Here is a 50640-nt window from a genome sequence, read left to right as displayed (position 1 = left end):
TGTTGTATAAATGGCTGGACCACCCCAAAAGCCCGGGCGTAGTCCGGGGGGGGGGGTAAATGGCTGGCGCCCCCCCCCCCCCCTTAGGCCCCGGCACCCGGAACCGGGTGCCGGACCTTCCGGCGTGGGGTGCAGCTCGTTGCTCAGCAGCGATGTCTGAGGCAGTCCTCCCACTGGCGGGCTCCGGACGAGGACGTGGGCGCCGTGCCGGCGCCGGTCCGCGCGGGCTCATCCCCGCCCGCCAGACGGATGGCGATCCGGTCGATGACGGGACGTGGGCTGGGTCCGGCGAAGTGGTTCACGAGAACGGTGAAGGCCAGAAGTCTGCCGCTCGCGTCCTCGACGTAGCCGGTGAGGGCGTCGACTCCGGTCATGCTGCCGGTCTTCGCGTGCACCTTCCCTTCCGCCAGGGTCCCGCGCATCCGCCCGGCCAGCGTCCCCCCGACCATCCGCCGCGGGTCGCCGGCGACCGGGAGAGCCCGGTACCAGGCGTCGTACCAGGGCTGGCGGCGGGCAAAGGTCAAGAGGGCCGTGAACTGCTGTGCGGACATCAGGTTGTAGCGGGAGAGTCCTGATCCGTCGGCCTGGTTGCGGTCCCCGTCCAGGCTGTTGGTTCGGAGGAATCGACTGACCTCTTCGAGGCCGGCCCGCCAACTGCCTTCGCCGCTCTTCATCCGGCCGATCTCCTTGACCAGGTGTTCGGCGATGCCGTTGTTGCTGAGTTTCAGAAAGGGCACGATCAGTTCGGCGAGCGGAGCCGAGTCATGTCGCGCGAGAACGCGCCCGGCCGACGCCGAACCATCCGCTCGCTGCTGCTCACGAACACCCACCCCGTACCGGCGGAGCGCCGCCGCGAACACGGTCGCAGTCACGGCGGCGGGATCGTCCACGGTGACCCACTCGTCAGCCGGACCGTAGTCCGCGGGAATACTGCCCGTCAGGCCGATCTGGTTGGTCCCCAGGTTTCTGACCGCCTCGGCGGTGAACTCGCTGCCCGGCGGCCCCGTGGTGACGCGACCCCTGAACTGGACGGGCGCGGCAGCGGGCGTCACGGTCACGCCTACGGGGCCTCCAGGCGCGGCCGGAGTCAGGGTGACCTTGACGGTTCCCAGGTCGAATTCCTCGTCCGGGGCGATGGTCAGTGCTGAGATCTGAGGGCTGAAGTAGTAGGGCTGGTCATCCCAGGCCCATCCCGGGCCGAGGGGGACGCTGTCGTATCGGGAATCGTCGAACAGCAGTCGTCCCGTCACCTGACGGATACCGGTGCCGGCCAGGTGCCGGGCCAGTGCGTCGAGGTCGGTCGCCAGCAGACTGGGGTCCCCGCCGCCACGCAGGACCAGGTCGCCGTGCAGAACGGGGCCGCTGCGACGCCCTGAAGTGCGCACCTCGGTGGTGAACCGGTGCTGCGGACCGAGCAGCTGAAGGGCTGAGGCAGCCGTGACCACCTTCAAGGTGGAAGCCGGCAGCATCAGCGCATGTTCATGGCGCTGGTAGAGGATGTGCCCCGAAGCGCTGTCCGCGATCTGCACCGAGGCGTGCGCCCCCGTAAGACGGGGGTCGGCGAGAAGGATGTCGAGGTCGGCGGCCAGGCCGGCGGGCGACGTAGCCGTGGTCCTGTCGCCGGCGGCACCTGGTGCGGGAGGCACCAGCAGTGCGGCCAGCAAGGCCGCGGCCGTCGGGAGCAGCACGCGGCGTTTGACGGCGGGACGCATCAGGCCTCCATCGTGTCATCTACGGATGCCCAGCGGCCCGGACAGAGTCCCGGCCACTGGGCGAGGTGTCCAGACGGTCAGTAGGAGCAGCCCGAGGCCGGCAGGGACCAGGGCGAGGGCGGCGTGACGCGGTCGTACAGGGCGATCAGCATCCGCTGCGGACAGACCGACACTCCGCTGCGGAAGATGCCGAAGTGCAGGTGCGGCCCGGTCGAGTGCCCGGTATTGCCGGTGTACGCGACCAGTTGGCCCGGCGATACACGTGCGCCGTCTGCGACGGTGCGACTGTTGAGGTGGCAGTACTGGTAGCGCACACCGTCGTCACCGTCGATGGCCAGCCCGAGGCCACACGGCTCATTCGTTCCGCCGTTGATGCGAGCGGTTCCGGAAGTGATGGCGAAGGCCTTGGTCCACTCCTCGACTGCGATGTCGTTCGCGGGGTAGTCGTGGTGTGGCCACAGCAGGCTCTCGCGGCCGCTGAAGACGGAGTTCCGCGGGATGATGAAGGCGTAGTCTCCAGCAGGGCCGGCGCTGGGGGCGGAGCCCAGCAGGTACTGCCAGGTCGTGACGCCGACGGTGGTGCCGCCGGTGAGCTGGTGGTCGGCCTTGTAGTCCTGGACGGCCTGCGTGGTGTCCGCACTGAAGATTCCGTCGGTGTCGATGTCGTAGCCGTGCTTGCGGAGTTGGAACTGCAGTGCGCGCACTGCGTCCGGCTGGGCCGACCCCGGGCCGATGCTGACGACGAGCTTCGACCAGGTGTCGGTGCCGACGATGCCGTCGCCGGCCAGCTGTGCCGACGTCTGGAAGGAGACGACGGCATCGCGGGTCTGCGCATCGAACTCCGCGTGCGCGGTGACCGTCTGCTGTCGCTGTCGGAGCAGGAACTGCAAGCTGGCGACGTCACTGCCGGTGGCGCCCTGTTGCAGCAGAGGCCACGTCGGGGCCGACGCCTGGGCGGGGACGGCGGAGGCCAGAGTCAGGAGCAGGGCCCCTATCACCATGGCGATCACGGAGCGTGCAGCCAGGCGGGTCGTGACTCGGCCGGGAGGAGCGAAAGATGATGAGTTGGGCATGACAATTCCTGTCTACGGGGTCGTGAGGGGCCGCCGCCTTTGACGACTGGGGATCGGCACCGACCGGGGGTCGCGGTCGCGCACCGGAGGCGGGCCGGTCGCAGGCGCTCCGAGGTGGAGCGCGAGTGGTGGGCACACCGTAGGGACCGCCGCCTCCCGCTCGGAAGGGACGAGATGTCGATGCGGCCTCGGGAGCCCTGGACTCTACGAACCCGGCGCTGCAGTGAATGTGGTGTGCATGCTCGGTAGCGGTTGCATGACTCGCCGGGCGGGCAGCCGCGGGGCACCTCGGGGCCGGTTCCGGCTCAGCTGCTTGTCGCCGCGGCAATCGTGGCCAACGGCCGGCGCAAGAATCCGCTCCGGGAGAACAGGGGGCCGGATTCAGATCGCCGGCTCCGATGATCGCGGCGTGTTCGCGCAGCAAACGGCCCGTTGGTATGGCCGTTGGTACGGCCCGTTGGTTTTGGTCATTGCCCTCTCGCCGTACCCCCGGTCTGACAGCACGGGGCTGACACCGGACCCGGGAGGCGGGGACCTCGCGCACGGCGACGCGCCCCGCCCCGCCCCGCCCCGCTCGGTGCTCACGATGGGCGCGACCCGGCCGCACCGGCCGTCGTCGACACCGTCGTGGCCGGCGTGCTGTTCTCGTCAGTGATGCCTGAGGAGGACTCCCGCGCCCTCGACCTGATCGCTGAAGCCGTGCTCGCGCAGGGCGTGCCACAGCGTTGCGGCGTTGATGGCGATCACCGGCTTGCCGAGTTCGGCCTCCAGCGCGTCTGCCTGGGCGACGAAGGAGAGGTTGGTGCCGACCTGCACGATGGCCTCGACATCCGGAGAGTCCAGCGACATGACCGTCTCCCGGATCCGGTCGGGCCCCACCTTGGCGATGTCGGTGGCGGTCCGGCAGCGCAGCCCGGTGATCGAGGCGACGTGGAAACCCGCCTCGGTGAAGAACCGGCCCACTTCACGGTCGGCGACGGGCTGGTACGGGGAGAACACCGCGAGCCGCTCGCATCCCAGTGCACGAAGGGCGGCCCGACACGAGCCCGCACCGGTGGTCACCGGCAGCCGGGTCGCCTCACGCAGTCGCCGTTCGAAGGCCGCGTTTCCCTCGACGCCGCCCCAGAAGGTCTCTGCGGACATGCCCATGACCATCCGGTCGGGCGCGGCGGTGAGCACGTCCCGGACGGCGGTGTCCAGCGAGCTCCTGATCTGGCCGAGCAGCGCCTCGAAGTCCCGGTCGCTGTCCATGGTGGGCCGGGCGATGTGCATCGAACCGGTCCGGTAGCTGATTCCGGGTACAGCGGCGGTCCAGTAGTCGTGCTCGACGACGGTGTTGGTGCTCGGCACGATGACCCCGAAGACGGCCCGGGGCCCCACGGTGTTGGTCACGAAGAGCTCCGCTCGGATCGTGGGTACGAGGGGGGTGCGGGGTCGTGCACGGGCCGCGGCGCCCCCGGACTCCCATGCGAAGCGAGCCGCCGTCGTTTCCTCCAGTGGAACCCTGTTCCGCAGAAAGGTAGGCGGAGCGCACCTCCTCGTCAACCTGCCGTACGAGGGGTCCCGCTCCGAGCGGAGCCGGTCGCGGTCCGGGCGCGTTCCCGGCGGATCTCCTTGAGGTAGCTCCTGGCGTCCACCTGGATCGTGTGGCGCGTCGAGGCGACGTACCGCCGCGCCGTCCGCTTGCCGTACGCGGCGATCTCCTCCCGCATGGCCTGCGGAGAGGGCAGGGCGCAGCGTCCGGTGAGGAGGTCGGCGACCCAATGGGACTGGGCTTCGGCCAAGGGCATGATCGCCCCCAGGGGCTGGATGAGGCCGATGAAGAAGAGTCCGGCGTGGTCGGCCGAAACGACGCGCCTGTAGAGGTTCACCGCGTTCTGGCTGGGGTCGATGAGGTGTCGGCCCAGGAAGGGGAAGTCGATGTCGTAGCCCGTGCAGTAGATCACTGCGTCGACCGCCTCCTCGCTTCCGTCGGTGAACACCGCCCGGTCGCCTTCGAGCCTGCTGATCATCGGTGTGACGGTGATGTCGCCGTGACCGAGCCGTGAGAGGAGGTCATCGGAAATGGTCGGGTGGGCGCCCAGCACGCCGTGGCGGGGCTCGGGGAGGCCGTAGCTGCTCAGCCGGCCGCGGCTCAGTCTCAGCAGCAGCGCGAGGCCCGACGCCTGAACGGCCAGGGGCGCGCGGGCGAGCCAGGAGCCGGTCAGGTGATCGGTGGGCGTTCCGAAGAGGTACTTGGGGAGGATGTGCGCGCCGCGACGCATTGCGAGAAGGGTGTGCCTGGAGACCCGGGAGGTCTCCACCGCGATGTCGCAGGCCGAGTTGCCGATCCCGAGGACGAGGACCCGTTGGCCCCGGAAGGGCTCGGGCGTGCGGTAGTCGTGTGCGTGCGTCTGGGTCCCGGTGAAGGAGTCGGAGCCCGGCAGTGCCGGGTGGGGCATGCGCGGCTTCCAGTGGTGGCCGTTGGCCACGAGTACGGCGTCGTAGACGCGGTCGGTCACCGCCGTGTCGCCGCGACGGCGCGTGGTGACCGTCCACTTGCTGTCGGCGGACTTTTCCACGCGGGTCACCTCGGTGCGGAAGGTGATGGACGGGCGCAGTCCGAAGTGGTCGACGAGGGCGTCGAAGTAGCGGGCGATGTGGAAGTGGCTCGGGTAGACGGGGTAGGCGTCCGACATCGGGAAGCAGGCGTATTCCATGACCTGCCGGGACGTGTTGATGTGCAAGGAGCGGTAGGCGGACGACATGCCGTTGTCGTTCATGTACCGCCAGTTGCCGCCGACTTCCGAGCCGCTTTCGTAGCAGTCGTAGGCGATGCCCCGTGCGGACAGGACCTGGCAGGCTGCTATGCCGGATGAGCCGGCCCCGATCACGCAGACGCGTTGCATGCGAACCCTCTCATGACCACCCGGTCACATGACCGGGTGGTCACAGGGTCGCGCTGCTCGTCGCGGCTGTCAATCAACGCTGCAGAAGGCCGAGTTGCGGGATGCGGAGGGACGGTGGGAGGTGCTGTCCGGCTCATTGACAGGATGTCGGGGGCGCTCCACTATGACCGGGCGGTCATGTGACCGCCCGGTCACATCGCGGGTCGACAACGCTGTCCGCGGTGTGGCCACGAGGTCCGAGCGCGGGAGCCGCGATGCCAGCCGCAACCTCGAACACCCCACCGCCCCGGGACGTCGACGTGCTCGTCGTCGGCTCGGGTTTCGGAGGCAGCGTCACCGCACTGCGCCTACGCGAGAAGGGCTACGGCGTCGCCGTACTGGAGGCGGGCAGACGCTTCCGGGACGAGGACTTCCCCCGCACCTCCTGGCGCGTGCGCGACTACCTCTTCGCTCCCCGCCTGGGCTGCCGCGGCATCCTCCGCATGACCCTGCTCGGCAGGGTCCTGGTCCTCACGGGCGCCGGGGTGGGAGGCGGCTCCCTCGGCTACGCCAACACCCTCTACGACCCGCCCCCGGCGTTCTACCAGGGCTCGACCTGGGCCTCCATCACCGACTGGCGAACCGAACTCGCCCCGTACTACGACCAAGCCCGGCGCATGCTCGGCGTCACGCTCAATCCCCGCTTCACGCCCTCGGACCAGGTCCTGCTGGACGCAGCCCGCGAACTGGGCCGCGCGCACACCTTCCGCCCCACCCCCGTCGCGGTACACCTCGGCCCGCCCGGCGCCCCGGCGGGGACGCGCGTGGCCGACCCCTACTTCGGCGGGGCGGGGCCGGAGCGGACGACGTGCCTGCACTGCGGCGCGTGCATGACCGGGTGCCGCCACGGGGCCAAGAACACCCTTCCCAAGAACTACCTCGGCCTCGCCGAACGCGCCGGTGCCGACGTCTGCGCCGAACGCACCGTCACCGACGTACGTCCCACCCCCGACGGCTGGCAGGTCACCTCCGTGCGCACCGGCGCCGTCCTGCGCCGGGACACTCGCACCACCACCTGCCGGCAGGTCGTCTTCGCCGCCGGGGCGATGGGCACCCAGCACCTGCTCCACCGGCTCCGCTCCTCCGGCGCGCTGCCCGGGCTCTCCCCGCGCTTGGGGTACCTGACGCGCACCAACTCCGAGGCCATCCTGGCCGTCCGCTCCCAGGACCCGGACGCGGACTTCACCCGTGGCGTCGCCATCACCTCGTCGATCCACCTGGACGAGGTCACCCACGTGGAACCCGTGCGCTACGGTCCGGGCAGCAACCTCCTCGCCCTCCTCGGCGCCACCCTGACCGACCCCGTCCCCGGCCGCTCCCGGCTCCTCGCAGGCCTCGCCGCGATGGCGGCCGGCGCCCGCCGGCTGCCCGCCCTCCACCGCCCCCGCCGCTGGGCGGAACAGTCGGTGGTGCTCTTGATCATGCAGTCGGTGGACAACTCGATCACCACCCGTCTGCGCCGCGGGCTCCTCGGCTCCCGGCTGACCAGCCGCCCGGGTGACGGCGCGCCCAACCCCACCTGGAGCCCGGCCGGCCACGCGCTGGCCCGTACCGCCGCACGGCAGAACGGCGCCATCGCCTGCGGAACCTGGGGTGACCTCCTGGACATTCCCGCCACCGGCCACCTCATCGGCGGCTGCGCCGTCGCCGACAGCTCGCACAGCGGGGTCGTGGACCCCTACCACCGCCTCCACGGCCATCCCGGCCTGCACGTCATCGACGGGTCCACGATCTCGGCCAACCTCGGCGTCAACCCCTCCCTCACCATCACCGCCCTTGCCGAGCGCGCGGTGGCCCTCTGGCCCAACCGCGGTGAAGCGGACCCCCGGCCGGCACCCGGCGCCCCGTACCGGCGGGTGGACCCGGTACCGCCCCGGAACCCCGCCGTACCGGCCGGCGCCCCCGGTGCGCTCAGGCTCGACCTCCGACCCACCGAAGGACACGATTCCGATGCCGACCTACCCTCCTGAGCCCTGGCACCTCGCCGGCCAGATGTACCTCTCCCTGTGGAGCGTCCCCAGCCGGGCCCTCCCGCCCCTCCCGGCCGGACTGCGGCCGCTCACCCTGGCGGGCCGAGCGCTGATGGGCGGGGCCTGGGTCGTCTACGAGAACGACAGCGTCCTGCACTACAGCGAACTCCTGTCCGCCGTCCTCGTCCGCGACGGCCGGAGGCCGCGGGTCACCATCACGGACATCTGGGTGGACAGCGGACCCTCACGGGACGGCGGCCGCGAACTGTGGGGCATCCCGAAGGAGATGGCAGAGTTCCACATGAACCGGGACCAGGGCTTTCAAGCCGCCGCCACGGCCGGTGCCGGTGTGCTGGGCCGGGCCTCCTTCCGCGGCCGGCTGCCGCTGCCCGGCCGCCTGCCCCTCTCGTACCACGTGGCCCAGACGCTCGACGGGCAGCTCAAGACCAGCCCGGTGCGCTGCCGCGGCACCCTCACCATTGCCCGGGGCGACTGGGAGGTCCCGCCCGGCAGCGAACTCATGATCCCCGCCCGGCGACCCCTGCTCAGCCTGATCCTGCGCGACTTCGGCCTCTCCTTCGGCAGCGCTCCGTCATCCGCCCCCGCCTCCCGTAGCCGTACGTAGGAAGGACCCGCGATGCCATCCACCACCGGCGACGCCCCCCGCACCCTCTGCGAAGCCTTCCAGCGGACAGTCGCCGCCCGACCGCACGAACCCGCGCTTCTCACGCTCGACGGACCACCTCTCGTCTGGAGCGCGTACGCCGAGCGGGTCGCCTCGGTCGGCGCCGCGCTCCGGCACGTGGGGCTGAGCCGGGGCGAGCCCCTGGCCCTGATGATGAGGAACCGACCGGAGTTCCACATCACCGACTGCGCCGCCCTGCACCTCGGTGCCGTCCCGTACTCCCTGTACAACAGCCTGCCCTCCGACCAGATCCACGACATCCTGGTCGGCTCCCGGGCCAAGACGGTCGTCACCGAACGCCGGTTCCTGCCCGTGCTGCGTGCCGCGGCCGTCGGGACGGAGGTGCGGCACCTGCTGCTGGTGGACGGTCCCGCGCCGGAAGCGTCGGACCTCGCCGACGTCGAGGCGGACGCGCCAGGCCCCCTGGACCTTGCCGAAGCGGGGAACAGCGTCGGCCCCGACGATCTGCTGACCCTTATCCACACCTCCGGTACCACCGGCAGACCCAAGGCCGTCGAGATCACCCACGGTGCGATGATCAGCCAGCTCGCGGCCACCCAGCAGGTCCTGGCGGTCACCGACCAGGACAGCCACATCTCCTTCCTCCCGGCCGCACACATCGCCGACCGGTGGGGCTCCCACTACACCAACCTGCTGTGTGGCACGAGCCTGACCTGCCTGGACGACCTCAGCCGGCTGCCCGAGGCCCTCGCGCAGGTCCGCCCCACCCTCTTCGGGGCCGTTCCCTCCGTCTGGCAGCGCATGCGCGCCGGACTGGAATCCAAGCTCGCCGACACCGACCCGGCCGTTCGCCGGCTGGTCGAGGAGGCCATCGCCGTCGGCGGCAGGCTGGCCGCCGGCCGCTGGGCGGGCGGCCTGACGGACCGGGACCGCGCGGAACTCCAGCAGGCCGATGCCGTACTGGCCGAGCTGCGCCGGCGCGTCGGCCTGGATCGTGCCAGGGTGTGCATCACCGGAGCCGCGCCCGCGCCTGAGGCTCTCCAGGCGTTCTTCCACGCGCTGGGCTTGCCCTTGTCGGATGCCTGGGGCATGTCCGAGCTGTCGGGCATCGCACTCATCAACCCGCCGGGCAGACCGCGCGTCGGCACCGTGGGGCGGCCCGTTCCCGGCGCCGAGGTCAAGATCGCCGAGGACGGTGAACTCCTGGTACGGGCTCCCTTCCTGATGCGCGGATACCGGGACGACCCCGAGCTGACGGCGCAAACCGTCGACCCGGAGGGATGGCTGCACACCGGGGACGTCGCCACCGTCGACGGGGAGGGCGATGTTCGGATCGTGGACCGCAAGAAGGACCTCATCATCAGCACCGGCGGCAAGAACATGGCCCCGGGCCGCATCGAGGGAGTCCTGAAGGAGTCTTCGCCCCTCATCGGCCACGCCGTCGTGATCGGCGACGGGCGACCCCACAACGTCGCCCTGCTCGTCCCCGACCGGGAGGCAGTCCTCGACTGGGCCCGCCGCGAGGGCATCAGCTCCCCGGCGCCGTGGGAGACTCACGCGCGGGAGCTCGAGGCCGTGCTCGGCGCGGCCGTCGAGGACGCCAACACACGCCTCTCGCGACCGGAACGCATCCGAGCGCACGCCGTGGTCGCCGAGCACTGGATACCCGGCGGCAGTGAGCTGACCGCCACGATGAAGGTCCGCAGGTCCGCCGTGACCAGCCGGTACCGGACCCTCGTAGAGGCGCTCTACGGCGGCACCGGGAGCGGCACCGGGAGCGGCACCGGGACGGTCCGGTGATCTCTCTGGGCTTGGCGGCACTCGCGGTCCTCCAGGTCCTCGCGGCCCTCGCCGCCTGGAGAACCGGCGGCAGCGGCCGCCTGACCGCCCTCCTCGGCTGCGCCCTCGCCTATGACTCGGCCGTCATCGCGGCGGGCCGGGTTCTCGGGGAGGGCGACGTGCTGGAGGTCCTGAGCGTCGGCCGTTTCGTCGTGCATGCCTTCGGGACGCCGCTCGTGCTGCCCTGCGCGGCCCTCGCCCTGCGCTGGGGACGCCGTGAGCTGGCTGCCGCGTGGGCCGGCGCCGTGATCCTGACGGCCCTCGGCGTCGCCATGACCCTGCCCGGGCTGGAGTTGGAATCGCGCCGCTGGGCGGACACCCTGCGCTACGCGGACGCGACCCCCGGGGGATTCCCGCTGGCAGCCGTCAGCGCTATCGTCCTGCTCTTCCTGATGGGCCTGGTCGCCTGGCTGCGCCATCGCCGGCCGTGGATCGCCGTGGGCGCCCTGGCGGTATTCGCGGCCTCCGCGGCTGCCTTCGCCGCGCCCCCGTTGGGAAACCTGGGCGAGGCGCTGATGCTCGCGGGCCTGCTGCTCACCCTTCGCGACGCGTGACGCCAGGTTAAGCACGCATGTGAAACAGTGTTTCACTGAAAGAAACGGCACGTGTCTTGGCAGGGTCGCGTCAATGTGGTTGGTTTGGTAACAGCGTTTCCCTCTCCGCTACCCCCACAGGAGGGCACCACCGTGATACGCACCCTGTTGCGCGCCGCTCCGGCCATCATGCTGGCCGTCGCCGCGACACTCACCGCCCCCACCGCCCTGGCGGCCCCGGCCCCCACCACCGTGGCGGCCGACCCCTCGGCTCCCGGCGCCTACCCGGTCGCCTGGACCGACCTCACCGTCAGCGCCTCGGGCCGCTCCTACAGCGCCCGCGTCTGGTACCCGGGCAAGACGGCGGGCGCCAACGCGGCCGTCGCCACCGGCCGCCACGCGGGCCTGGCCTTCGGGCACGGCTTCTTCCAGGACATCAGCAAGTACGAGAACACCCTGAGGCACTACGCCTCGTGGGGCTTCATCACCGTCACGCCCAAGTCGCAGGGCGGCATCTCGCCCAGCCACTCCGGGTTCGCCGACGACCTCAACGCCGGACTCGCCTGGCTGACCGCGCAGAACGCGGCCACGGGGTCGCGGTTCGCCGGCGCCGTCGACACCAGCCGCTACGCCCTCTCCGGCCACTCCATGGGCGGCGGTGCGGCCCTCCTCGCCGCCTCCCGCAACCCGGCCGTCAAGTCCGTCAGCACGCTGGCCGCCGCGGAGACCAACCCCTCGGCCATCGCCGCCGGCTCGGCCCTCACCATCCCCGCCCAGTACGTCGGCGGCAGCAAGGACACGGTCGCGGGCGTCGAAGGCCACCAGCGCAAGATGTACAACGCCAAGCCCGCACCCACCCAGCTGCGCGTCATCACCGGCGGCTTCCACTGCGGCTTCACCGACAGCAGCGGCTTCGGCTGCGACAGCGGCTCCGTCACCCGGGCCGAACAGCAGCGCCTCGTCCGCTCGGTGACCACCTCGTACCTGCTCTTCACCCTCGGTCTCGACAACTCCTACCAGGACCAGGTGTGGGGCAGCGCCGCCCAGAACCTTCCCGGCGTCGTGTACACCGCGAAGCCCTGACCCCCGCCGGTCCGGTAGAGCCGTAATCGATCAATGCCGTCCGGAGGTACACGATGACCGCCCCCCAGCCGCCCACCGTCTCCGACAGCCGGCGGCGTGCGTTCACCGTGTACCCCGGCCGGCCCCCCCTCCAGGTCCGCCTCGGCGCGGCGGCGCCGTTCGGCTGGTGGCCGGCCGTGTGCATCGCCCTCGTCGCGGCGGTCGACCGGATCGAGTACAACCTGCTCGCCGGCGCCCTGCCCAAGATCCAGGAGGAGTTCGGCTTCGGCGACGCGGCGGGCGGGGCCATCGCCACCGCCGGTTCGCTCGCCGCCGTCATCCTGCTCCTGCCGGCCGGCAAGCTCGCCGACACCGGCCGCCGGAACTGGACCGTCGCCGCGGTGGTGGCGGTATGGTCCCTGCTCACCGTGGGCACCGGGCTCGCCGGCGGCTACCTCGCCCTCTTCACCGTACGGATGTTCCTCGGCGCGGCCGGACAGCTCTACAACCCGCCCGCCTCCAGTCTGCTGGCCGACTACTACCCGGGCCCCGGCCGCACCCGCGCCTTCGGCTACGAACGCATGGCCTACTTCGGCGGCCTGCCGATCGGAGTCATCGCCGGCGGGGCCCTCGCCGAGAGCGTCGGCTGGCGCGTCGGGTTCTTCCTCGTCGCCATTCCCGGCATCATCGTCGCCCTGCTCGTCCTCACCCTGCGGGAACCCGTACGCGGGATCGGCGACCGCGTCAGCGTCTGGTACGCACAGGAAGCCGAGGGCGGTGCGGACCCCGGGCCGGCGGGCGGCCCCGAGGTCTCCGGGCGTGCGGCTCTTCCCCCGGGCCCGGCGAACGAGCCCGTGGAGCGCGCGGACGGGCCGCCGCGCACACCCCCGGCAGTGGCGCCGCCCGTACGCACCCAGGTACGGGAACTGCTGCGCATCCGCACCCTGCGCACCGTCATCACCGGCCTGAGCATCCTGTTCTTCGGGCTCGGCGGCCTCTTCTACTGGATGCCCTCCTACTACGACCGGTTCTTCGGCCTCGGCGAGGCGGAGGCCGCCGCCGTGGCGGGCGGCACCGGGCTCGTCGGCATCGTGGCCGGCATCATCACCGGCAGCTGGCTGGGCGACCGCGAACGCGGCATCCGCAAGGGCCGCCGGGTGGCCATCGGCGGCGGCGGGCTCCTGCTCGGCACCGTGGCGCTCGCCGGAGCCGTCGCCATCCCCGTCCTGATCCCGCAGGCCCTCTGCTTCACCCTCGCCAACTTCGGCTTCGCCGCCGCGCTGGCCAACCTCACCGCGGCCAACGCCGATGTGGTGGCCGCGGAGCGCCGGGGCCTCGGCTTCGCGCTCCTGCAACTCCTGGTCACCCTCGGTGGTTCCCTGGGCCCCTGGCTGATCGGCATCGCCTCCGACGCCACCGGTTCGCTCCGCACCGCGTTCCTGGCGGTCCTGCTTCCCCTGCTCGCCGGCTCCGTCATCGTCCTGCGCGGACGCAGCACCTACGACGCCGATGCCGCGGCCGCCGCACACCGGGTCGACGCGCCCGAGGCCCCCCACGCCGACACCGCCCCCACAGCCCCGCCGGCCTGAGCACCCCTCCCCGAACGTCCCGTCGCGTCACACCCCCGCACGGGCATCCCCGCACCGACGACAAGGAAGACCGGAAACCATGGCACACCCCACGCAGGTCGCGCAGCGCCGCGTCAGCCGGAGCCTCGCGGCCGGCATGCTCGGATTCGCCCTCCTGGCCGCCGCGGGCACCGCGGGCCCGGCGGTCGCCGCCGAGACACCGCAGAACCCCACGCCGGTCACCACCTTCGTGTACCCGGCGGCCGTCGGCGCCGACGCGGCCGACGTCTACTACCCCGAATCCGGCCACCGGCTCCCGGTCGTGCTGCTCCTGCAGGGCGCCAACGTGGACAAGAGCCACTACGAGGGATACGCCCGCACGGTCGCGGCCTTCGGCTTCGCCGTGGTGGTCCCCAACCACGTCCGCAGCGTGTTCGGCCGTCCCGGCCTGTGGGCCGCCTCCGACCAGGGGCTGACCGCGGTCGCCTGGTCCAAGGCCGAGAACACCCGGGTCGGCAGCCCCCTCGCCGGCCGCCTGGACCCCTCGTCCTTCGCCCTGCTCGGCCACTCCTTCGGCGGCGCCGCCGGCGTCGGCACGGTCCAGGGACAGTGCGCTCCGCCGTTCTGCTTCGGCCTGCCGCCGGGCGCCGTCAAGCCCGTCGAGCTGAAGGCCGCGGCGTTCTTCGGCACCAACAACGCCCCTCCCGGCGGTGGTCCGGTCGCCCCGATCAACAACACGGTGCCGGTCGCGCTGATCCAGGGCGACGCGGACGGCGTCGCCGCCCCGGCCGCCGCCCAGGGCACGTACGACGCGTTCCTCGGCAAGCCGAAGGCGCTGGTCACGGTCGCCGGCGTCAACCACTACGGCATCACCAACGTCCAGAACCCGGCGGGCGCCGCGCCCGACCCGGCGGCCCAGGCCGTCAGCCAGACCGACAGCATCCGCACCTCGGCCCGCTGGTCGGCCCTGTTCATCAAGGCAGCCCTCGGGGACGCCTGGGCCAAGTCCTACGTCCGCTACTGGGGCGACGGCTCCGACAACGCGGTAACCGTCCAACAGTCCAACTGACCCCACCACCCAGCGCCCGGCCCCCCACCTGAAGGGAGGCCGGGCGCCGCCGTGTCCCCGGCCCGGCGGGCCGCCGGTCGTCATGCCGACGGTCGCACTGCCGGGTGGGGGCCGGTGAGGGGCTCGGTGGGCATGCCAGGCCGGGGACGCCGGGGGCCGCGGTGGCCGACGGGGCGTCCCCTGTGGTCGTGGGGCGGCCCGTGACCCGGGCCGCGGCCCCGTGGCCGCGTTCCGGGTCGTCCAGGCCGATCTCAGGGCAGGTCGCGGGGGGTGCGGTGGCGGTGGAGGGCCGCGCGGAGCAGGGGGCGCTTCCACCAGGGGGAGCGGAGGCGGGTGACGCCCGAGCCGGTCAGGCGGAGGCGCCGGACGGTGACGGACTGGGCCGAGGTGAACTCGCGGATGCCCTCCTCGCCGTGCACCCGGCCGAACCCGCTGGCGCCGTTCCCGCCGAACGGCAGCGCGGCGATCCCGCCGAAGGTCAGCACACCGTTCACCGAGACCATGCCGGCCCGCAGCCGCGCGGCCACGCCCTCATCCGCCGACGCGGAGAACACCGCCGCGCCCAGGGCTTGCGGGACGCTGTTGGACAGCCTGATGCCCTCGTCCAGATCGCGTACGACGCGCAGCACGGCCAGCGGGCCGAAGGTCTCCTCATGGACCGCCGGGCGGTCCTGCGCCACACCCGTGAGGACGACCGGATCGATCACGCCCGGCGCCCGGAACGAGCCGTTGCCCCCGAAGAGGAACCTGCCGCCGTGGTCGACGGCGTCCTCCACATGCCGCCGGACCACCGCCTCCTGCGCGGGCGTCGTCAACGCCCCGTAGTGCTCGCCGGCCCGGACCGGGTCCAGTTCGCGGGTCAGGGCGGCGATGAACGCCTCGCTCACGGGCTCGGCCACGAAGATCCGCTCGACCCCGGCACAGGTCTGCCCGGCGTGCGAGAACGCCCCCCAGGCGGCGGCGCGGGCGGCCGCCTCCACATCGGCGTCCTCCGCCACGATCAGGGCGTCGTTGCCCCCGCACTCCAGCACCACCGGGGTCAGGGACTCGGCGCAGGCCGCCATGACCGCCTGGCCGGTACGCGTGGAACCGGTGAACGCGATCTTGTCCGTGCCCGCTCGGCACAGCGCCGCGCCCGCCTCGCCCGCGCCCGGCAGGACCTGAAGGACGGCGCCGGACCCCGGATTGGCCCGTTCGAACGCCTCGGCCAGGGCCCGGCCGGTGTCCGGCGTGTACTCGCTGGGCTTGAACACCACCGTGTTGCCCGCGGCCAGGGCCCCGGCCAGCACCCCGAGCGGCGTCAGTGCCGGATAGTTCCACGGCCCGATCACCCCGACGACCCCGAGCGGCCGCCGTACGACCACCGCCCGGTGCTCGACGGCCAGCAACCCCGGAGCCACCCGGCGGGGGCGCATCACGCGCTCCGCGTGCCGGGCGGTCCAGGACACGTGCTCGAGCCCCACGACGAGTTCGAGCTCCGCGTCGCCGGCCGGCTTGCCCGTCTCGCGGCAGATGGTGGCGACGATCCCGGCCCGGGCACGGGCCAGTTCGGCGGCCCAACGCCTGAGCTGGTGTTCCCGCTCGCGGAACGACAGGGCGCTCCAGCCCTCAGCCGCCTCGCGGGCTCGGGTGACGAGCAGGGGGACAGGGAGTGCGGTCATGGTCACTTCAGCTCCGGAGCCGTAGGGGCTGGACGTGGACGATCCCCGGGCGCCGCCCCCGTGATCGGCGGCACCGGGGAGGGGCAAGAGCTCCGGACGGGCCGCGGGGCCCGGCCGGTCAGTGGTCGCGCAGCAGACTGCCGTGACCGTGCAGCGTATCGAGGCAGCCGTTGTCCCGCAGGGCCATCCACCAGGTCGCCGCGTTGATGGCGATCACCGGCAGGCCCAGCCACCGTTCGGCCTCGTCGGCCAGCCGCACCATCGAGAGGTTGGTGCCGCACTGCACGATGGCGTCGACGCCCGGCAGCCGCGCCAGCTCCTTCAGCGCCTCGCGCAGTTCCTCCTCGGCCACATGGGCGATGGAGACGGCCGTCGGACAGCGGAGCCCCTTGATGCCGGCCACCTCGAAGCCCAGCTCGGTGAAGAACCGGTCCACGTTGGCGTCGCCCACCGGCTGGTACGGGGTCACCACCGCGATCCGCCGCGCCCCGAACAGGCGCAGCGCCCGCTCGCACGCCTCGGCGCCGGTGGCCACCTGAAGGCCGGTGATCTCGTGGATCTGCCGGACGAACTCCCTGTTGCCCTCCACGCCTCCCCAGAACGTCTCCGCGCTCATCCCCATGACCATGTAGTCGGGCTCGCAGGTCAGGACGCGCTCGCAGGCCGCGCCCATCTCCGCGCGGATCTGCTCCAGCAGCCGCTCCATGCCCGCGTCCTGGTCCATGTTCTGGTCGCGGATGTGGATGCGCGAGAAGTGTGCCGTGACGCCGGGCACGCCCATCCGGTAGAAGTCGGGTTCCACGATGGTGTTGGTGCTGGGGGCGATGACGCCGAACTTGCGCCGCCAGCCGAGACTGTCCGTCAACTCAGGCCGCCGATCCACTGGGGGTGGGTGAGGGGGACACGCGGCGGTAGCGCCGCACCAGCCGCCACGCCGCGAACAGGAACGCCGCCTGGGTGGCGGTGTTGGCCGACTGCTCGATCCATTGCAGCGCCACGGTCTGGTCGGGGCGTGCCGCCAGCGGCCCCAGGGCGTACATGCCGGTGAGCCACAGGCCGCCGGCCGCCGCGGCGGGGATGTCCCCCTGGGTGCGGGCCAGCAGGATCAGCCGGACCCCCACCAGGGTGACGGCCGCGATGGTCAGTACCAGCGAGGGGGCGGTCGACCGCAGGGCCAGCCCGGCCGCGCCCACGGCCGCCCACAGGGCCGCCCAGGCCCACAGCGGCGGACGCCGGCGGTTCTCCGGGCCGGGGCCGCCCTCCGGGTTCAGGGCCGGCAGCGCGTAGGCGAGCAGCAGGAAGCCCGCCGACAGGGTGGGAAAGAGGGCCTTGTTCATGAGGACGATGTCCGGGCCGTCCAGGGCGACGATCAGCTTCCAGGCCGCCTTGGACAGCCCGCCGAGGAACACCAGGGCCGCGCCGGCCGTCCCGGCCCGGCCCCGGCCGGCGCCGAACCGCCGCAGCGGCGAGGTCAGCAGGGCGGCTCCCGCACCGGTGAGGACGACGGGGACGAAGTCCTCGACGGCGAGGGACAGCGGGTAGTCGAGGGCCGCGCTCACGAGGCGGCTCCCCGGCCCGGTCCGCCCGCCGCACCCGCCGCGCCCGGCCCGTCCGGCCCGTCCGGCCCGTCCGGCAGATGGTCGGGGAGTACGGAGCGCTTGCGGAAGCCGGCCGTCGCGAAGCGGGCTGCGGCCTTGCGGCGGGTCAGCCAGGCGACCCGGCCGCCGTTCGAGGTGCGGTCGGCCAGGACCTGGTCCGCGAGCCACGGAGCGACCGTCTCGACGCGGTCGGCGAGGATGTTCAGTACCTTCCGCACCTTCGCGTACTCGCTCGGGGTGTAGTCGTGCAGCAGCAGGCCGGTGACCACGATGCCCGGGGACAGCAGCGCCGCCCTGACGTCGGGGGCCCCGCCGGCCCGCTCGGCCTCGAGGTCGGCGGCCAGGCCCGCGGTCAGATAGGTGACCGCGCGCTTGGAGGAGCCGTACACGCTCAGACCGGGCATGACCCGGCCGTCCGAGCCGAAGCCCTCCATGTTCCACAGCCGGCCGTGGCCCTGCACCAGGAACCCCTTCGCGGCGACGGCGCTGCCGTTGACCACACCGCCGAGGTTGGCCGCGAGGACCGAGTCCGCGTCCCCCGCGTCCAGGCCCCACAGGGGCTTGCGCGCGGTGGTCGCCCCCGCGTTGTTGATCCAGATGTCCACCGAACCGAACGCCTCCGCGGCGGCCGTCCACAGTGCGGCGACCTGGGCGCGGTCGGTCACGTCCGTGACCCGCCCGATGGCGTTCGATCCGCCCTGGAGTTCCCTGAGGGCCGCCTCCACGCCGGCCGCGTCCCGGCCGCACAGGGCGACCTTGCAGCCCCGGTCCAGGAAGGCGCGCGCCAGTCCGCGCCCGATGCCGCGGGTGCCGCCGGTGATCACCACGCTCCGGGTCATGACGCGGCCTCCCAGGTGAGGACGCCGTGCAGGACCGCGTCGAGCCGGTTGCCCCCGAACAGCTCGTAGGCGACGGCCAGCCGGCCGCCCGACGCCATCGCGGCCCGCGCGTCCAGGGAGTACTCCCGGCCCCGGACGCGGTGCACGTCGCCGCGGGTGAAGTGCCACAGCGGGAAGTTGGCGCGGCCGAACGCCTGGGCGTTGCCCCAGGCGTCGGGCCCCTCCCAGAACTCGCGGGTGCCGTCCCGGCGCCGTACCACCGTGAACGCGCGGTCCAGTCCGGCGCCGCTCCAGCTGACCCGGTGTTCGGCCCGCAGCAGGTCCAGCGGCCGCACGGCGACCTCCACGTCCACCTGACCGAGCGGCTTCTGGTCCGCGCTCCACAGCTCGCAGGAGCCGGTGAAGCTGCCGTTCTGCTTGGTGGGCAGGATCCACGGGACGGGCCCGGCCCGGGTCTCGGCCGCCACGTGCTCGGCGACCTGCGCCTGGGCGGTCTCGTCGGTGTCGTGGTCGGTGGTGCGGATGTAGAGGCCGTTGAAGCAGCCGATGACCGTCCAGCCCTGGTGGAGCACCGAGGAGTACACCTGGGTGTGTCCGCCGGGCAGTACGTGGTTCCACGTGTTCAGGGCCACCTGCCAGCCGGGCCCGTAGTAGTGGGCGTCCACGAAGGCCCCGTACGGCTGGCCGCTGCCGTGGAAGTCGGGGCCGGTGTAGAGGCGGTTGTCGTCCGCGTCGCTCACCGAGAAGGCGAACGGGGCGGCCAGCTGGAAGCGGCCCGCGAGCGGGCCGCCCTGCTGGAGTCCGCCGTCCATCCGGTAGACGGTCTCGCCGTCGGTGAAGGAGGAGGACCGCCTGATGTCCTCGTAGCCGCACCAGGTCCCCTGGGCGTCGAACAGCGAGGGACGGCCGTGCCACTCGCCCGCGATCCGCCGCTGCCACTCACTGGGGCCGGCGGCAGGGCTCTCGGCGGCGCCGTCGGCGGGCTCGTCGGGGAGGTCGGCGGCGCTCATGCCTCGACCGCCTCGTCCGGCACCCCGGTGATCAGCAGCTGCCGCAGCCGGTCCGTGGTGGCCGTACCCAGCAGCCGGTCCACCTGGGACCAGACCGGATCGATCTCCCGGCTGAACAGCGCCTCGCGCAGCTTCCGGTCGCGGGCCGGCCCGTCACCCCCCTTGGCCTCCCCGGCCGCGTCGGCGGGGAAGGAGCGGGTGAGCGCCAGCCAGTGCTCCAGATAGTGCTCCGCGATCGGGGTGATCGCGCCCAAGGCCGCCTCGTCGGCGCGGTGTACGAGCATCCACGGGGACATCACGGACCGCTGGCGGGGGCTGATCGCCGCCGGAGCGAGCCCGGGTATCTCCGAGGCCCGCGCGAACGCGCCGGTCAGCGGGGTGAAGACACCGTCGGCGTAGGCGGGGTTCACCGCCAGGTCGACCCGCGGGATCAGGTCCAGGTGGAAGGCGTAACCGCCGCCCGCTTGAACGGAGTCGAGGGTGAAGTGCGGCAGTGGCGAGTCGGGGGCGCCGAAGGCGAACACCATATGGCTGTCCAGGCCGAAGGCGGGCACGACCAGGGAGATCGCGACCACCGAGTCGACGCCCCGGCCGGCGCCGCCCCGGAACCAGCGGACGGAGCCCACCGGATCGGGCGCGCCCGGAGAGGTCAACTCGGCCCACGGACAGCGGTGTTCCACCAGCTCGGCCGAGGTGATCAGGGAGTCCAGGATGGTTGCCGACAGCCGCGCGGCCGGGGTCGGGTCACTGCCCGCCGCCCCGGGGGACGGTTCTGTGGACGAGGTCATGCGCTACTCCTTCTCGGGGGACGGGGACTGCGCCTCGTCCTGCGTCTCGTCGGCGCTCGGGTGGAAGCCCTGGGCCTTCTGCTCCCAGGCTCGGGCCAGCTCCGGGACGGCACGCCGCCCGGGGGAGGAGATCACGGTGGCGCTGCGCGCCGGGACGTCGCCGACGATGCGGTCCGCGTCGCTCACGGCCCATCCCTTCGCCGCGAGTTCCTGGCGGCGCCGGCGGTAGGCGACCGAGATCATGTCGGAGCGCAGGTGGAGCTCCGCCGCGAGGTCGGCCGGCAGTAGCTCGGGCCGGGTGCCGTCCACCACCGGGGCGTCCTGGTCGAAGATGCTCAGGACCCGCTTGCGGGCGTTGGCGTCCGCCCAGTCGCCGGTGAAGAAGTCACGCAGAGCCACCCACTTCACCAGCGTGGTGGTCTCGTCGATCGGGATGTTGGTGTCGTAGATGATCATGTTGCCGAGCGGCAGCCGCACATGCAGTTTGATCATGTTGGGGAGCATCCACCCGGCGGTGGTCACCACCGGCGGACGGTCCTCGTTCCGCGACTTCCGGTCCGTGTACAGCTTGGCCCACAGGCCCTTGGCCACCGGCGGGTGGAGCGCCACCGTGGCGAACGCCGACCACTCGTCGGGCTGTTCGACCGTGTACTCCTCCACGTCCGGCCGGTCCGGGTTGCCGAACGCCCCCGCGTGCACGAAGGGGGTGTGCGCGATGTCGCAACCGTTCTCCAGGATCCGCTCGTAGTTGGAGTTCCACAGGTACTCGCCGGTGACGGCCTTGAACCGGCCGCCGTTCCGCACCAGGTCCTCGAACTCGGGCCAGAGCGGGATCGGCGGCCGCTCCTCCTCGGGCAGATCACCCATGAACACCCAGACGAACCCGTACTTCTCCTGCACCGGGTACGAGTCGACGCGGGCCTTCCGCGGGATGCCCCGGCCGGGTTGGTTGGCCGGGATGCTGGTGCAGGCGCCCTCCGGGTCGAACCGCCAGCCGTGGTACGGGCACACCACGCAGTCGTCCTTCAGCGTGCCCATGGAGAGGGCCGCCCCGCGGTGGGCGCACAGGTCGGACAGGGCGACCGGTTTGCCGGCTCCCGTCCGGTACAGGACGAGGGACTGGCCGAGGCAGACGATCTTGAGGGGTTTGCGCGTGACGCGGTCGGCGAACTCGACCGCGTACCAGAAATTCTTCAGCATCGGTGAGGGACCTCGACTCCTAGCGGTTCAGCGGGGAAGGAAGGCGGATTTCAGCGGCGGAGGACCGAGAGCAGTCCGGGGTGCGGCGGGGTCAGGAGCGCGCCGTAGGCGGCGCTCTCGGCGCTGGCGGTGCCGGGGGCGGCTTCGGAGGCTCCACCGGTCAGGCGGGCGGTGCAGAACGCCGCCACCAGGGCGCCGATCACCTCGCGCGCCGTGTCCCCTGAGCCCGCGGGTTCCTCCAGGAAGGCCCGGGCGCTGGTCGGGTCGACGGGGTCGCAGACGGCGAAGTGGCCCGCGCCGGCCACCCGTACCCAGGCGTGCTCCCCGCCGTTGTCGGTCAGCGCCTCCCGGAACGTGAGCTCCACCGGGTCCGCGGGGGCCTCGGCGGCCGCCGGGTCCGCTCCCGCGGCCGGGGCCGCCGCGTAGCGGTCCGCGCTCCCCGTGATCACCCCATCGTGCTCCCCGGAGATGAGGAGGACGGGGGCGGTGGTGGAGACCGGCAGGGCGGTGCCCGGGGGATGCCCGAGGAACGCCGCGACCCGCGTGTGGGCTCCGTACGTGAACACGCCCCGGAGGCCCGGCACATGGCCGGCGGACTGCAGGGCCACGGTGCCGCCGGCCGAGTGCCCGCCGATCACCACGCGTCGTAGGTCCATCAGCCCGGCCGGCGGGCTGCCGGAGGGCAGGGCGGCGAGGGCCGAGAGCACGGCGCCGATCAGCGGGGTGGTCGCCCGGGTCCCGTAGACCCCGGGGGCCACCGCCCCGAGATCGATGCCCGGGGTGACCCCGTGACTGCCGCCGAAGAGTTCGCCGACCAGTTCGGCCGTCACCGTGACCAGGCCCCGGCCGGCCAGCAGGACGGCCAGCCAGCGGTAGGAGTCGGCAGGTACGTTGACCCCCGGCAGCAGGACGACGACCGGGAACGGCGCGTGGCCGGCGTCGGCCGGTATGACGCCGGTCAGGCGTTCGGCATCGGAGCCGGTCGGCCGCGCGGGGTAGAAGACGCGCAGGTGGGCCGTGTCGAAGGGTTCGTTCAGCCCCGGGACTCGGCAGGCCCCCCAGAGGGAACGGACCTCGGTCACGAGGGCCTCGGCAGGGCCCGGTCGCCGCCCCACAGGGCCCGTACCAGTCTGTCGGTGGTCCGCTCCCCGAAGAAGCGGACGCCCATGATGTTGGCGGGGTCGCGTTCGACGATGTTGCGGCGGATGTTCAGGTCCGCTTCGGCGAGCGCCTTCCGCTGCTTTGCCGGCACCTGCTCCGCCTCGTCGACCCAGCCGAGCCAGCGGTCGACGTGCTCGTGCATCAGCCGGCGGACCAGTTCGACGTGCTGCTCGTCCCGGGGCATCGAGTAGCAGTACGCGGTGGGGGAGAGGCTGCCCCGGATGAAGCCGGTGCGGCTGGTGAACCAGGAGAGGTCCTTGTACTCCTCGCGGACGGCCAGCCAGCGCTCCTCGGCGGGCGCGTAGTAGCGGTCGAAGTAGTCGGTGTCGGCGACCAGGCTGGTGCGGGGCACCGCGTCGATGTAGAACCAGCCGCCGGGCCAGCACAGCAGGGCCAGCCCGAGGTGCGGGACGCGGATGTGCGGGCCGAGCCAGAGGGTGAGGTGCAGGTTGACGAATCCCCTGGCCGGGTCCCCGACCCAGGAGTGGATCATCCAGTCGACCTCCGGGCCGGTGAAGCCGGCCAGCGAGCCGCGCGGGCCGTCGGCGCCGCCGAAGGACTGGAGTTCCTCGGTGGACGGGTCCCGGTGGAGTTCGAAGCGGGCGGCGACCTTGTTCTTCAGCTCCTCCAGCAGTTCCTGCCACTGCAGGAACGTCTCGGTGACGTCGGTGACCGGTGCCTGGTCCGCCATGTCCTGTACGGCCTTGAGTGTCTCCGGTGCTGACATGTCGCTCCTTCGCTTCACTTCGCGTGGAAGCCGTATGGGTTCAGTGCGCCGAAGGTGCGGCGGCGCCGTGCGGAGCCACCAGGGCGCCCGCGAGCCGCCAGGGGCGGCTGTCGACCAGGTCCGTGCCGCGGGAGACGAGCCGCTTGCCCGCCTCACGGGGCCGGATCGCGGCGAGGCTGAGCCCCGGGCCCGCCTCGCTGGTGGCGGGGGTGCTGATGGTGCCGTCGAACGGGGCCTCGCGGGACCGCCACAGGCCGAACTCGACGGGCAGTGCGTGGAAGGCGCCCGCGCCGTGGCCGGCGACCACCAGGTTCATCCGGTTCTCGGCCGCCCGCTCGGGCAGTCCGAGGCCGCGCTCCCAGGGCTCGACCCCGGTGTGGCAGACGGCGACGGTGTCGACGCCCTGGAGGACCGCCAGCCGGAAGGTCTCCGGATGGATGGCGTCGTCGCCGACCACGACGGCCAGCCGGCCCCACGGGGTGTCATGGGTGAGCAGGGCCTCGGCCCGCCCCCCCAGGGCCCAGGCCCGGTTGCGGGCGCTGTCGTGCAGCTGGTGCTGTACGAGGACGGGGCCGTCGGCGCCGAGCAGTACTCCCGCGTGGCCGGAGGACAGGGGGAGGGTGCAGGCGAGCAGGGCCGGGGTGCCGGACAGGGCCTCTTGGAGCGTCCGCCGCACCGCCTCGGAGTCCGGCAGGCCGGGGGAGAGCGCCTGGGGGCCCGGCCGCGGAGCCGGTTCCGGGCGGATGCCTCCCGGGTGCCAGAACAGCTCCGGCAGCACGATCAGGCAGGCCCCCTGCCCGGCGGCCTCCCGGACCAGCGCCGCCGCGTGCCGCACGGCCTCGGGGCCTTGGCCGTCCGGCCTGATGACCGCCGCCCGGACCTCCGCCGCCCGCTCGCCCGCGAAGGCCGGGGCGGGTGCGGGCGCTGCGGCGATCGGCCCGTACAGCTCGGGCCGGCGGACGGCGAACACGTCGGTGCCGTCCGCCCGTCGCTTGTCGGCCGCCGCCGAGGGGCGGATGTCCGCGGTGACCACGGCCTCCCCGTGCCGGGGGGCCCTGGCGACCACGGTGCCGTCGGGCGCCACGATCTGGCTCTCGCCCGCCCCGTCGAGGGCCTCGGGCGGCACCCCCATGCCGGCGCTGATCTCGCCGATCCGGTCGGCGGGCAGCAGCGGGCCGACCTTGTTGGCCGCGATCACCCAGACGCGGTTCTCCGCCGCCCGTACCGGGATGTGCAGCGAGGCCTCGTCCAGGGCGAAGGAGTTGAGGCTGTTGAGCAGGAGGTGGGCGCCGCGCAGCGCGAGCCCCCGGCACACCTCGTTGACGACGCCTTCCATACAGGAGTAAAGGCCGACGGGTCCCAGCGCGGTGTCCAGGACCGGCCCGGCCTCCGTGGCGGGGTCCAGGTGGTCGTTCTCACTGCCCATCAGTACCTGTTTGTCGGCGCTGCCCAGCAGGGCGCCGTCCGGGCCGTACAGCAGGCTCGCCGCGGTGATCCGCCGGGAGCCCTCGCGCCCGTCGGCGAGGGTGACATGGATCTTGACGTAGATGCCGTGGCGGGCGGCGCGCTCCGCGACCGGCCCGAGGAAGTCGTCACCCGGGCGGCACGCGGCGTCCAGGGCCTCCTGGCGGTCGTCGTACCAGGAGAGGTGATTGCAGAACTCCGGCAGGACCAGCAGAATCGCACCCCGCTCCGCGGCGGTGTCGATCATCCTCGTGCAGGCGGCCAGATTCGCCTTGCGGTCACGTCCCACCGCGAACTGGGCGGCGGCGACCCGAAAAGTGCGCCCTTCGTCCATTGTGCGCTCCATTGGTTCCCCTAGCGGAACAGTGTTTCCCGAACATACACTCAGTGCGGCCTCCTGCGACAGGGGTCGGTCCCACCGCCCTCAAGGAGTGAGTTCCGTGCTCGTACACGTGGTTCTGATGCGTTTCGACGACCCGTCACACGCCCCCGAGGCGGCCCGGCGGCTGCGCGGCCTCCTCGGCCGCGTCCCGGAGATCCGCGCCTTGGAGGTGGGGCTCGACCTCACCCGGTCCGAGGTCTCCTATGACCTGGTGCTGACCACCCGCCACGCGGACGCCGAGGAGCTCGCCGCGTACCAGAAGCACCCCGAACACCAGGCCCTGGGCGCCTGGTTGCGGCCCCTCCTGGTGGACCGGGCTGTCGTGGACCATCTGGTGCCGTGACCTGCCGTGACCTGCCGTGGCCGCAGGGGTTCAGTCCCGGGGGTAGGCGCCGGGGGCCATGCCGGTGCCGCCCGTCCGGAACGCGGCCGGCAGGTGGGCCAGGACCGGTTGGACGTACTCCATCAGGCCCTCCGGCCCGTACTCCCTCCCGTGCCCGCTGCGTTTGACACCGCCGAAGGCGGCCCGCAGCGCCATGCCCGTCCGGTTGTGCGTGTTGACGAAGCAGAAGCCGGAGTCGAGGCGCCCGGCCAGCGCGAACGCCCGGTCCTCGTCCGCCGACCAGACGGACGCGGCCAGGCCGAACGGGCCGGCGTTGACGCGGTCCACCAACTCGTCCACGTCCTCGTACGCGAGCACCGGGACCGCCGGCCCGAACTGCTCCTCGGCCACCAGCGGAGCGTCGTCCGACAGTCCCAGCACCAGCACCGGCCGGACGAAATGCCCGGCGGACAGGTCGGTGCCGGGCAGTACGGTCCCCAGCGCGACCGCCGCACCGCCCAGTCGGCCCGCCTCCGCCGTCAGGGCCCGGACCCGGTCCGCGGCCTCGGCCGAGATCACCGGGCCCACCGTGGTGCCGGGCAGCAGCGGGTCGCCCAGCCGCAACGACCGCCGCGCCGCCGCCACATAGCGCTCCACGAACCCGTCCAGACGCCCGCGCGGCACGTAGATCCGCTTGGCGGCCATGCACACCTGTCCGGCCGTCGCGAAACTCGCCAGGACCAGCCGCTCCATATCGGACTCGGTCGGCTCGGCGTCGTCCAGCAGGATCGCCGCGTCGTTCCCGCCGAGCTCCATCGTGGTCGGCGTGAGCGCCCCGGCCGCGGCCGCGCCGATCGCCCGGCCGGCCACCGGGCCGCCGGTGAAGGACACCTTGTGCACCCCCGGGTGCCCGGCGAGCCGCACGGCGGTGTCCGCGTGCCCGTGGCAGACCCGCACCACGTCCGGGGGCAGTTCCAGAGCCGCCTCGCCGAGGACCGCCGAAACGGCCAGCGGAGCCAGCGGCGAGGGCTTGACGACCAGGGTGTTGCCTGCGGCCAGCGCCGCGGCGAGCTTCACCACGGTCAGGATCACCGGCGCGTTCCACGGGGTCAGCGCGGCCACCACCCCGTACGGCCGGTACCGGCGCTCCAGCCGGCCCTCCGCGTCGTCCACCGCGCGCCCCGACAGCAGAGCCGGCGAGTGCCGGGCGTACCAGCGCAGCACGGCGCAGGCGTACCCCACCTCGCCCCGGCAGTCCGCGACCGGCTTGCCGGACTCCCGGGCCAGGAGTACGGCCGTCCCCTCCGCGACCGCCTCCAGCCGCCCGGCGATCCGATCCAGCGCCGCGGCCCGCTCGGCCGCGTCCAGCCGGGCCCAGCCGGGCGCCGCTGCCCCGGCGGCCGCCACGGCCTCGTCGACCTCCTCCGGGGTGTGCCGGCGGACCCCGCCCACGACGACGCCCCGGCGCGCCGGGTTCTCGACCACGATGGTGCGCGTCGCGGTGCCCTGCGCCGACGGGTTCACCGCACACCGCGCAGGGAGTCCAGCATCGAGCTCCGCAGCAGGGACCGGCGCGCGGCCACCGGATCGGCGGCCGTCGCCCTCAGCTCGTCCAGCAACTCGGCGCGCAGCAGCGGGTCGCGGGTCCGCAGCCGCTCCCAGTTGCGGTGCGTCTCCACCCCCACGTAGCGCAGCGCGCAGGCCCGTCGCCGCTCGGCGCAGTCGGTCAGCTCGTCGTCGGATCCCTCGCCGGTGATGGCCCCGGCCAGGGCGCGGCCCATCAGCACCGCGTCATGGATCCCGCTGTTCATGCCCATGCCGCCCAGCGGGTTGTTCACATGCGCCGCGTCCCCGCAGAGCAGCACCCGGCCGACCCGGAAGGCCCCGGCCACCCGCTGGTGGACGTGGTAGAGGCTGGCATGCGCGATCTCCGGACCGCGTACGTCCAGGGTGATGTCCAGCAACCGCCTCGGCAGCCGCACCAGTTCCGCGGCGTCGGAGGTGCCGGTCGGGGTGGGGAGCAGCACCCTCCAGTGGTCGGGTGTGCGCAGCAGCACCATCCACTCGTCGGGATCCAGCACATAGGAGATCGGGGCCAGGTCGGGCAGGACGGCGGAGGGGTCCTCGTCCAGCGAGGCGACGAGGAACCGCTCCGGGTACGTCATCCCGGCGAACCCCGCATCGATGGCGTGCCGTACCGTCGAGTGGGCGCCGTCGGCCCCGATCAGCCAACTCCCGCCGACCCGGCCGCCGTCGGCGAGCAGTACCGAGACTCCGCCCGGGTCCTGCTCCACCCCGCTCACCGGGGAGCCGAACCGCACCTCTGTGCCGGCGAACCGGCCGAGCTCCGCCAGCAGCAGCGGGGTCAGCTTGTTCTGCTCGCACTGGAGCCGGAAGGGGTGGCCGGTGTCGTCCGCCAGCACGGCCAGGTCCAGGGTCGCCACCGGGCCGGTGTGTCGGTCCCGGTACTGGAAGGAGCCGGCCACCAGGCCGCGCGCCACCAGCGCCTGCGCCACGCCCAGTTCGGCCAGCATGTCCAGGGTCGGCGGGTGGAAGGTGGAGGCACGCGACTCCGCGGCCAGTTCCGCCCCGGACTCCAGCACGGTGACGGGCACACCGGCGCGGGCCAGGACCAGGGCGGCCGTCAGCCCGGCCGGGCCGGCGCCCGCCACGATCACCCGGTCGCCGCCGCTCACCGGGCGTCACCCCCGTCTGTCACGCCTTCTGCGTCCCCGTGCGCGGCCGGCGCCTGTTCCACGCCGGTCACCCGGCTGCCGGTGAAGTGCAGCAGGGTCTCGGCGCTGCCCTCGTCGACCAGGCCCGAGGCCCCCCAGGCCGGCCGCGGGGTGTCCATGTGCAGGCTCATCACCGAGGCTCCGTTGACCTTCACCTCGCCGGCCACGACCCGGTCGGCGACCCGCAGCCCCTCCGCCGGGTCCGCCGCGCACACGTACCCCTCCAGGCCGTATTCGGTGGAGTTGGCGAGATACAGCCCCTCCTCCACCTCGTCGTAGGTGTGCACCGCCGCCACTGGGCCGAACAGCTCCTGCCGGGTTGCCGTTTCCGGAGCGCCGGTGACCAGGACCGGCGCCAAGTGGTTCCCCCGCTCGGGCACCTCGGTCCAGGAGTGGGCCTTGGCACCTGCCGCGGTCAGCGACCGCACCGCGTACGCCAGCGCCGACCGGTGCCGTGAGTGCGCGAGCGGCCCGAACCCGGTGCCGGGGTCCAGCGGATCGCCCGCGGTGAGCGCCGCGAGCCGCTGCCCGGCGGCGTCCAGCACCTCGGCGGCGAGCGAGGCCGGCACGATCAGCCGGCCCAGCGCCCTGCACCACTGCCCGTTGAGCGAGGTCAGCAGCTCGGCCGCCATCCGGCCCGCCACCTCGGGATCCGCTCCCGGCAGCACCAACAGCGGGTTGTTGCCGCCTAGTTCCAGCTGTACGGGCTTCAGCGCCTGCCCGCAGGCCCCGCCGATCGCGCGTCCCGCGGCGGTCCCGCCGGTGAAGGACACCACGCGGATCCGGTCGTCCGCCACCAGACGGGCCCCGGCCGGCGCGTCCCCGTGGACCAGCTGGAGAACGGCCGCCGGAGCGCCCGCCCGGGCCAGCCCGCGGGCCGCCGCCGCCACCAGCAGCTGCGTCCCGTACGGCGCGAGCTCGGGGGCCTTGATCACCACCGGGCAGCCGGCGGCCAGCGCACTGGCCGCCTTGTGCGCCGACATCGGAGCCGGCGCGTTGTACGGCACCACGCACAGGGCGGGACCCAGTGCCACCCGCCGCACCAGCACCGGGCGCCCGCCCGGCCCCGGCAGGCTGCGCGACAGCAGCCCGCCGCGCAGCTGTGCCGCGGCGATCCGGAACGCCCCGGCCAGGATCAGCCCCAGCCCGGTCGTCTGCGCCAGCGGCACGCCGGTGGCGAAGGACTCGGCGGCCACGATCGCGTCGCGGGCGCCATCGACCTCCTCCGCCGCGCTCTCCAGGGCCCGGGCACGGCCCTCCGTGCCCGACGCGGCCCACGCTCCGGACGCGTGGACGGCCGCCGCGGCCGCCAGGGCCGCCTCCAGCCGCTGGTCCGAACTCCCCAGCGCGGGGCGGACCCTGGCGCCGGTGTCGGGGTTCTCCAGGTGGAAGCCGAGCTGGACGCCGCATTCCTGCCAGCTGCCGGCGACGAGGTCGCTCGTGGCCGGCAGGGCGTCCTGGACGCCGGTCACCGGCCCTCTCCGAGGGTGGCGAACAGCGCGTTCTCCTGGGCCTCGGTGGCGATCTTCGCCACCTCCAGACGGCCCCGTTCGGCGGGGAACGTCATCACCAGTCCCATGGCGAGGTCGCGCAAGGTGCGCCCGATCAGCCCGTCCAGGCTGGCCTCGGAGGTCCCGGACGCCTTCAGCGCGCCCAGCGCGACCGCGAAACACGCCTCGGTGACGGCGCCCTTGCCGAGCCGCCACTGGCTGAACACCTCGGCCTTGGGCCTGATCGGAGGCTCGGAGGTCTCCAGTTCGAGCTGGCGGCGCAGCCACTGGTAGGCCGTCTCCAGCTGCTGGGTCATGTCTCCGATGAGCACCTGGTGCATCGGGGAGGAGGCGATCGGCCGGCCGGTGTCGGCGAAGGTCTTCCTGGTCAGCGTGGCCAGGGCGTGGTCGTAGACGGCCTGCGCGGCGCCGGTGTACACGGCGGCGATGGCGAGCTGGTTGCCGACGAAGCTGCCGCGGCTGACCTGGAGCATCCGGGTGAACGCGCCCGGCACGGCGAGCGCGTCCTCGTCGGCGACGAAGACCTGGTCGAGCCGGATGCCGTGGTTGGCGCTGCCCCGCATCCCGAGGCCGTTCCACGGTTCGCGGGAGGACACCCCGGCGGACTCGCGCCGTACCAGGAACAGAGCCAGCCCGTCCGCCGTCAGGGTCTTCTCCAGCCGGGCGGTGACGAGGTACACGTCGGCGACGCCGGTCGCGCAGCCGAAGGACTTCTCGCCGGACAGGACCCATCCGCCCTCCGCCCGTACGGCGGTGGTGGCGATGGAGATGTTCGCCCCGGCGCTCTTGACGGACTCGCTGGCGAAGTTCCCCAGCCAGGAACCGCCGGCCATCGTGGTCAGCACCCGCTCGGCGAACGCGGTGACGGCCGGCACCTCGTCCTCCTCGAACAGACCCACCCGCACGGCCTCCAGGGGCAGCAGGCCGCGGGAGGCGCTGGTGTTGTGGAAGAAGAAGGCGAGGGCGGTCGAGGGGCAGGCCGTGCCCATGGCGTAGGTGGCGGCCGCGAGGTCGCGCAGGGTGCCGCCGAGCCCGCCGTACCGGTCGGGCACGACGAGTCCGAGCAGACCCGCCTCGCGGAGCAGCCGGGTGTGCCCGACGGGGAACGCCGCGTCGCGGTCGGCCTCGGCGGCCGCCTTCCGGAGGTCGGGCAGGACGGATTCGACGCGCTCGGCCCGGGCCCGCTCGGCCGGGGTCAAGCGGTCGACGAGCCGCTCGCCCGTGAGCTGGTGCGTGGTCATCTGTGGCAACTCCTTACTGGGGTTCCTGGGAGCCGGAGGCGGCCGTGCGTGCGGGGGAGCGGTGCCACGCCGGGGAGGGCTCGCGCAGCATCAGGTCGAGTTCGGTGCGCAGGGCGCGCAGGGCGGGGACGTCCACGGGGGTCTCGATCCCCATCCGGGAGCAGAGCAGCACCAGCCGTTCGCTCGCCAGCAGGCTTCCGTGGCCGCCCAGCGAGGTGTCGAAGAGCCGGACTCCGCTCTTCATCGCGGTCAGGGCGTTCACCAGGCCCAGTCCGTGATGGTCGCGCAGGGAGAGCCTCAGCGGTACGGTCCCGGCCTCGTGGACGGCGTCCTGGAGGAGCCGGCGCAGGGCGGTCGGGGAAGCGCCCTCGTCGTGCTCGGTGTCCGGGGGCTCCTCCAGGACGATCTCGCCGCAGCCCGCCGTCCCCAGCCGCTGCACGGTCTGCAGGGTCGCCCTGGCCAGGGCGGGGTGCAGGGCGTCGCGGATACGGATGACCACGGCGGGTTCGGGCCCGCCCGGCCCGCCGGCGCCGCGGACGGCCTCGGCCATCCGGGAGGCCGCCTGTCCGTCGCCGTCGGCGGTGATCGTGAACTCGATGACGGGGATGCCCGCTTGGGCGGCGGCCAGGGCCGAGGTGATGTCGGCCGCGTGGAACGAGCAGGCGCCCAGGCCGTCTTGGGGGATCCGCGGCCGCGCCAGGCGCACCCGCACCCCGGCCCGCCGCAGGGCGTCCGCCAGCCGTCCGGCCGGCCCGGTCCCGCTGTCCGGGTCGCCGTCGTGGTCCCGGTCGAGGTCGCCTGCCGGGTCGGTGCCGTCGATCGCGCCGGCCGTCTCGACCATGTCGCTCGCGCCGGTCAGCGCGATGTCGGCGAGCTCGACCCGCTCCGGGAGGGGGTCGGCGAGCTGCCCCCAGGACCGGGAGTGGAAAAGCAGCGGCGAGGTGATGCGGGGTACCCCCGCCGCCACCACCTCGCCCAGGAAGATGCTGTGGTCGCCGCCCGGATAGCGTTGCCGTACCCGGCAGTCGACCCAGGCCGCCGAGTCGGTGAGGACCGGGCTGCCGGTGGCGCCGGGAAGCCAGTCACCGGACGCGAACCGGTCGGCGACCCCCGGTTCCATCCCCGCGAACCTGCGGCCCAGCGTCAGATGGTCCCGCCCCAGGATGTTGACGGCGAACACGCCGTTGCGTATCAGGAGGTCGTGGGAACGGATCCGCCGGTCCAGACACACCAGCACCAACGGCGGTGTGAGGCTGACACTGCTGAATGAGCTGGCCGTCATGCCGTGCCAGCCGTCCTCGCCGGCCGTGGTGACGATGCCAACGCCGCTCGGCCATCTGGACAGCACCTGACGGAAGGTCGTTTCGTCGATGACGGTGGTCATCGCACCCCCGCTGCCTAATGTTTCCTCCAGTGGAACACTGTCTCCATCAGCGTAACGAGCTGCCTGTTGGGGTGTCAACGAATCCGGCCGTCCGGGGCGGCTGTTTCCCATGGGGAAATTACCGTTATGCTTCCGTCAAGTCGGGGAAGGCCGCCCATACCGCCCCCCGAGCCGATCGGCCAGGAGGACACCTGTGACTGAGGAGACGAGCAGTAGCCGGTCCATCGCGGCCGTGGAGCGCGCCATGGACGTGCTGTTGATGTTCGGCAGGCATTCGCGGCCCGATCTCGGAGTCACCGAGATCGCCCAGGAGCTCGAGATCACCAAGGCCGCCGTGCACCGCATCCTCACCGCCCTGCGGAACCGCGACCTGATCATCACCGACCCGGTCACCCGCCGGTACGCCCTCGGGCCCGCCGCCATCTCGCTGGGCCGCGCCTACCTCGCCCGCACGGATCTCCGCGTCCTCGCCGCACCGGAGCTGCGCCGGCTCGCCGCCCAGTGCGGCGAGACCGCCACCCTCTCCATCCGGCGCGGTGACACCCGGCTCTACGTCGACCAGGTCGTGCCCGACCAGGAACTGCGCATGGAGGTGGCCCTCGGGATCCCGCTGCCGCTGCACGCCGGCAGTTCCTCCAAGGCGTTCCTGGCCTTCCTGTCCGAATCCGAGATCGACACCTATCTGTCGCGGCACCCGCTGGACGCCGTCACCGACCGCACCATCACCGACCCCGACCGGATGCGCAAGGAGCTCGCCGCCATCAAACGCCGCGGGTACGCCACCTCCGTGGGGGAGCGGCAGACCGGTTCGGCCTCGCTGGCGGCACCCGTCTTCGGCCACGACGGCCACATCATCGCCGTACTCAGCGTGGCCGGCCCGCAGTCCCGGTTCAAGCCGCGGCTGGCCGAGTGCGCGCCCCTGCTGATGGACAGCGTGGGGCGGCTCTCGGCGGAGTTCGGGTACCGCCCGGGTCTGCGCTGAGCGGCTCCGCCGCCGGCTACAGGTCGGCGTAGGGCTTGAAGACGCCCAGGGCCGCGGCGGACAGGACGCAGGTCCAGATCCCCAGTACATAGGGGACACAGCCGTCGACGGCCCGCTTCAGCGAGTCCTCCACCTTCCCGCCGGTGCCCGCGCGGGCCAGCTCCCCGAACGCCGCGCCGAACGGCCGCAGGGTCAGGCGTATCGCCAGGCCGCAGGCGATGGCCGTGGCGTACAGGATCACCTTGGCCCCCAGCCAGAGCGGATTGGTGGTGACGCCGAAGGGCTCGGTGACCACCAGGGTGTAGACGCCGAGGCCCAGCAGGACGGCGGTGAGCCCGACCCGCAGCGACCAGTCCAGCTTGCGGACCCAGGGGTGCTTGCCGGGGTGGTGGTGGTCGCGGACGGTCAGCCACAGCCAGAACCCGGCGAACACCCAAGTGGCGCTCGCGGTCCAGACGTTGAGCAACCCGGCGCCGTGCGGTTCGACGGCCATCAGGGTGACGCCGCTGGGGAGGATCAGCACCAGGCAGATCTTCGGGCCCAGGTCGAGGACGCTCATGATGGACAGTGCGGTGGAGCGGGCCTCGAAGGGCAGCCCGGACTTGAGGACGTACCTGCTGGAGGCGTACACGCCCAGGTCGCCGCCCAGCCAGAAGACGAACAGGACGAGGTGGAGCAGGATCCACCAGCCGTGCGGATGTGCGCCCATGGCCCTACTGCCCCTCTCCGCCGACGGTGCCGGGGAAGGGGTCCGATCGGCCCAGCAGGGCGGGGACCGAGATGCCGAGCACCTCGCCCAGCCAGGTCCCGGTGGCGGCGGCGGACTCCAGGTCGATGCCGGTGTCCATGCCCATCCGGTGCAGCAGGTAGACGAGGTCCTCGGTGGCGATGTTCCCGGTGGCGGCCGGCGCGAAGGGGCAGCCGCCGATCCCGCCGAGGGAGGAGTCCAGCCAGGCGGCTCCGGTGGCGGCCGCCGCCACCGCGTTCGCGTAGCCGGTGTTGCGGGTGTTGTGGAAGTGGCAGCGCAGGGCCACGTCCGGCGCCTCGGCCCGTACCGCTTCCAGTAGCCGGGTCACCACGTCCGGGGCGCCGACCCCGATGGTGTCGGCGAGGACGATCTCCTCGGCGCCCGTCGTCACCCCCCGCCGGACCAGTTCGAGGACCCGCGACTCGGCGATCTCGCCCTCGAAGGGACAGCCGAAGGCCGCGGCGATGGTCAGTGAGCGACCGATCCCCTCCCGGTGGGCCAGCGCGGAGACCTGCTCCCACGTGCGCATCGACTCCTCCGTGCCCACGCCCTGGTTGCGCCGGGAGAAGGTGTCGCTGGCGACCAGTGCGTAGTTGATCTCGTGCACCCCGCTCTCGGAAGCCCGTTCCATACCGCGTGTGTTGAGCACCAGACCGCTGTAGCGCACCCCGTCCGGCCGCGTGAGCAGCGCCATGACCTCCTCGGCGCCGGCCATCTGCGGCACCCGTCCGGGGTGCACGAAGGCGACCGCCTCCACGCGCCGGGCGCCCGCCCGTACGGCCCGTTCGATCAGTACGGCCCGCTCCTGGGGCGACAGGGCACGTGATTCGTTCTGCAGTCCGTCGCGCGGAGCCACTTCCACCACGCCCGGACCCGAAGGCGGTGATACCGCCGGGGAGTTGTCCATGCGCGTATTCTGCCGCCTCGATTCCTCTAGCGAAACAGCGTTTCCCAAAACTACACTCGCGGCATGAGTGGACCCCTCTCCGACATCCGTGTCATCGAGACCGGCACCCTGCTTGCCGGTCCCTTCTGCGGCCAGCTCCTCGGCGACCACGGTGCCGAGATCATCAAGCTCGAAGACCCCGGACGGGGCGACCCGATGCGCCAGTGGGGCCGCGAGCGCCCCTACGGCAAATCCCTGTGGTGGCCCGTCGTGGCCCGCAACAAGATGTCCGTCACCTGCAACCTCCGAACGGAACGGGGCCAGGAACTGGTGCGCGAACTGGTCGCCCAGGCCGACGTCCTGGTGGAGAACTTCCGCCCCGGCACCCTCGAACGCTGGGGCCTGGGCTTCGAGGAACTCGCCGCCGTCAACCCCCGGCTCGTGATGGTCCGGGTCACCGGCTACGGGCAGTCCGGCCCCTACGCCCCGCGGGCCGGCTTCGGCTCCATCGGTGAGGCCATGGGCGGTATCCGGCACATCACCGGCGAGCCGGACCGGCCGCCGTCCCGCGCCGGGATCTCCCTCGGCGACGCCCTGGCCGGGACCATGGCCGCCTACGGCGCCGTGATGGCCCTGCACGCCAGGGAACGCACCGGCGCCGGACAGGTCGTGGACTCCGCGCTCTACGAGGCCGTCCTCGCCTACATGGAGTCCCTGCTGCCCGAGTGGGAGATCGGCGGATACCAGCGCGAACGCACCGGCCCGGTCCTCCCCAACGTCGCCCCCAGCAACGTCTATCCGACCGCCGACGGCGCGGCCGTACTGATCGCCGCCAACCAGGACACCGTCTTCCGGCGGCTCACCGAGGTCATGGATCGCCCCGACCTCGCCGAGGACCCCAAGTACGCCACCCACGGCGCGCGCGGCGCCCACCAGAGCGAGCTGGACGACATCGTCACCACCTGGACCGCCGGCCACGAGGCCCAGGCCCTGCTCGCCGCCCTGCACCGGGCGGGCGTCCCGGCCGGCAAGACCTTCACCGCCTCCGACATGCTCACCGACCCGCACTTCGCCGCCCGCGAGGCCATCGTCCGTCTCCCGCACCCCGACTTCGGCGAGATCCCCATGCAGAACGTGGTCCCCAAGCTCTCCGCCACCCCCGGCGGGGTCCGCTGGGCCGGTCCCGAGCTCGGCGCCCACAACGACGAGGTGTACGGCGGCCTCCTCGGACTCGGCGCGGAGCAGCTGGAGAAACTCACCGCGGACGGAGTGATCTGAGGTGGCGGAGGAGCCGCCGGCCCCGGCGCCGCAGGCCGGGGAGCTGCTGGCCGATGACTACCGGGCCGCCGGGTTCGGCGGCCGCATCGGGTGGGGCGAGCATCCCGCGCTCCTCCTCGTCGACCCCGTCGAGGCGTACGCGGCGGCCGACAGCCGGCTCTACCTCGACACCGCGGCCGCGGCCCTGGAGGCGATGGCCCGGCTGGCACGGGCCGCCCGCCGCTCCGAGTTCCCGGTGATCTTCACCGCGGTCCACTACGAAGGCGAACCGGCCGTGGACGCACCGCACTTCGCCCGGAAGGTGCCCGGCCTGGGCGCCTTCCGGGTGGGCAGCGAACACGCCGCCTTCACCCGGATCTGTCCACCGGAACCGGGCGAGGTGGTCATCCACAAGCACTACCCCAGCGCCTTCTTCCAGACCAGGCTGCGCGATGTGCTGCGCGTCCTGGGCGTGGACACCCTCGTCATCGCCGGGTTCTCCACCAGCGGCTGCGTCCGCGCCACCACCCTGGACGCCCTCCAGCACGGGCTGCGCCCGATCGTGGTGCGCGAGGCGGTCGCCGACCGGGACCCCGGACCGCACGAGGGAAACCTCTTCGACCTCGACTCCAAGTACGCCGACGTGGTCGATGTCGGTACGGCCTGCCGACGCCTGGGAGAGCCGCCGCACCCCGGCCCCAGGGGCTGAACACGGACGAACGCGAAGGAGGCCGCCCCCGGCGAGACCGGGGGGCGGCCTCCTCTTCGCCTGTTCACTACCGCTGGTACTGCTGTCAGTGCGGGGTGCTGCGGCGCCGCATCAGGACCAGGGTGCAGCCGCCGAGCAGGAACGCCGTGCCGCCCACCAGGGTGGTCACCGCCAGCCCGTCGGTGGAGCCCGTCTGCGGCAGCGTGTCCGTACCGCCACCGCCGGTACCCGGACCACCCGCCGTACCCGACCCGCCGCTGCCGCCCGAGCCGCCGGTGGTGGCGGGCGGGGGGTTGCCCGCCGGGGGCGTCGTCGGTGTGCCGCCGCCGGCGCCGACGGTCAGCGGGACCTCCACGAGCTCCTTCGTCGCGGAGATCGACACCGCGATGACGCAGTTCCCGGCCTTGGCCGGGCAGTCGGCTCCGCCCGCCTTGGCCTTGATGGTGATCTGGGCGGTGGTCGCGTCGGTCGCCGCGCTGTGCCACACCCCCGCCGCGTCGGTCTTGCCGATGATCGACGCGTCCGGAGAGGTCTCACAGTCCGTCGGGCCGGCCGGCTTGGGCTTGCACAGCCCGAGGGGCACGAACCCCTGGTTGGGGCTCAACCCCTTCGCGGACACCGTGACCTTGTCCCCGACCGCGAGCCCGGTCGACTTGCTGACCGTGAGGGTGCCCGCTCCCACGGCGGGTACCGCCGCCCCGAGTGCGATCACCGCGGAGCAGCAGACAGCCGCCCCGTACCGGTGCCTTCTTCGTGATGCCGTGCGCTGTGATGTCATGCGCTTCCCTTCGAAGCAGTCAGTGCGGTGGTGCCGGGTGCCGCCCCCGGCGGCCCCGGACGAACGCGAGGACCAGGCACAGGACGGTCAGGGCCAGCGACACGGACCACATGAGGTCGGACGGGCCCTCCCAACCGTCGGTGCCGGCGGCGGGCGCGCCGGCCGGCGCGCCCGAACCGGTGCCGGAGGCGTCGCCCGCCACGGATCCGCCGGCGAAACCGACGGGGATCTGGACGCTGTTGGCGGCGATCAGATGCGGCGGTGTACCGGAGGGCAGGGGGGCCACGCCCACCACACAGGCCGTGGTCAGGCAGTCCGCCCCGGCCACCTTGGAGCGGACGCTGAGGGTGACCGTGGGCAGCACCCCGTCCGGACCGATGGTGACCAGCCGGGCGCCGCCGCCGAGATCGCAGTCCTTGTTGCTGGTGTAGCCCTTCGTGCACAGGCCGACCGCGACGGAGGTGAGGCCGGCCTGGAAGCCCTGCCCGGATACCGTGATCCGCTGGCCCTCGGTGAGGTCCGTGGCGTCCGACACCCGGACCGTGGCAGGCGGCCCGTCCGCCGCCGCGACACCGCCGGAGTACCCGGTCAGCATGAGCGCCGCGGCCGCGGCGAGAGCCGTACGGCGATTCCGGGTCCGGGTCCGAGTGCGGTTCATGGGCGAGATCGTCACGGCTGGGCCTTTCTGCTCCGTCGCGGGATGACCGTCCGAGCGCTGCCGGATGAGGGGAGGGAGATCTCGTGGACCGCCGGCGGCACCGCCGAGTCGGGCGCGGACACCAGGACCGCGGTGCCCTGGTCGCGGATGTGCCCCAGCAGCGCGGTGACCGCCGGATCGGTGGCCAGCGGGCCGCAGCCGGGCCCCGTGAGGTCCAGCAGGAGCAGGGCCGGCTGTGCGATCAGGGTCTGCACCAGGGCCAGCACACAGCGTTCGGCGGGATCAAGCCGCTGCGCGGCGCTCGCGCCGCGTGCCTTCAGGAACGGGAACGCTTCGTGGGCGGCCTCCGTGCCGGCCGCCGAACGGTCGGGCGCCAGGCGGGCCGCCGCGGCCGTCACCGCCTCCGCCACCGAAGTCGCGGGATGGGCGCGCGGCAGGGCGCCCAGCCGGCTCGGGTCGGCGGGGTCCGCGTACACCGAGAGCCGCAGGTCCCAGCGGGCCCGAGGGTCGACCCGCGACACGTCGTGGCCGTGCAGCAGCCATCCGCCGCGGTCCGCCCGCCGCGAACCCGCCAGGACGGACAGCACCGCGCCCGCCCGGCGGCCGGCCCGCCGGTCCGTCAGATAGACGATGCTGCCGCGCGGCAGGGCCAGTTCGAGGTTGCGCACCGGCGGGCCGCCCGGCTCGGTGACCCCGAGCCGGTGGGCGGTGACCGGGTACTCCGCGGACTCGCCGCCTGGCCGCTCCGGGGCGTCGGGAACCTCGCCCCGCGCGGGCCCACGCCGAAGCAGCGTGAACAGGGCCGCCAGCGCCGGGGCGAGTCCGATCGCCGTCAGCGTGTCCGACCCGCCCAGCAGCCGGGGCGAGAGCACCACCAGGGTGGCCGCGACCGCACCGCCGGTCAGCGCCGCCACCACGTACGCCGCAGCGCGCGCCGGGCGGACCGGCGGGGCCTGGCCCGTACCGGCCGTGGTCGCAGCCGAGGCGCAGACCAGTACGGCCGCCAGGGCCACCGTGAGCTGCCAGGGCCGGCCGGCCCTGCGCAGCCGCCGACCGCCGCCGTCAACCCGGCCGGCAGTACGGCGGGATATCCGGAACCGGCGGTCGGCCTCCGCCGGGCGGCCAGGGCCAGGGCCCACACCACCAGCGCGGCGAGGCCGAACGCGTGAGCCAACGGCCATACGGCGCGGGCGCCGAGCAGCTCCCAGCGGAAGACCACCAGGCTGTGCGCGGCGAACACCGTGCCCGTGACGGCCGCTCCCACGGCCGCGGCCACCCCGCGAGGACCGGCAGCCGCCACCGAGGCTCCGGCATCCGCCGTAGCCGTGGGCCGGGCGCAGAGCGGCAGCAGCAGGAGCGCCGCCAGGCCGGCGGACGCCGCGCACGCGAGGTACGGCGTGGTGGCGAGCAGCGCCGTGCCCGCGGCCGCCGTGCCGGCCCCGGTCAGGAACGCCGCGTGCCAGACGTGGGACGGCCGGTACAGGCCCAGGCCCGCGCCGGCGACCCCGGCCGCCCCCATCAGCAGCGCCGAGAACGCGGCGGGGGAGGAGGAGACCGCGGCGGCGCCGGACAGCACGGACGCGGCGAGGAGCCCACGGGCGGCCGCCGCCGGGGTGCGCTGCCGTGCCGCCCGGCGCCGCCCGGTCAGCCGGCCCACCAGCGCGGCGAGCAGAAGGCCGGTGAGCAGGAGGTAGCGGACGGCCTCACCGGGCATCCCGAGGCGGCCGCCCAGCAGCGGGGCCGAGGCGAGATACACCCCGACGACGAGCCCGCCGGCTGCGCCCACGAGTCCGTCGGCCGTGCCTTCGGACGGGTCCCGACCCGGACGGTCGTTACGTAGGTTCACGCGGACTCCTGCACTTCGGATCCGTCGGAGGTCTTGTCGTTCCCGGCCCCGGGGGTGTCGGCACCGGCCGGCAGGGGCCGCGCCACGGCCGGCACCCCGGCGGGCCGGACCGCGGCGAGCAGCGCGGGCAGCGCCCGGAAGTCGACGAGCGCCGGCTCGCCCGCCAGCGCCCGGATCAGCGCGCCGGTCCCGACCCTCGCGTCCGGGCCGTCACCGGCGGGCCCGCCGGTCAGCGAGGCGAGCAGCGCGTCCCGCTCCACTGAGGAGGGGAGGTTCAGGGCGGCCGCCCCGGACGCGCGCCGGCCCCGGGGCCGGTCCGCCAGGCGCCGCAGGGCGACCGCGGCCGTGTAGACGGTGAGCAGCACCGCGGCGGCGGCCGCGCCCAGCAGACCCCAGGGGTAGATGTCGGTGGTCACGCCGAACTCTGCGGAGGCGTAGCGGCCGCCCACCGAGTACCGGCCGAACGCCGCCGCCGGCAGTTCCACCGGCACGCGGTACGTCCGCTGCGCGCCCGCGGGGAGTTCCGCCGTCACCGGGACGCCCACCGGTATGTCCGCGGCCGATCCGGGCCCCCAGGCGATGATCAGCGGCGCCCGCCCCAGCGGCCGGTCCCCCGGATTGCGCAGGGTCACGGTCAGCGTGCGGCGGGCGGGAGCGCCGAACAGCTCGGCGAGGCCGGGGCCGCCGGACAGCGCCGCCGACACCACGTCCACGCGCACGGCCGGGGAGACGGGGGCCGGGGGCGCGACGCCCCCCGCACCGGCCAGGTCGAGCGCCACCTGGGCGCGGGCGCCCGTCGGCTGCGCCGAGGCCCGCAGCACACAGGGGCACGGCGAGGGCGGTGTACCGGCGATCAGGGCCACCCGGAAGGTGCCGTCGGCCGCCGCCAACGCGACCGCCGCCCGCACCGCGTCGCAGTCGGCACTGCCGCGCAGCGCCGAGCCCCCGCACACCTCGACCTGCACGGTCGAGCCGGGCTCCCAGCCGGTACCGGTGGCCTTCAGCGGCCGGCCCACGGTGGCCCGCGGGTTCTCCACCGAGACGGTCGCGGGCTCGGCCGCGGCCGCCCGGCCGGCGGTGGCGGGCACCCACGGCACGGCGAGCAGCACCAGGGCGACCCACACCGCGACGACGGCGGGCCGCCGGCCCACGACAGCGGCCCGCCGGCTCACCACGCCGGTCCACCGGGTCACCCCAGGGGAGCGCCGGTTCACGAGGCCGGCCCGCCGGTTCACGACAGGGCTCCGGCGCCGCTCCGGCGCCGCCGCCGGACCAGTGCCAGGCAGACGGCGAGGACGGCGAGCAGCGCGGCGATCGAGCCGACCGTGGGCCAGGCCAGCGCGACCCTGCCGGTCTCCGCCGAAGCCGGCGGCACACCGGTCGCGCCGACCTGCACGGAGGCGGTCAGGAGGTCGACCCCGGGCGCCGGGGACCACTCCGCGGTCAGGCGCGTGCTCTGCCCGGGAAGCAGCAGCGGCAGGCCCCGCGCCGGGAACGCGGTCTCGCGCAGCCCGAACAGGCCGCTGATCCGCGGGGTGACCGTAGGTTCCAGCGCGGTGTTGCCGGTGTTCACCACCGTGTACGACAGCCTGGCGCGGGCCGCGGCGAAGGGGCGGCACGCCGGGTCGTGGTCCACGTGGAGGTCCCGGACCGCGAGCCCCGGCGTACGGGGTCCCTCGACGGTGAGCTGGACGCGGACGGCTATCGCCCGCTGGATGCCCACATCGACACCGGAGGACTCACCGGCCTGCTCCACCGCGTTGTTGAGGGCGACGATCCCGCCGACATGGCTGCCGGGCGGGGCGTCGGCGGGCACGGTCAGCGTGAACGGGATGTCCGCGGCCCGCCCGGGCGGGATCACCAGCGCGTTGGTGGCGAGCCCGACCCAGGTGCCGATTCCCGTCTGCGCCTCGCCGGCCTGGCGGTACGCGAGGGCGCCGTCGCGCGGGGTGTTGTAGGCGTCGGCGCCGTACACCTGCATGGACAGCGGGGCGGGGGACAGGTTGCTGACGCGCACCGAGTCCTTGATCACGGTCCCGGGGGCGGAGTCCATGGTGAAGGTGGACCGGCCGGCGGTACCGGTGGGCTGCACCGACCAGGCGTCCGCCGACGCCCGGCCGGTGGACTGTGGGGCCCGCGCGGACGGTGCCGCGGGAGGGAGCGTGGTCAGAGCGGTGGAGCAGAACGCTACGAGCGCGACTACCCCCGTACGCAGGGCTGTGCGCAGGGCCCGGCGGAGCGGGCGGTGGCTTTGCAGGGGCGTCATGGTTCCCGCTCTTGCTCGGTGGTGTCCTGGCTGGGGAGTGTCGCCAACGTGGCCTCGGCCGCCCGCCGTTACCGGCGGCGGGATCGCGCCCCGCCGCCGGTAACGCTCGGAGGGTCAGGACAGGGTCAGCCGGAGCACGGCCGCGTACTCGCCGCTCTGTACGATCCCCGGCACGCTCAGGTCGAGCGCCGCGCCGGCGTCGAAGTGCCCGCCGGTCACGCCGGTCGGATCGGAGCCGGCCGCCTGGATGCACAGTGGGGACGCCGTGGTGGCGCTCAGCGGCCCGCTGCTGCCCGGGGTGACGGACGAGGCCGCCGAGGACCCGGGGTGCACCGCGCACTGCGGGGTCCAGGCCAGCTCGGAGGCGGGGATGACGGCTCCCGCCGCGTTGCGGAAGTCGGTGACGGTACCGACCAGGGACCAGCCCTGGGTGCTGCCCCGGAAGTCCTTCACCTCCAGGGCGCGCAGCGCGCCGGCCGAGTCCTTCGGGGTGCCGTCCACGGTGACCGGGGTGAGGGTGACCTCGCCCGGTTCGGCCGACATGGTCAGGGCGCCGCCGGAGACGACGACCTTCAGCGTCTGCTCGGAGCCGCCGCCGTCGGAACTCCCCGCCCACGGGGTCTCCGCGGTGTCGCCGCCGTCCTTCTCGGTTGCCACGATCTTCACGGCCCCCACGGCGGGGACCAGGCTGGCGGTGAAGTTGCCGCGGGCGTCCACCGGTGCGGTGGGCCCGGGGCCGCCGACCGGCCTGCCGTCCTTGTCGACCGCGGCGAGGGTGACCTCGTCACCCGGGTCGAAGCTGACCCCGGACACGGTGGCGCCGGTACCGGGACCGCCGCCACGGGGAGTGGTCTGCAAGGTGCGGTTGCCCAGGATGCCGACGACCAGCGAGGCACTGGCCGTTCCCTGGGTGATCTTCAGCCGGCGCGGTCCGGGAGCGGCGGACCGGCCGACGGCGATGGTGCCGGACAGCTTGCCGTCCGCGGCGATCCGCAGGTCGGGAGTGAGGTCCGCGCTCGAACAGCCGGTGCCGGCCAGGCTGCAGAGCTCGACGTTGCCGAGGGGAGCGGAGCTGTCCCAGCCCGCACCCGCGAGCGTGAGCACATCGCCCGGCCGGGCACCGGTGGTGTTCGACGCGGGGCGCCCGGAGACTCCGGTGAGGGCCGCGGTGTTGGAGTCGGCCGCCGGGGTCACCGTCATGGTGTGCAGGACGGTGGCGGCACCCTGGAGCGTGCATTCCAGGGACAGGCCGTAGCTGGGGATGTCCAGGGTGAGCTGGTCCGGGGTGAGCGTGACCGTGCCGGGCTGGGCCACGGTCAGCTTGCCCTGGAGATCCGGGATGGGGATCTCGCCCTTCGCGGGGATGGGCGCGTTGGAGGCCGGGGCACTGAGATGCAGCGGGGCCTGGCCGGAGACGAGTATGTCGGCCGAGGGGGCGACACTGTTCGCGGGCAGCGGGACCGGACCGTTGGCCGGCCCCTTGTTCGCGAGACTCAAGGTGACGTCCACGGCCTCGCCCGCCGCCGCCGTGGCCGGGGCGGTGAGAGTGGCCGTCGTGGTGAACAGCGAATGGGAAGAGCTGAACACGCAGTCGTAGGTGACGGGCGCACTGCCGGCCTGTGCGGGGGTCGCGGTGAGGACCAGGGAGCCGGAAGCGGCCACCACGAGCGCGGCCGATACGGCGCGGCCTCGTCTCCGGGCAGCTCTGGCTGGTTGAGGGTGCATGAGCCGTCGTTCCTCTCCCATGGAGGGCAACAAGTTTCTCTGTGTGGAACTCTGTTTCGTATTTGTCCACCATATGGAGCCGCAGTCGACGGGGCCTGTCAAGGGGATGGACATCCGTCGGGGTAAAAGGTGCGTTACGCGGCCCGGCCGACCCCTGCGAAACGACGGATCCCACAGCGAAACGATGTGCGTTGACCCGTCGGCGCCCGCTCTTCTAGGGTGAGGCCCCGTCAACTCCCTTGTGAGGGAACCCCCGACGAACCGGACGGCCCCGCCATGCCCCAGCGCCGGATCGGCCCTGTGCCCCGCTCCTACCTGTACGTCCCGGGGGATCGCTCCGAGATGCTGGCGAAGGCGCTCGGACGCGGGGCGGACGCCCTGATCGTCGACCTGGAGGACGCGGTCGCGCCCTCGGTCAAGGACCTGGCCCGGACGCGCGTCCACGACTGGCTCGCGGAACTCGCCGGGCCGGCCGAGGCGACCGCGGACCCCCGCCCCGAGATCTGGATCCGGGTCAACCCCGGTCCGGCCGGGCTCGCCGAGAGCCGGCTGTTGGCCGGCCCGTCGGTCACCGGCTTCTGCCTCGCCAAGTGCGAGGGCGCGGATGAGATCGCCGCCCATGACGAGGTCCTCACCGCGGCCGAGCGCCGGCAGGGACTCGAACCGGGCGTGCTGGCCCTGGCGCCGCTGCTGGAGACCGCTTCGGCCGTGCTCGACGCCCGGTCCATCGCCCTGGCGCCGCGCGTACGCCACCTCCAGCTCGGCGAGGCCGACCTCTGCGCCGAGCTCGGCATCGACCGCTCGGACCCGGCCGGACCCGCCCTGAGCTCCATCCGTACGGGCATCCTGCTGGCTTCCGCGGCCGCCGGGCTGCTGCCGCCCGTCGGGCCGGTGGCCACCGACTTCACCGACCTGGCCGGCTTCGCCCGCGGCACCGAGGCCCTGCGCGGCCTCGGCTACCGCTCCCGCGCCTGTATCCACCCCCGCCAACTGGCTCTCGTACACGCCGTTTTCACCCCGTCGGCGCAGGAAGTGACCGCGGCCGCCGAGCTGCTGGACCGCTTCACCCGGGCCGCCGAGAGCGGGTCGGGGGTCATCACCGGCCCGGACGGCCGGATGATCGACGAAGCCGTCATCCGCGCCGCCCGCCGGATCCTCGCCACCCGCCGCTGAAGGCGGGGTACTCGGGGCCGCTCAGCCCGGTTCCGTGAGCGGCAGCAGCGCGGCCGCGGCGCCGCCCGGTGCCTCCGGCAGGGCGCGGACGGCCGCGATGACCTCGTCCGCCCGCGCCGCGCCCAGTACCGGCTCCGCGTTGAGCCGGAACTTCCCCTCCAAGTCGGCCTCCGACAGCGGCCGTCCGGGACCGCCGAGCGAGCTGGCCACCCGCGCGCTCAGCGTCCGCCCCTGCCGGGTCCGGACTTCCAGTACGGCACTGAAAGCGAGCGGGAACTCGTCCTCGCACCGCTCGTCCGCCAGCACCTCCACCCGCTGCGCCAGACTCAGCCGCACCGGATCGGCGAGCGCCTCCGGAGTGAAGTCCGCGTGCCGCACCCCCGGGCCGGTCAGGGCCGGATCGGCCAGCAGCGCGGCCGCCACCGTGTAGGGGCCGGAGAACTTCGCGTGGTAGGGCGTGCGCGGCCGGGTCTTCTCGGCGCGCGGCTCCCCGATGGTGCGCCGGGGCGCGGAAGCCACCCCGAGCCGCGCGCCCACCACGTCCTCGGCCCGCAGTCCATCCGCGCGCAGCGCCAGCGCGCAGTCGATCCCCGGGTGGGTGAAGTGGTTGGAGGGGTACGGTTTGAACACGGTCCGCGCGTACTCCCAGTTCTCCGCCGCCCCCATGTCCTCAAGGCCCCGGACCAGCGGCTCGGGATGCCAGCGGTCATCGAGGAACGCGGTCAGGAACCCGAACCGGCCCTCCAGCACGGTGGGCGGGCCGGTGACCCCCGCCCCGGCGAACTGCGCGGCGCACACCCCGGAATGGGCGGCCCAGCCGCAGTGGACGCGTTTGACCGAGCCGCCCGTCCGGTTGGCCTCGATCACCCCGGCCCCCATCGAGCAGGCGATCCCGATGGCGTGGGCCAGTTCCACCGCGCTCAGCCCGTACAGCAGGCCGGCCGCGACGGCGGCGCCCACGGTCCCGCAGATGGACGTGGCGTGCAGGCCCTTCTCGAAGAACACCGAGTTGCGCAGGTCCGGATCGTACGAGGCCATGCCCAGCCGTACGCACACCTCGCCGCCGGCGGCGACGGCCGCCAACAGGGCCGTGCCGTCGGCACCGGTCGCCTCGGCGACCGCCAGCGCCGCCGGCAGCACGGACGCGGTGGGATGCAGCACGGACGGCAGATGCGTGTCGTCGAAGTCCAGGGCGTGCGCGAGCGTGCCGTTGACCAGCGCGGCCCGGTCGGCGGGGACGCTGAGCCCGCCGCCGATCACCGTGGCCTGCGCGGCGCCGCCGGCGGCCCGGGCCAGGGCCAGGGCGGCCGCTTGGGGTGAGGCCCGGGGATCCCGCTCGCCGTGGGGTCCGAGCGCGCCGAGGCTGTTGCCCAGGCAGTCCATGGTGCGGGCCGCCGCATCGTGCAGGATGCCCTGGGGGACTCCGTCCCGGCAGGCGGCCGCGAACTCGGCCAGCTGTGCCGCGTATCCGGCGCCGCTCACAGCGGCTTCCCGTCCCGCTGGACCTCGTTGCGGACCTCGTTCCGGACCTCGTGCAGGACCGCGAGCGGCCGGACCGGCGCCCCGGTGGCCCCCACCACCGGCAGCGGGGCCAGCACCAGCAGGAATTCGGCGCGGCCCGCGGCCGCCAGCCCGGTCAGCCGCATCGTCTCCACGATGTGGATGCCGGCCTCGACCAGCAGCTGCCGGTGCACCGGCAGTTCGGCGTGCCCTCGGCCCGGCGGGATGTGCTCGAAGGCGATGGTCTCCCCGCCCACCACCCGGACCCCCCTGGCAGCGATCCAGGCCCCGGCGGCCGGACCGGGCCCCGGCGCCCCCTGCTCCTGGCCGGTGAAGTGCGCGGGGTCGTCCCAGTGCCGGGACCAGCCCGTCCCCAGCAGCAGCGCCTCACCGGACCGGACCTCCGCCCCGGCCGCTTCCCCGGCCGCTTCCAGGTCCTCGACCGTGATCTCGTACCCGGCGGGCAGCGCGGGCAGACCGTGCAGGGCGGCGATGTCCAGGAACACCGCCCGCCCGACGTACGGCGGGAACTCCTCGATGCCGTGCCGCGAGAAGCCCTCGTGGTCCTGTCTCCCGGCCGCGTCGAGGCCGCCGTACAGCAGCCCGTCCTGGGAGACATGGGCGAGCGCGTCGACATGCGTACCGACATGCCCGCCGGTGACGATCAGCTCGTTCGCGGCCGAACCGCCGTCGGCGCGCACCATGTCGCCGTGCCGGCGTTCGAGGAGCATCCGGAACGGGGGGTGGTTGGGGGACTGCGGCATCCCCCGCCGCATGGGGTGGGCGAGATCGACCACCTGGGCTCCGCCGAGCGACACGTGTCCGCCCGGGTAGCCGTGGACCTGGTTCATGGCATCTCCCAAGAAGCTGTACGAGGGGCGTCTGCTGGAGCGGGGCCGGATCAGTCCGGGTCGTCTGGTGCCGTGGGGCGACCGACGACAACGCGCCAGGCCGCGGTGTCAGGCGGGCCGGGCCCGGCACGATCCGAAAGAGACGCCTAGATGGTGTGCTCGTGCGCGAGCTCGTCCAGCTCGCGCCGGGACAGGCCCAGCCGTCCGCCGAAGACGGCCTCGTTGTCCTGCCCGTGCGCCCGGCCCGTCCAGCGGATCCGCCCCGGAGTGGCGGACAGCCGGTAGAGGACGTTCTGCATGCGCAGCGGGCCCAGTACCGGATCCTCGACGGTCGTCAGCGAGTCCAGCGCCCGGTACTGGGGGTCCTCGAAGATGTCGGCGATCCCGTGGACCGGGGACACGGCGGCCTCGGCCGCCTCGAAGGCGGCGATCACCTCGGCCTGGGTGCGGTCCGCGATCCAGCTCCCCACCTGCCCGTCGAGCAGGTCCGCGTGCGCCGCCCGGCCGGCGCCGCCGGCGAACCACGGCTCGGTCGTCACCTCCGGATGCCCGACCAGCTTCATCACGCGCTCCGCCACCGACGGCGCCGAGGTGCTGACGGCCACCCAGCGGCCGTCCCGGGTGGCGTAGATGTTGCGGGGCGCGTTGTGGACGGACCGGTTGCCGGTGCGCTCCGGTACGACGCCCAGCTGGTCGTACGCCATCGGCTGCGGCCCCAGCAGCGTCAGCAGGGGCTCGATGATGGCGAGGTCCACCACCTGCCCGGGCCCCCCGTGGACATCCCGGTGGTACAGGGCGGTCTGTACGGCGGAGGCCGTCACCAGGGCCGCCACCCCGTCGGCCAGACCGAACGGCGGCAGGGTGGGCGGGCCGTCCGGGGCGCCGGTCAGGGCCGCGAAGCCGCTCATCGACTCCGCGAGGGTGCCAAAACCGGGCCGGCGCGCGTAGGGGCCCGTCTGGCCGAAGCCGGTGACCCGGGCGATGACCAGACCCGGGTTGACCCGGTGCAGGGCCTCGGGGGAGAGGCCCCAGCGCTCCAGGGTGCCCGGACGGAAGTTCTCTATCAGTACGTCCGCCCCCTCGGCGAGCCGGAGCAGCAGCTCCGCGCCGGCCGGCCGGCCCAGATTCAGGGTCGCGGTCTGCTTGTTGCGGCCCAGCATCTTCCACCACAGGCCCTCCCCGTCCTTCGACGGGCCGTGGCTGCGGGCCGGATCGGGGCGGGAGGGGTGTTCGATCTTGATGACGTCCGCGCCGTAGTCGCCGAGGATGGTCGCGGCCAACGGCCCCGCGAACAAGGTGGCGCAGTCCAGGACGGTCATTCCGGCGAGAGGGCCCGGTCCGGGCGGAGAGGGGCTGGGTTGGGGCTCCATGGCGGCTCACGCACCTTCGTGGTCGCTGTTTCTCCTTGTGGAACGCTGTTTCGAAAAGCTAGCATGGCGCCTCATCGTGCATAAGGGAAACGGTGTTTCCCAATCTTCGCGGCTGCGGAAGGGGGTACGGGCGTCGCCGTTCGCGGGCGTCCGGCCTGTCATGACCCGATACGACCTGCTCGTCAAGAACGGCACCCTTGTCCAGCCCCGCCTGGGCGAGTTCACCGCCGACCTCGCGGTACGCGACGGCAAGATCGCGGCACTGGCCGACCACATCGATCCCGCCGAGGCCGCGGAGGTCATCGACGCCACCGGCCGGGTGGTCCTCCCCGGCGCAGTGGACGCTCACTTCCACCTCGGCATCTACCGCCCGCTCGAAGTGGACGCCGCCGAGGAGACCCGGTCCTCCCTGGTGGGCGGCGCGACCACGGTGCTGTCCTACTTCCGCACCGGCGAGCACTACCTCAACCGCACCGGCGCCTACGCCGAGATCTTCCCTGAGGTGCTCGCCGCCGTCGCCGGACGCAGCCACACGGACTACGCCTTCCACCTGGCCCCGATGGACACCGCCCAGGTGCGCGAGATCCCCGACCTGGTCGCCAAGTACGGGGTCAGGTCGTTCAAGTACTACATGTTCTACAAGGGCTTCAACCTGTCCGCCGACTCGCGGGACGCCAAGGGCTTCCGGATGGCGGCCGACGGGGAGGAGTACGACCTCGGCCACCTCTACCAGCTCATGGAGGCGGTCGCCGCGGCCGCCGGGGAACGGCCCGGCGGCCGGGTCTCCCTCTCCCTGCACTGCGAACAGTCCGAACTGATGCGGCTGTTCATCGACCGGGTGCGGCAGAACGGCGACCCCCAGACCCTGAAGGCCTACCACGAGGGCCGGCCGCCCCTCACCGAGGAGGTCGCGATAGGCGAGGCCGCCACCCTGGCCCGCGCCACCGGCTGTCCGGTCAACCTGCTCCACCTGTCCAGCGCCGCGGCCCTGTCGGCCGCCCGCGCGGCCCGGGCAGCCTCCCCGGGGGTCGACCTGCGCACCGAGGTCACCCTGCACCACCTCTGCCTGGACCACGAGACCCTGGACGAGGCGGGGCGGGGGCTCGGCGGCAAAGTCAACCCGCCCATCCGGACCCGCTCCGACAACGAGGCGTTGTGGGCCGGCGTCCTCGACGGCACCGTGGACTGGATCGCCTCCGACCATGCCTGCTGCATGGAGGAGTCCAAGGGCGACGCCCTGTGGCCGGCGCTGCCCGGCTTCGGCGGCACCGCGCTCCTCTACCCGATCCTGCTCTCCGAAGGCCACCACAAGCGGGGCCTGTCGCTGCACCGGATCGCCGAGCTGGTCTCCGCCAACCCGGCCGCCGCCTACGGCCTGCGGAACAAGGGCTCGCTGATGGTGGGGTCCGACGCCGACCTGGTCATCGCCGACCTGGACTCCCGGCGCACGGTCACCGCCGAGGTCCTGC

Annotated in this window: 44 protein-coding genes (1 of these 44 cut by a window edge); 13 read left to right on the top strand and 31 right to left on the bottom strand. The window is 73.4% G+C overall.

What is annotated here, in order from left to right:
- Nucleotides 1-143: 143 nt before the first annotated feature.
- From dacB to ACFWW8_RS15785, 4 genes are all read right to left on the bottom strand, one after another.
- A complete protein-coding gene (gene dacB, locus ACFWW8_RS15800) occupies nucleotides 144-1712 on the bottom strand; it encodes a D-alanyl-D-alanine carboxypeptidase/D-alanyl-D-alanine-endopeptidase (RefSeq protein ID WP_386528790.1) in 1569 nt (522 codons plus the stop codon).
- 77 nt (nucleotides 1713-1789) lie between these two features.
- Nucleotides 1790-2713 (bottom strand): peptidoglycan-binding protein, encoded by a 924-nt coding sequence (locus ACFWW8_RS15795; RefSeq protein ID WP_386528787.1) that lies wholly within the window; start codon nucleotides 2711-2713, stop codon nucleotides 1790-1792.
- A gap of 720 nt (nucleotides 2714-3433) precedes the next feature.
- The gene (locus ACFWW8_RS15790; protein ID WP_386528785.1) at nucleotides 3434-4177 is read right to left on the bottom strand and encodes a hypothetical protein; all 744 of its coding nucleotides are present in this window, start codon (nucleotides 4175-4177) and stop codon (nucleotides 3434-3436) included.
- 149 nt (nucleotides 4178-4326) lie between these two features.
- The gene (locus ACFWW8_RS15785) at nucleotides 4327-5673 is read right to left on the bottom strand and encodes a flavin-containing monooxygenase (protein WP_386528782.1); all 1347 of its coding nucleotides are present in this window, start codon (nucleotides 5671-5673) and stop codon (nucleotides 4327-4329) included.
- 254 nt (nucleotides 5674-5927) lie between these two features.
- On the opposite strand from ACFWW8_RS15785, the gene ACFWW8_RS15780 reads away from it, so the two are divergent.
- The 7 genes from ACFWW8_RS15780 to ACFWW8_RS15750 all read left to right on the top strand — a co-directional run bounded on the left by ACFWW8_RS15780 (nucleotide 5928) and on the right by ACFWW8_RS15750 (nucleotide 14399).
- Complete coding sequence (locus ACFWW8_RS15780; RefSeq protein WP_386528780.1) at nucleotides 5928-7682, top strand: GMC oxidoreductase; 1755 nt, start codon at nucleotides 5928-5930, stop codon at nucleotides 7680-7682.
- Nucleotides 7663-8307 (top strand): acetoacetate decarboxylase family protein, encoded by a 645-nt coding sequence (locus ACFWW8_RS15775; protein WP_386528778.1) that lies wholly within the window; start codon nucleotides 7663-7665, stop codon nucleotides 8305-8307. Before ACFWW8_RS15780 ends, ACFWW8_RS15775 begins: the two co-directional genes overlap by 20 nt.
- Before the next feature lie 12 nt (nucleotides 8308-8319).
- Entirely contained in the window at nucleotides 8320-10128 is a 1809-nt protein-coding gene (locus ACFWW8_RS15770) for an AMP-dependent synthetase/ligase (RefSeq protein ID WP_386528777.1), read from the top strand.
- Complete coding sequence (locus ACFWW8_RS15765) at nucleotides 10125-10721, top strand: hypothetical protein (RefSeq protein WP_386528775.1); 597 nt, start codon at nucleotides 10125-10127, stop codon at nucleotides 10719-10721. Before ACFWW8_RS15770 ends, ACFWW8_RS15765 begins: the two co-directional genes overlap by 4 nt.
- Before the next feature lie 132 nt (nucleotides 10722-10853).
- Nucleotides 10854-11783: an alpha/beta hydrolase family protein gene (locus tag ACFWW8_RS15760; RefSeq protein ID WP_386528773.1), complete on the top strand. Its 930-nt coding sequence runs from the start codon at nucleotides 10854-10856 to the stop codon at nucleotides 11781-11783.
- Nucleotides 11784-11836: 53 nt separating this feature from the next.
- Entirely contained in the window at nucleotides 11837-13351 is a 1515-nt protein-coding gene (locus tag ACFWW8_RS15755; protein WP_386528770.1) for an MFS transporter, read from the top strand.
- 79 nt (nucleotides 13352-13430) lie between these two features.
- Nucleotides 13431-14399, top strand: a complete 969-nt coding sequence (locus tag ACFWW8_RS15750; RefSeq protein WP_386528768.1) for a hypothetical protein — start codon at nucleotides 13431-13433, stop codon at nucleotides 14397-14399.
- Nucleotides 14400-14650: 251 nt separating this feature from the next.
- On the opposite strand, the gene ACFWW8_RS15745 is transcribed toward ACFWW8_RS15750, so the two are convergent.
- From ACFWW8_RS15745 to ACFWW8_RS15700, 10 genes are all read right to left on the bottom strand, one after another.
- Nucleotides 14651-16060, bottom strand: a complete 1410-nt coding sequence (locus ACFWW8_RS15745; protein ID WP_386528765.1) for an aldehyde dehydrogenase family protein — start codon at nucleotides 16058-16060, stop codon at nucleotides 14651-14653.
- A gap of 118 nt (nucleotides 16061-16178) precedes the next feature.
- The gene (locus ACFWW8_RS15740; RefSeq protein WP_386528762.1) at nucleotides 16179-16925 is read right to left on the bottom strand and encodes an arylmalonate decarboxylase; all 747 of its coding nucleotides are present in this window, start codon (nucleotides 16923-16925) and stop codon (nucleotides 16179-16181) included.
- Nucleotide 16926: 1 nt separating this feature from the next.
- The gene (locus tag ACFWW8_RS15735) at nucleotides 16927-17619 is read right to left on the bottom strand and encodes a hypothetical protein (RefSeq protein ID WP_386528759.1); all 693 of its coding nucleotides are present in this window, start codon (nucleotides 17617-17619) and stop codon (nucleotides 16927-16929) included.
- The gene (locus ACFWW8_RS15730) at nucleotides 17616-18497 is read right to left on the bottom strand and encodes an SDR family NAD(P)-dependent oxidoreductase (protein WP_386528757.1); all 882 of its coding nucleotides are present in this window, start codon (nucleotides 18495-18497) and stop codon (nucleotides 17616-17618) included. Before ACFWW8_RS15730 ends, ACFWW8_RS15735 begins: the two co-directional genes overlap by 4 nt.
- Nucleotides 18494-19507, bottom strand: coding sequence for a hypothetical protein (locus ACFWW8_RS15725; RefSeq protein WP_386528754.1), 1014 nt, complete (start codon nucleotides 19505-19507; stop codon nucleotides 18494-18496). Before ACFWW8_RS15725 ends, ACFWW8_RS15730 begins: the two co-directional genes overlap by 4 nt.
- Nucleotides 19504-20295, bottom strand: a complete 792-nt coding sequence (locus ACFWW8_RS15720) for a hypothetical protein (RefSeq protein WP_386528751.1) — start codon at nucleotides 20293-20295, stop codon at nucleotides 19504-19506. The genes ACFWW8_RS15725 and ACFWW8_RS15720 overlap by 4 nt, the downstream gene beginning before the upstream one ends.
- Nucleotides 20296-20298: 3 nt before the next feature.
- Entirely contained in the window at nucleotides 20299-21495 is a 1197-nt protein-coding gene (locus ACFWW8_RS15715) for a Rieske 2Fe-2S domain-containing protein (RefSeq protein ID WP_386528749.1), read from the bottom strand.
- A 50-nt stretch (nucleotides 21496-21545) separates the two neighbouring features.
- The gene (locus ACFWW8_RS15710; RefSeq protein ID WP_386528746.1) at nucleotides 21546-22577 is read right to left on the bottom strand and encodes a hypothetical protein; all 1032 of its coding nucleotides are present in this window, start codon (nucleotides 22575-22577) and stop codon (nucleotides 21546-21548) included.
- Nucleotides 22574-23383, bottom strand: coding sequence for a hypothetical protein (locus ACFWW8_RS15705; RefSeq protein WP_386528744.1), 810 nt, complete (start codon nucleotides 23381-23383; stop codon nucleotides 22574-22576). Before ACFWW8_RS15705 ends, ACFWW8_RS15710 begins: the two co-directional genes overlap by 4 nt.
- Nucleotides 23384-23423: 40 nt before the next feature.
- Nucleotides 23424-25181, bottom strand: coding sequence for a nitrilase-related carbon-nitrogen hydrolase (locus tag ACFWW8_RS15700; RefSeq protein ID WP_386528741.1), 1758 nt, complete (start codon nucleotides 25179-25181; stop codon nucleotides 23424-23426).
- Nucleotides 25182-25287: 106 nt separating this feature from the next.
- Between ACFWW8_RS15700 and ACFWW8_RS15695 the strand changes: the two genes are divergently transcribed.
- On the top strand, nucleotides 25288-25572 hold the full coding sequence (locus ACFWW8_RS15695) for a Dabb family protein (protein ID WP_386528739.1): 285 nt from the start codon (nucleotides 25288-25290) through the stop codon (nucleotides 25570-25572).
- Nucleotides 25573-25602: 30 nt separating this feature from the next.
- Here ACFWW8_RS15695 and ACFWW8_RS15690 read toward each other — a convergent pair whose 3' ends face one another.
- The 5 genes from ACFWW8_RS15690 to ACFWW8_RS15670 are packed head-to-tail and all read right to left on the bottom strand — an operon-like array spanning nucleotide 25603 to nucleotide 32422.
- Nucleotides 25603-27075 carry an aldehyde dehydrogenase family protein gene (locus tag ACFWW8_RS15690; RefSeq protein WP_386528738.1) on the bottom strand — a complete coding sequence of 491 codons (1473 nt, stop codon included), beginning with the start codon at nucleotides 27073-27075 and terminating at the stop codon, nucleotides 25603-25605.
- A complete protein-coding gene (locus tag ACFWW8_RS15685) occupies nucleotides 27072-28247 on the bottom strand; it encodes an FAD-dependent oxidoreductase (protein ID WP_386528736.1) in 1176 nt (391 codons plus the stop codon). Before ACFWW8_RS15685 ends, ACFWW8_RS15690 begins: the two co-directional genes overlap by 4 nt.
- Complete coding sequence (locus ACFWW8_RS15680) at nucleotides 28244-29758, bottom strand: aldehyde dehydrogenase family protein (RefSeq protein WP_386528734.1); 1515 nt, start codon at nucleotides 29756-29758, stop codon at nucleotides 28244-28246. The genes ACFWW8_RS15685 and ACFWW8_RS15680 overlap by 4 nt, the downstream gene beginning before the upstream one ends.
- Nucleotides 29755-31038, bottom strand: coding sequence for an acyl-CoA dehydrogenase family protein (locus tag ACFWW8_RS15675; protein ID WP_386528732.1), 1284 nt, complete (start codon nucleotides 31036-31038; stop codon nucleotides 29755-29757). The genes ACFWW8_RS15680 and ACFWW8_RS15675 overlap by 4 nt, the downstream gene beginning before the upstream one ends.
- Nucleotides 31039-31051: 13 nt before the next feature.
- Nucleotides 31052-32422, bottom strand: coding sequence for a flavin reductase (locus ACFWW8_RS15670; RefSeq protein WP_386528729.1), 1371 nt, complete (start codon nucleotides 32420-32422; stop codon nucleotides 31052-31054).
- Between the two features lie 193 nt (nucleotides 32423-32615).
- Between ACFWW8_RS15670 and ACFWW8_RS15665 the strand changes: the two genes are divergently transcribed.
- The gene (locus ACFWW8_RS15665; RefSeq protein ID WP_386528726.1) at nucleotides 32616-33404 is read left to right on the top strand and encodes an IclR family transcriptional regulator; all 789 of its coding nucleotides are present in this window, start codon (nucleotides 32616-32618) and stop codon (nucleotides 33402-33404) included.
- 16 nt (nucleotides 33405-33420) lie between these two features.
- Here ACFWW8_RS15665 and ACFWW8_RS15660 read toward each other — a convergent pair whose 3' ends face one another.
- Entirely contained in the window at nucleotides 33421-34113 is a 693-nt protein-coding gene (locus ACFWW8_RS15660; protein WP_386528723.1) for a hypothetical protein, read from the bottom strand.
- Between the two features lie 4 nt (nucleotides 34114-34117).
- Nucleotides 34118-35059, bottom strand: a complete 942-nt coding sequence (locus tag ACFWW8_RS15655) for a hydroxymethylglutaryl-CoA lyase (RefSeq protein WP_386528720.1) — start codon at nucleotides 35057-35059, stop codon at nucleotides 34118-34120.
- 63 nt (nucleotides 35060-35122) lie between these two features.
- Here ACFWW8_RS15655 and ACFWW8_RS15650 point away from each other — a divergent pair, with 63 nt between their 5' ends.
- Both ACFWW8_RS15650 and ACFWW8_RS15645 read left to right on the top strand, forming a co-directional pair.
- Nucleotides 35123-36316 (top strand): CaiB/BaiF CoA transferase family protein, encoded by a 1194-nt coding sequence (locus ACFWW8_RS15650; RefSeq protein WP_386528717.1) that lies wholly within the window; start codon nucleotides 35123-35125, stop codon nucleotides 36314-36316.
- 1 nt (nucleotide 36317) lies between these two features.
- Entirely contained in the window at nucleotides 36318-37004 is a 687-nt protein-coding gene (locus ACFWW8_RS15645; RefSeq protein ID WP_386528714.1) for an isochorismatase family protein, read from the top strand.
- An 85-nt stretch (nucleotides 37005-37089) separates the two neighbouring features.
- Here ACFWW8_RS15645 and ACFWW8_RS15640 read toward each other — a convergent pair whose 3' ends face one another.
- The 7 genes from ACFWW8_RS15640 to ACFWW8_RS15610 all read right to left on the bottom strand — a co-directional run bounded on the left by ACFWW8_RS15640 (nucleotide 37090) and on the right by ACFWW8_RS15610 (nucleotide 44217).
- A complete protein-coding gene (locus ACFWW8_RS15640) occupies nucleotides 37090-37716 on the bottom strand; it encodes a neocarzinostatin apoprotein domain-containing protein (RefSeq protein WP_386528712.1) in 627 nt (208 codons plus the stop codon).
- 85 nt (nucleotides 37717-37801) lie between these two features.
- A complete protein-coding gene (locus ACFWW8_RS15635; RefSeq protein ID WP_386528710.1) occupies nucleotides 37802-38440 on the bottom strand; it encodes a neocarzinostatin apoprotein domain-containing protein in 639 nt (212 codons plus the stop codon).
- A gap of 11 nt (nucleotides 38441-38451) precedes the next feature.
- Nucleotides 38452-39453, bottom strand: a complete 1002-nt coding sequence (locus ACFWW8_RS15630) for a hypothetical protein (protein WP_386528708.1) — start codon at nucleotides 39451-39453, stop codon at nucleotides 38452-38454.
- A complete protein-coding gene (locus ACFWW8_RS15625) occupies nucleotides 39342-40286 on the bottom strand; it encodes a hypothetical protein (protein ID WP_386528705.1) in 945 nt (314 codons plus the stop codon). The genes ACFWW8_RS15630 and ACFWW8_RS15625 overlap by 112 nt, the downstream gene beginning before the upstream one ends.
- Nucleotides 40283-41479, bottom strand: coding sequence for a hypothetical protein (locus ACFWW8_RS15620; protein WP_386528702.1), 1197 nt, complete (start codon nucleotides 41477-41479; stop codon nucleotides 40283-40285). Before ACFWW8_RS15620 ends, ACFWW8_RS15625 begins: the two co-directional genes overlap by 4 nt.
- A gap of 38 nt (nucleotides 41480-41517) precedes the next feature.
- The gene (locus ACFWW8_RS15615) at nucleotides 41518-42552 is read right to left on the bottom strand and encodes a DUF916 domain-containing protein (RefSeq protein WP_386528699.1); all 1035 of its coding nucleotides are present in this window, start codon (nucleotides 42550-42552) and stop codon (nucleotides 41518-41520) included.
- Between the two features lie 114 nt (nucleotides 42553-42666).
- The gene (locus ACFWW8_RS15610; RefSeq protein ID WP_386528696.1) at nucleotides 42667-44217 is read right to left on the bottom strand and encodes a hypothetical protein; all 1551 of its coding nucleotides are present in this window, start codon (nucleotides 44215-44217) and stop codon (nucleotides 42667-42669) included.
- A gap of 336 nt (nucleotides 44218-44553) precedes the next feature.
- Here ACFWW8_RS15610 and ACFWW8_RS15605 point away from each other — a divergent pair, with 336 nt between their 5' ends.
- Entirely contained in the window at nucleotides 44554-45450 is an 897-nt protein-coding gene (locus ACFWW8_RS15605) for an HpcH/HpaI aldolase/citrate lyase family protein (RefSeq protein ID WP_386528693.1), read from the top strand.
- A gap of 21 nt (nucleotides 45451-45471) precedes the next feature.
- Here the strand turns inward: ACFWW8_RS15605 and ACFWW8_RS15600 are convergent, their stop codons facing one another.
- From ACFWW8_RS15600 to ACFWW8_RS15590, 3 genes are all read right to left on the bottom strand, one after another.
- Entirely contained in the window at nucleotides 45472-46932 is a 1461-nt protein-coding gene (locus ACFWW8_RS15600) for an MmgE/PrpD family protein (RefSeq protein ID WP_386528690.1), read from the bottom strand.
- Nucleotides 46929-47801 (bottom strand): cyclase family protein, encoded by an 873-nt coding sequence (locus tag ACFWW8_RS15595; protein WP_386528687.1) that lies wholly within the window; start codon nucleotides 47799-47801, stop codon nucleotides 46929-46931. Before ACFWW8_RS15595 ends, ACFWW8_RS15600 begins: the two co-directional genes overlap by 4 nt.
- A 146-nt stretch (nucleotides 47802-47947) precedes the next feature.
- Complete coding sequence (locus tag ACFWW8_RS15590; RefSeq protein ID WP_386528684.1) at nucleotides 47948-49171, bottom strand: CaiB/BaiF CoA transferase family protein; 1224 nt, start codon at nucleotides 49169-49171, stop codon at nucleotides 47948-47950.
- A gap of 160 nt (nucleotides 49172-49331) precedes the next feature.
- Here ACFWW8_RS15590 and ACFWW8_RS15585 point away from each other — a divergent pair, with 160 nt between their 5' ends.
- A protein-coding gene (locus ACFWW8_RS15585; protein WP_386528681.1) for a dihydroorotase family protein crosses the window boundary here: on the top strand, nucleotides 49332-50640 show its 5' portion. 137 nt of this gene lie beyond the right edge of the window; only the first 1309 of its 1446 coding nucleotides appear in the window; its start codon is at nucleotides 49332-49334; the stop codon falls past the right edge of the window.

Origin of the sequence: Streptomyces sp. NPDC058701 (genome assembly GCF_042715295.1) — a bacterium.
Classification (GTDB): domain Bacteria; phylum Actinomycetota; class Actinomycetes; order Streptomycetales; family Streptomycetaceae; genus Streptomyces.
The sequence above is the reverse complement of the archived record's forward strand: the minus strand, read 5'-3'. Positions and strand labels throughout refer to the sequence as shown.

What these genes read in the sequence shown, in the direction of transcription:
- dacB (WP_386528790.1), bottom strand. Translation starts at nt 1,712, where the DNA reads ATGCGTCCCGCCGTCAAACGCCGCGTGCTGCTCCCGACGGCCGCGGCC.
- ACFWW8_RS15795 (WP_386528787.1), bottom strand. Translation starts at nt 2,713, where the DNA reads ATGGTGATAGGGGCCCTGCTCCTGACTCTGGCCTCCGCCGTCCCCGCC.
- ACFWW8_RS15785 (WP_386528782.1), bottom strand. Translation starts at nt 5,673, where the DNA reads ATGCAACGCGTCTGCGTGATCGGGGCCGGCTCATCCGGCATAGCAGCC.
- ACFWW8_RS15780 (WP_386528780.1), top strand. Translation starts at nt 5,928, where the DNA reads ATGCCAGCCGCAACCTCGAACACCCCACCGCCCCGGGACGTCGACGTG.
- ACFWW8_RS15775 (WP_386528778.1), top strand. Translation starts at nt 7,663, where the DNA reads ATGCCGACCTACCCTCCTGAGCCCTGGCACCTCGCCGGCCAGATGTAC.
- ACFWW8_RS15770 (WP_386528777.1), top strand. Translation starts at nt 8,320, where the DNA reads ATGCCATCCACCACCGGCGACGCCCCCCGCACCCTCTGCGAAGCCTTC.
- ACFWW8_RS15755 (WP_386528770.1), top strand. Translation starts at nt 11,837, where the DNA reads ATGACCGCCCCCCAGCCGCCCACCGTCTCCGACAGCCGGCGGCGTGCG.
- ACFWW8_RS15750 (WP_386528768.1), top strand. Translation starts at nt 13,431, where the DNA reads ATGGCACACCCCACGCAGGTCGCGCAGCGCCGCGTCAGCCGGAGCCTC.
- ACFWW8_RS15745 (WP_386528765.1), bottom strand. Translation starts at nt 16,060, where the DNA reads ATGACCGCACTCCCTGTCCCCCTGCTCGTCACCCGAGCCCGCGAGGCG.
- ACFWW8_RS15730 (WP_386528757.1), bottom strand. Translation starts at nt 18,497, where the DNA reads ATGACCCGGAGCGTGGTGATCACCGGCGGCACCCGCGGCATCGGGCGC.
- ACFWW8_RS15725 (WP_386528754.1), bottom strand. Translation starts at nt 19,507, where the DNA reads ATGAGCGCCGCCGACCTCCCCGACGAGCCCGCCGACGGCGCCGCCGAG.
- ACFWW8_RS15720 (WP_386528751.1), bottom strand. Translation starts at nt 20,295, where the DNA reads ATGACCTCGTCCACAGAACCGTCCCCCGGGGCGGCGGGCAGTGACCCG.
- ACFWW8_RS15715 (WP_386528749.1), bottom strand. Translation starts at nt 21,495, where the DNA reads ATGCTGAAGAATTTCTGGTACGCGGTCGAGTTCGCCGACCGCGTCACG.
- ACFWW8_RS15705 (WP_386528744.1), bottom strand. Translation starts at nt 23,383, where the DNA reads ATGTCAGCACCGGAGACACTCAAGGCCGTACAGGACATGGCGGACCAG.
- ACFWW8_RS15700 (WP_386528741.1), bottom strand. Translation starts at nt 25,181, where the DNA reads ATGGACGAAGGGCGCACTTTTCGGGTCGCCGCCGCCCAGTTCGCGGTG.
- ACFWW8_RS15675 (WP_386528732.1), bottom strand. Translation starts at nt 31,038, where the DNA reads ATGACCACGCACCAGCTCACGGGCGAGCGGCTCGTCGACCGCTTGACC.
- ACFWW8_RS15670 (WP_386528729.1), bottom strand. Translation starts at nt 32,422, where the DNA reads ATGACCACCGTCATCGACGAAACGACCTTCCGTCAGGTGCTGTCCAGA.
- ACFWW8_RS15660 (WP_386528723.1), bottom strand. Translation starts at nt 34,113, where the DNA reads ATGGGCGCACATCCGCACGGCTGGTGGATCCTGCTCCACCTCGTCCTG.
- ACFWW8_RS15655 (WP_386528720.1), bottom strand. Translation starts at nt 35,059, where the DNA reads ATGGACAACTCCCCGGCGGTATCACCGCCTTCGGGTCCGGGCGTGGTG.
- ACFWW8_RS15650 (WP_386528717.1), top strand. Translation starts at nt 35,123, where the DNA reads ATGAGTGGACCCCTCTCCGACATCCGTGTCATCGAGACCGGCACCCTG.
- ACFWW8_RS15635 (WP_386528710.1), bottom strand. Translation starts at nt 38,440, where the DNA reads ATGAACCGCACTCGGACCCGGACCCGGAATCGCCGTACGGCTCTCGCC.
- ACFWW8_RS15615 (WP_386528699.1), bottom strand. Translation starts at nt 42,552, where the DNA reads ATGACGCCCCTGCAAAGCCACCGCCCGCTCCGCCGGGCCCTGCGCACA.
- ACFWW8_RS15605 (WP_386528693.1), top strand. Translation starts at nt 44,554, where the DNA reads ATGCCCCAGCGCCGGATCGGCCCTGTGCCCCGCTCCTACCTGTACGTC.
- ACFWW8_RS15595 (WP_386528687.1), bottom strand. Translation starts at nt 47,801, where the DNA reads ATGAACCAGGTCCACGGCTACCCGGGCGGACACGTGTCGCTCGGCGGA.
- ACFWW8_RS15590 (WP_386528684.1), bottom strand. Translation starts at nt 49,171, where the DNA reads ATGGAGCCCCAACCCAGCCCCTCTCCGCCCGGACCGGGCCCTCTCGCC.